The 57,339-nt window shown below is 61.4% G+C and carries 52 protein-coding genes (1 of these 52 only partly in view); 14 read left to right on the forward strand and 38 right to left on the reverse strand.

The window, feature by feature from the left end; genetic code table 11:
- Positions 1-193 precede the first annotated feature (193 nt).
- From ACODSV_RS22055 to ACODSV_RS22105, 11 genes are all read right to left on the reverse strand, one after another.
- Positions 194-1,897: an AMP-binding protein gene (locus tag ACODSV_RS22055; protein WP_024075926.1), complete on the reverse strand. Its 1,704-nt coding sequence runs from the start codon at positions 1,895-1,897 to the stop codon at positions 194-196.
- Positions 1,898-1,928: 31 nt separating this feature from the next.
- Positions 1,929-3,227, reverse strand: coding sequence for an acetyl-CoA C-acetyltransferase (locus ACODSV_RS22060; RefSeq protein ID WP_069076361.1), 1,299 nt, complete (start codon positions 3,225-3,227; stop codon positions 1,929-1,931).
- On the reverse strand, positions 3,224-4,114 hold the full coding sequence (locus tag ACODSV_RS22065; RefSeq protein WP_150054753.1) for a MaoC/PaaZ C-terminal domain-containing protein: 891 nt from the start codon (positions 4,112-4,114) through the stop codon (positions 3,224-3,226). The genes ACODSV_RS22060 and ACODSV_RS22065 overlap by 4 nt, the downstream gene beginning before the upstream one ends.
- Before the next feature lie 3 nt (positions 4,115-4,117).
- Positions 4,118-5,461, reverse strand: coding sequence for a 3-oxoacyl-ACP reductase (locus ACODSV_RS22070; RefSeq protein ID WP_150054754.1), 1,344 nt, complete (start codon positions 5,459-5,461; stop codon positions 4,118-4,120).
- A gap of 235 nt (positions 5,462-5,696) precedes the next feature.
- A complete protein-coding gene (locus ACODSV_RS22075; protein ID WP_150054534.1) occupies positions 5,697-8,222 on the reverse strand; it encodes an acyl-CoA dehydrogenase in 2,526 nt (841 codons plus the stop codon).
- A 295-nt stretch (positions 8,223-8,517) separates the two neighbouring features.
- Positions 8,518-9,936 (reverse strand): outer membrane protein transport protein, encoded by a 1,419-nt coding sequence (locus tag ACODSV_RS22080; RefSeq protein ID WP_150054535.1) that lies wholly within the window; start codon positions 9,934-9,936, stop codon positions 8,518-8,520.
- Positions 9,937-10,030: 94 nt separating this feature from the next.
- Positions 10,031-10,531 carry an alkane oxidation protein activator PraB gene (praB, locus tag ACODSV_RS22085; protein WP_411741549.1) on the reverse strand — a complete coding sequence of 167 codons (501 nt, stop codon included), beginning with the start codon at positions 10,529-10,531 and terminating at the stop codon, positions 10,031-10,033.
- Between the two features lie 116 nt (positions 10,532-10,647).
- A complete protein-coding gene (gene praB / locus ACODSV_RS22090; protein WP_115488183.1) occupies positions 10,648-11,172 on the reverse strand; it encodes an alkane oxidation protein activator PraB in 525 nt (174 codons plus the stop codon).
- Between the two features lie 132 nt (positions 11,173-11,304).
- Entirely contained in the window at positions 11,305-11,799 is a 495-nt protein-coding gene (gene praA, locus ACODSV_RS22095; RefSeq protein ID WP_024075933.1) for an alkane oxidation protein activator PraA, read from the reverse strand.
- Positions 11,800-11,934: 135 nt separating this feature from the next.
- On the reverse strand, positions 11,935-13,215 hold the full coding sequence (locus ACODSV_RS22100) for an alkane 1-monooxygenase (protein ID WP_150054536.1): 1,281 nt from the start codon (positions 13,213-13,215) through the stop codon (positions 11,935-11,937).
- A gap of 318 nt (positions 13,216-13,533) precedes the next feature.
- Entirely contained in the window at positions 13,534-14,532 is a 999-nt protein-coding gene (locus ACODSV_RS22105) for an alpha/beta fold hydrolase (protein ID WP_223817831.1), read from the reverse strand.
- 276 nt (positions 14,533-14,808) lie between these two features.
- On the opposite strand from ACODSV_RS22105, the gene ACODSV_RS22110 reads away from it, so the two are divergent.
- Genes ACODSV_RS22110 through ACODSV_RS22120 form a run of 3 tightly spaced genes read left to right on the forward strand, consistent with a single transcriptional unit; the run spans position 14,809 to position 18,092 of the window.
- A complete protein-coding gene (locus ACODSV_RS22110) occupies positions 14,809-16,347 on the forward strand; it encodes a flavin-containing monooxygenase (protein WP_150054538.1) in 1,539 nt (512 codons plus the stop codon).
- Positions 16,344-17,234, forward strand: a complete 891-nt coding sequence (locus ACODSV_RS22115) for an SDR family NAD(P)-dependent oxidoreductase (protein WP_150054539.1) — start codon at positions 16,344-16,346, stop codon at positions 17,232-17,234. The genes ACODSV_RS22110 and ACODSV_RS22115 overlap by 4 nt, the downstream gene beginning before the upstream one ends.
- 15 nt (positions 17,235-17,249) lie before the next feature.
- Entirely contained in the window at positions 17,250-18,092 is an 843-nt protein-coding gene (locus tag ACODSV_RS22120; RefSeq protein ID WP_024075938.1) for a metal-dependent hydrolase, read from the forward strand.
- Here ACODSV_RS22120 and ACODSV_RS22125 read toward each other — a convergent pair.
- Positions 18,089-20,164, reverse strand: coding sequence for a PTS sugar transporter subunit IIC/EAL domain-containing protein (locus ACODSV_RS22125; protein WP_150054540.1), 2,076 nt, complete (start codon positions 20,162-20,164; stop codon positions 18,089-18,091). The two genes, ACODSV_RS22120 and ACODSV_RS22125, sit on opposite strands and share 4 nt — an antisense overlap.
- 302 nt (positions 20,165-20,466) lie before the next feature.
- Here ACODSV_RS22125 and ACODSV_RS22130 point away from each other — a divergent pair, with 302 nt between their 5' ends.
- Positions 20,467-20,796 (forward strand): DUF6388 family protein, encoded by a 330-nt coding sequence (locus ACODSV_RS22130; RefSeq protein WP_024075940.1) that lies wholly within the window; start codon positions 20,467-20,469, stop codon positions 20,794-20,796.
- A 7-nt stretch (positions 20,797-20,803) separates the two neighbouring features.
- Here the strand turns inward: ACODSV_RS22130 and ACODSV_RS22135 are convergent, their stop codons facing one another.
- The 16 genes from ACODSV_RS22135 to tssA are packed head-to-tail and all read right to left on the reverse strand — an operon-like array spanning position 20,804 to position 40,526.
- Positions 20,804-21,640: a serine/threonine-protein kinase gene (locus ACODSV_RS22135; protein ID WP_024075941.1), complete on the reverse strand. Its 837-nt coding sequence runs from the start codon at positions 21,638-21,640 to the stop codon at positions 20,804-20,806.
- Positions 21,637-22,368 (reverse strand): PP2C family protein-serine/threonine phosphatase, encoded by a 732-nt coding sequence (locus tag ACODSV_RS22140; RefSeq protein ID WP_150054542.1) that lies wholly within the window; start codon positions 22,366-22,368, stop codon positions 21,637-21,639. Before ACODSV_RS22140 ends, ACODSV_RS22135 begins: the two co-directional genes overlap by 4 nt.
- Positions 22,365-25,727, reverse strand: coding sequence for a type VI secretion system membrane subunit TssM (gene tssM, locus ACODSV_RS22145; RefSeq protein ID WP_150054543.1), 3,363 nt, complete (start codon positions 25,725-25,727; stop codon positions 22,365-22,367). Before tssM ends, ACODSV_RS22140 begins: the two co-directional genes overlap by 4 nt.
- A gap of 15 nt (positions 25,728-25,742) precedes the next feature.
- Entirely contained in the window at positions 25,743-26,609 is an 867-nt protein-coding gene (gene icmH / locus ACODSV_RS22150; RefSeq protein ID WP_150054544.1) for a type IVB secretion system protein IcmH/DotU, read from the reverse strand.
- 5 nt (positions 26,610-26,614) lie between these two features.
- Positions 26,615-27,943: a type VI secretion system baseplate subunit TssK gene (tssK, locus tag ACODSV_RS22155; protein WP_150054545.1), complete on the reverse strand. Its 1,329-nt coding sequence runs from the start codon at positions 27,941-27,943 to the stop codon at positions 26,615-26,617.
- A gap of 1 nt (position 27,944) precedes the next feature.
- Complete coding sequence (gene tssJ / locus ACODSV_RS22160; protein ID WP_069077420.1) at positions 27,945-28,430, reverse strand: type VI secretion system lipoprotein TssJ; 486 nt, start codon at positions 28,428-28,430, stop codon at positions 27,945-27,947.
- Positions 28,431-28,435: 5 nt separating this feature from the next.
- Positions 28,436-29,626, reverse strand: coding sequence for a type VI secretion system-associated FHA domain protein TagH (gene tagH / locus ACODSV_RS22165; RefSeq protein WP_150054546.1), 1,191 nt, complete (start codon positions 29,624-29,626; stop codon positions 28,436-28,438).
- 15 nt (positions 29,627-29,641) lie between these two features.
- Positions 29,642-29,773 carry a hypothetical protein gene (locus ACODSV_RS22170; protein ID WP_024075948.1) on the reverse strand — a complete coding sequence of 44 codons (132 nt, stop codon included), beginning with the start codon at positions 29,771-29,773 and terminating at the stop codon, positions 29,642-29,644.
- A gap of 27 nt (positions 29,774-29,800) precedes the next feature.
- The gene (locus ACODSV_RS22175; protein ID WP_150054547.1) at positions 29,801-31,327 is read right to left on the reverse strand and encodes a sigma-54-dependent Fis family transcriptional regulator; all 1,527 of its coding nucleotides are present in this window, start codon (positions 31,325-31,327) and stop codon (positions 29,801-29,803) included.
- The gene (locus ACODSV_RS22180; RefSeq protein WP_150095186.1) at positions 31,324-33,762 is read right to left on the reverse strand and encodes an AAA family ATPase; all 2,439 of its coding nucleotides are present in this window, start codon (positions 33,760-33,762) and stop codon (positions 31,324-31,326) included. Before ACODSV_RS22180 ends, ACODSV_RS22175 begins: the two co-directional genes overlap by 4 nt.
- A gap of 12 nt (positions 33,763-33,774) precedes the next feature.
- The gene (gene tssG / locus ACODSV_RS22185) at positions 33,775-34,782 is read right to left on the reverse strand and encodes a type VI secretion system baseplate subunit TssG (protein ID WP_024075951.1); all 1,008 of its coding nucleotides are present in this window, start codon (positions 34,780-34,782) and stop codon (positions 33,775-33,777) included.
- Positions 34,746-36,533, reverse strand: coding sequence for a type VI secretion system baseplate subunit TssF (tssF, locus tag ACODSV_RS22190; RefSeq protein ID WP_150054549.1), 1,788 nt, complete (start codon positions 36,531-36,533; stop codon positions 34,746-34,748). Before tssF ends, tssG begins: the two co-directional genes overlap by 37 nt.
- A complete protein-coding gene (gene tssE, locus ACODSV_RS22195; RefSeq protein WP_024075953.1) occupies positions 36,523-36,924 on the reverse strand; it encodes a type VI secretion system baseplate subunit TssE in 402 nt (133 codons plus the stop codon). Before tssE ends, tssF begins: the two co-directional genes overlap by 11 nt.
- Positions 36,925-36,938: 14 nt before the next feature.
- Positions 36,939-38,414 (reverse strand): type VI secretion system contractile sheath large subunit, encoded by a 1,476-nt coding sequence (gene tssC / locus ACODSV_RS22200; RefSeq protein ID WP_150054550.1) that lies wholly within the window; start codon positions 38,412-38,414, stop codon positions 36,939-36,941.
- A gap of 26 nt (positions 38,415-38,440) precedes the next feature.
- Positions 38,441-38,938, reverse strand: a complete 498-nt coding sequence (gene tssB / locus ACODSV_RS22205; RefSeq protein ID WP_069076343.1) for a type VI secretion system contractile sheath small subunit — start codon at positions 38,936-38,938, stop codon at positions 38,441-38,443.
- A gap of 34 nt (positions 38,939-38,972) precedes the next feature.
- Positions 38,973-40,526: a type VI secretion system protein TssA gene (tssA, locus tag ACODSV_RS22210; RefSeq protein ID WP_150054551.1), complete on the reverse strand. Its 1,554-nt coding sequence runs from the start codon at positions 40,524-40,526 to the stop codon at positions 38,973-38,975.
- Positions 40,527-41,003: 477 nt separating this feature from the next.
- On the opposite strand from tssA, the gene ACODSV_RS22215 reads away from it, so the two are divergent.
- Positions 41,004-41,519, forward strand: coding sequence for an Hcp family type VI secretion system effector (locus ACODSV_RS22215; RefSeq protein ID WP_024075957.1), 516 nt, complete (start codon positions 41,004-41,006; stop codon positions 41,517-41,519).
- Between the two features lie 53 nt (positions 41,520-41,572).
- Here ACODSV_RS22215 and ACODSV_RS22220 read toward each other — a convergent pair whose 3' ends face one another.
- On the reverse strand, positions 41,573-42,394 hold the full coding sequence (locus ACODSV_RS22220; RefSeq protein ID WP_102624757.1) for an aldo/keto reductase: 822 nt from the start codon (positions 42,392-42,394) through the stop codon (positions 41,573-41,575).
- A gap of 106 nt (positions 42,395-42,500) precedes the next feature.
- Between ACODSV_RS22220 and ACODSV_RS22225 the strand changes: the two genes are divergently transcribed.
- Entirely contained in the window at positions 42,501-42,995 is a 495-nt protein-coding gene (locus ACODSV_RS22225) for a DUF1543 domain-containing protein (RefSeq protein ID WP_150054552.1), read from the forward strand.
- A gap of 81 nt (positions 42,996-43,076) precedes the next feature.
- On the opposite strand, the gene ACODSV_RS22230 is transcribed toward ACODSV_RS22225, so the two are convergent.
- Positions 43,077-44,288, reverse strand: coding sequence for a TPM domain-containing protein (locus ACODSV_RS22230; protein ID WP_150054553.1), 1,212 nt, complete (start codon positions 44,286-44,288; stop codon positions 43,077-43,079).
- Positions 44,289-44,401: 113 nt separating this feature from the next.
- Positions 44,402-45,211, reverse strand: a complete 810-nt coding sequence (gene dapF, locus ACODSV_RS22235) for a diaminopimelate epimerase (protein ID WP_150054554.1) — start codon at positions 45,209-45,211, stop codon at positions 44,402-44,404.
- A gap of 78 nt (positions 45,212-45,289) precedes the next feature.
- Between dapF and ACODSV_RS22240 the strand changes: the two genes are divergently transcribed.
- A complete protein-coding gene (locus ACODSV_RS22240; protein WP_150095188.1) occupies positions 45,290-45,808 on the forward strand; it encodes a P-loop nucleotide/nucleoside kinase family protein in 519 nt (172 codons plus the stop codon).
- Here ACODSV_RS22240 and ACODSV_RS22245 read toward each other — a convergent pair.
- Positions 45,786-47,390 carry a L,D-transpeptidase family protein gene (locus ACODSV_RS22245; protein ID WP_069076338.1) on the reverse strand — a complete coding sequence of 535 codons (1,605 nt, stop codon included), beginning with the start codon at positions 47,388-47,390 and terminating at the stop codon, positions 45,786-45,788. The two genes, ACODSV_RS22240 and ACODSV_RS22245, sit on opposite strands and share 23 nt — an antisense overlap.
- A 39-nt stretch (positions 47,391-47,429) precedes the next feature.
- Between ACODSV_RS22245 and ACODSV_RS22250 the strand changes: the two genes are divergently transcribed.
- Positions 47,430-48,143, forward strand: coding sequence for a murein L,D-transpeptidase catalytic domain family protein (locus tag ACODSV_RS22250; RefSeq protein WP_150054556.1), 714 nt, complete (start codon positions 47,430-47,432; stop codon positions 48,141-48,143).
- A 29-nt stretch (positions 48,144-48,172) separates the two neighbouring features.
- Entirely contained in the window at positions 48,173-48,919 is a 747-nt protein-coding gene (locus ACODSV_RS22255; RefSeq protein ID WP_024075965.1) for a creatininase family protein, read from the forward strand.
- A gap of 67 nt (positions 48,920-48,986) precedes the next feature.
- On the opposite strand, the gene ACODSV_RS22260 is transcribed toward ACODSV_RS22255, so the two are convergent.
- Both ACODSV_RS22260 and ACODSV_RS22265 read right to left on the reverse strand, forming a co-directional pair.
- Complete coding sequence (locus tag ACODSV_RS22260) at positions 48,987-49,328, reverse strand: hypothetical protein (protein ID WP_024075966.1); 342 nt, start codon at positions 49,326-49,328, stop codon at positions 48,987-48,989.
- 36 nt (positions 49,329-49,364) lie between these two features.
- Positions 49,365-50,009, reverse strand: a complete 645-nt coding sequence (locus ACODSV_RS22265) for a hypothetical protein (RefSeq protein WP_024075967.1) — start codon at positions 50,007-50,009, stop codon at positions 49,365-49,367.
- Between the two features lie 134 nt (positions 50,010-50,143).
- Between ACODSV_RS22265 and ACODSV_RS22270 the strand changes: the two genes are divergently transcribed.
- Positions 50,144-50,410 (forward strand): hypothetical protein, encoded by a 267-nt coding sequence (locus ACODSV_RS22270; protein ID WP_150054557.1) that lies wholly within the window; start codon positions 50,144-50,146, stop codon positions 50,408-50,410.
- Here ACODSV_RS22270 and yfcF read toward each other — a convergent pair.
- Entirely contained in the window at positions 50,385-51,017 is a 633-nt protein-coding gene (gene yfcF, locus ACODSV_RS22275; RefSeq protein ID WP_024075969.1) for a glutathione transferase, read from the reverse strand. The two genes, ACODSV_RS22270 and yfcF, sit on opposite strands and share 26 nt — an antisense overlap.
- A 112-nt stretch (positions 51,018-51,129) precedes the next feature.
- The gene (locus ACODSV_RS22280) at positions 51,130-51,666 is read right to left on the reverse strand and encodes a DUF924 family protein (RefSeq protein WP_102624767.1); all 537 of its coding nucleotides are present in this window, start codon (positions 51,664-51,666) and stop codon (positions 51,130-51,132) included.
- Positions 51,667-51,828: 162 nt separating this feature from the next.
- Between ACODSV_RS22280 and ACODSV_RS22285 the strand changes: the two genes are divergently transcribed.
- Positions 51,829-52,983 (forward strand): acetyltransferase domain-containing protein, encoded by a 1,155-nt coding sequence (locus ACODSV_RS22285; protein WP_150054559.1) that lies wholly within the window; start codon positions 51,829-51,831, stop codon positions 52,981-52,983.
- Between the two features lie 226 nt (positions 52,984-53,209).
- Here the strand turns inward: ACODSV_RS22285 and yiaY are convergent, their stop codons facing one another.
- Positions 53,210-54,358, reverse strand: coding sequence for an L-threonine dehydrogenase (gene yiaY, locus ACODSV_RS22290; protein ID WP_024073946.1), 1,149 nt, complete (start codon positions 54,356-54,358; stop codon positions 53,210-53,212).
- Positions 54,359-54,481: 123 nt separating this feature from the next.
- Here yiaY and ACODSV_RS22295 point away from each other — a divergent pair, with 123 nt between their 5' ends.
- Positions 54,482-55,498, forward strand: a complete 1,017-nt coding sequence (locus ACODSV_RS22295; protein WP_150055167.1) for a DUF4917 family protein — start codon at positions 54,482-54,484, stop codon at positions 55,496-55,498.
- 63 nt (positions 55,499-55,561) lie between these two features.
- Here ACODSV_RS22295 and ACODSV_RS22300 read toward each other — a convergent pair whose 3' ends face one another.
- Complete coding sequence (locus ACODSV_RS22300) at positions 55,562-56,089, reverse strand: helix-turn-helix domain-containing protein (protein WP_150055166.1); 528 nt, start codon at positions 56,087-56,089, stop codon at positions 55,562-55,564.
- A 159-nt stretch (positions 56,090-56,248) separates the two neighbouring features.
- Between ACODSV_RS22300 and ACODSV_RS22305 the strand changes: the two genes are divergently transcribed.
- Both ACODSV_RS22305 and ACODSV_RS22310 read left to right on the forward strand, forming a co-directional pair.
- Positions 56,249-57,031, forward strand: coding sequence for an aldolase (locus ACODSV_RS22305; protein WP_150055165.1), 783 nt, complete (start codon positions 56,249-56,251; stop codon positions 57,029-57,031).
- A gap of 27 nt (positions 57,032-57,058) precedes the next feature.
- Positions 57,059-57,339 carry the start of a dihydrodipicolinate synthase family protein gene (locus ACODSV_RS22310; RefSeq protein ID WP_150055164.1) on the forward strand. The gene runs 592 nt beyond the window's last position, so only the first 281 of its 873 coding nucleotides appear in the window; the start codon lies at positions 57,059-57,061; its stop codon lies beyond the right edge, outside the window.

Consider the following 57,339-nt stretch of genomic DNA (forward strand, 5'->3'; position numbering starts at 1 on the left):
CCGAAGGCCGCCACGGGACCAAGCTCCCTCGCCACAGACCACTGGAAATTGTGTATATACCCATGGCCATCGGGGGAAAGCCCCCTCCCACATTTAGATCACCTATATCCTGTTAGATCACCTACAGCCTTTTAGATCACCTGCATCCTGTTAGATCACCTACACATTTCTAGATCACGTACACACATTTGAATCAGCGTAACGCTCGGCGCAGTACTTTACCCACCGTGGTCTTGGGCAACTCGGTGCTGCGAAACTCCACATACCTGGGCACCTTGTAGCCCGTCAGGTATTCCCGGCAATGGGCCAGGAGCTGTTCCTGGGTCAGGTTCGGGTCCTTGCGTACCACGATGATCTTGACCCTCTCGCCGGTCACGCCGTCCTCCACGCCGATCGCCGCGACTTCGCCGACGCCGGGGTGCAACGCCACCACATCCTCGATTTCATTGGGGTACACGTTGAAGCCCGAGACCAGGATCATGTCTTTCTTGCGGTCCACCAGGCGGATATAGCCGCGCTCATCCATCACGCCGATATCACCGGTCGACAACCACCCCTCGGCGTCCAGCACTTCGGCGGTTTCGTTCGGCCGTTTCCAGTAGCCCTGCATCACCTGCGGACCGCGCACTTGCAGTTCGCCTTGTTCGCCGATATCGGCCAGTTCGCCGTCTTCCCGCATGAAGCGTACCCAGGTCGACGGCAGCGGCACGCCGATGCTGCCGGTGAACTCCATCTCGCGCATGCGTGAGATGTCGATGGGGCTGATGCTCACCACCGGCGAGCATTCGGTCAGGCCATAGCCTTCGATGATCGGCAGGCCGGTGACTTCCTTCCAGCGCTTGGCCACCGCCGTGTGCGTGGCCATGCCGCCCGCGATCACCATGCGCAGGTCGGAAAAGTCCCGCGCGCAGAACTCCTTATTCTCCAGCAGGCCGTTGAACAACGTATTGACCCCGGCGATGCCATTGAAACGCTCCTTGCGCAGGATCATCTGCACCCGTTTCACATCACGGGGGTTGGCAATGAGGATGTTGCGCCCGCCCAGGCACATGAACATCAGGCAATTCACCGTCAGGGAAAAGATGTGGTACAGCGGCAGCAGGGTGACGTTGGTTTCCTGCTTGTCCTGGTCGAGTTGATCACCGACCCAGGCCTTGGCTTGCAGCAGGTTGGCGATGATATTGCGGTGGCTGAGCATCACGCCCTTGGCATCCCCCGTGGTGCCCCCGGTGTATTGCAGGAAGGCCAGGTCGTCGAGCGCCATGGCGACCGGGAAGTGGTTGAGCGCCCGCCCCTGCTTCAGTACCTGGTTGAAGCGCACCGAGCCACGCAGGTTGAACGCCGGCACCTGCTTTTGCACGCGGCGCAGGATGAAGTTCATCGCCGCGCCCTTGAAGGTGCCGAGCAAGTCGCCGATGGCCGCCACCACCACGCGCTTGACGCTGCTGCCGGCGATGACTTTTTCCAGGGTGTGGGCAAAGTTTTCGAAGATCACCACGGTTTCGGCGCCGCTGTCCTTGAGCAAATGCTTGAGCTCATGGGCGGTGTACAACGGGTTGACGTTGACCACCACCGCGCCGGCCAGGAGGGTGCCCAGCAGGCAGATCGGGTACTGCAAGCAGTTGGGCATCATCAACGCCACGCGGTCGCCCTTCTTGACGCCCTGGCCTTGCAGCCAGGCGGCAAACGCAACGCCCTGCACGTGCCAGTCGGCGTAGGTCATTTCCGTGCCGATACTGACGTAGGCGACCCGCTCGCGGAATTTTTCCAGGTGCTCCAGGAACACCTCGCGCAACGATGGGTAGTCTTCGATACCGGCATCGATGTCCGCCGGGACGCCGGGCAGGTAAGCGTTCAACCAGACCCGTTCGGTCTGTTCCAGGCTGATAGCGTTCATGGCAGTCTCCTTGTTGTTGTTTTTGATAGAGCTACTTTTCGACGATGGCGGTAATGCCCAGCCCGCCCGCCGCGCAGATGGAAATCAGGCCGCGTCCACCCCCGCGTTCATGGATGGCCTTGGCCAAGGTCGCCAATTGCCGGCCTCCGGTGGCGGCAAACGGGTGGCCGCAGCCCAGGGAGCCACCGTTGACGTTCATTTTGGCGCGGTCGATGGCACCCAGTGGCGCCTCCAAGCCTAGACGCTCGCGGCAATACTCGGCGTCCTCCCAGGCCTTGAGCGTACACAGCACCTGGGCGGCAAAGGCTTCGTGGATCTCGAAGAAATCGAAGTCGGCGAAGCTCAGGCCTTCGCGCTTAAGCATGCGTGGCACCGCATAGGCCGGCGCCATCAACAAGCCTTCGGTGCCGTCGACAAAATTCACCGCCGCCGTCTCGCCCGTGCGCAGGTAGGCCAACACCGGCCAGCCATTGGCTGCCGCCCATTCTTCGCTGGCCAACAGCACCACCGAGGCGCCATCCGTCAGTGGCGTGGAGTTGCCCGCCGTGAGAGTGCCGTTCTGGCGGTCGTAGGCCGGGGACAGCCCGGCGAGTTTCTCCAGGCTGGCGTCGGCGCGCAGGTTGTTGTCCCGCGCCAGGCCGCGATGGGGGCTGATCAGGTCGTCGAAGAAACCGCGTTTGTACGCGGCATCCAGGCGTTGGTGACTGGTGAGGGTCAGCTCATCCTGGGCCAGGCGCTTGATCTGCCAGCGCTTGGCCATTTCTTCGCAATGCTCGCCCATGGACAAGCCGGTGCGCGGCTCGCCATTGCGCGGCAGCAGCGGCTTGAAAAACATCGATGGGCGCACCTTCAGCAGCGCCTTCAACTTGTCGCCCATGCCCTTGGCACGGTTGGCCGCGAGCAAGGTGTGGCGCAGGGACTCATTGATGCCGATGGGCGCGTCGGAGGTGGTATCGGCGCCGCCGGCAATGCCGACTTCGATCTGGCCGAGGGCGATTTTATTCGCCACCAGCAAGGCCGCTTCCAGACCGGTACCGCAGGCTTGTTGCACGTCGTAGGCCGGGGTCTGCGGGGACAAGGTGGTCGACAGCAGCGACTCACGCGCGAGGTTGAAATCCCGCGAATGCTTGATCACCGCGCCGGCAGCGAACTCGCCCAGGCGCTGGCCGTGGAGGTTGTAGCGGTCGACCAGGCCTTGCAGCGCAGCCACCAGCAGATCCTGGTTGCTGTCGTGGGCGTATACCGTGTTGGAACGAGCAAACGGGATGCGGTTGCCGCCGATGATCGCCACGCGGCGGGTCGGGGCCGGGTTGAAGCTGTAGTCACTCATGTAGGGTTCTCATTCCAGACAAATAGCCCGCGCATATGCGGTTTGTCGCCGGCGAAATTGCGCACTTCGAATGCGCGGCGCGGGCCGCTCACGGGGTGTTGCCACAGGGCGACCTGGCCGGGCAGAAAGATCGGCAGCTTGAAGTCGCAATGGGCCTGGGCCTGATCCAGGCCACCGGGCGGTTGTTGAGCGGCCAATGCACGGCCGAGGGTCCACATGCCATGGGCGATGGCCCGACGAAAGCCGAAGAGCCTGGCGCCGATCAGTGAGGTGTGGATCGGGTTGAAGTCCCCCGAGACCTTGGCAAACCGCCGCCCCAGGTCGGCGGGCAGCATCCAGCGCTGGGTGCGCAGCAGGCCCTCTTCCTGCAACGGCAGGGCGTCACCCCACGGCTCACCCACTGGATCTTTTATCTCGCGGCGCAGGTACAGGCTGTCGCTTTCCCACGCCAGGGTGCCGTTGCTGTAGGCGCGGGTGGCGATGCTCAGCGCCTGGCCCTTGGCATGGGCCACCCAGCGTTCGCAAAAGACTTCCAGGCGCAGCGCCTGGCCTTCATGCAGGCGCTGGTGCTGCCGGATGCGGTTGGCCAGGTGCACCATGCCGCTGGCCGGGTACGGGAAAGTCGGACGGGTCAACACCATCAGGTGCAGGGGGAACGCCAGCACATGGGGGTACGACAGCGGCACACCCTGCTCGCGCCGGAACCCACAAGCACGCCCATAAGCGTCGATGTCGGCGCCAGACAATGCCACCGCCGAACGCACCAGACGCTCGTTGGGCAACAGCGGCGCACCGTCGAGCTTGGGTTTGCGCAAGGCACGCATGCCGTCCAGCAGCAGGCGCGTGCGCGACGGCGGTGGGTCGACAATCTGCGTCACGTAGTCCATGGCTCAGGCTCCCAGCAGGCTTTGGCCGCACACGCGCACGACCTGGCCGTTGATCCCGCCCGAGGCAGGATGCGCCAACCAGGCGATGGTTTCGGCCACATCAATCGGCTGCCCACCTTGGGACATCGAGTTCATACGCCGCCCCGCTTCGCGAATCATCAGCGGGATTTTTGCGGTCATCTGGGTCTCGATAAACCCCGGCGCCACGGCATTCACCGTGACCTGTGCCGCCGCCGCACGCGGTGCCAGGCCTTGCACCAGGCCAATCACGCCGGCCTTGGAGGTGGCGTAGTTGCTTTGCCCGAGATTGCCGGCAATCCCGGAGATCGACGACACACACACGATGCGCCCACCGGGGTTCAGCCCCTGGTTTTCCAACAAGGCGTTGCTCAGGTTCAGCGGCGCTTCCAGGTTGACCGCCAGCACGCTGCGCCAGGCTGCTTCGGTCATCTTGGCGATGGTCTTGTCGCGGGTGATCCCGGCGTTGTGCACCACCACGTCGAAGGCGCCGTATTGGCTGACGTGGGCTTGAAGCTGTGCAGCGGCGTCCGCCGCCGTGATGTCCAATGGCAGCGCCGAACCGTCCACACTGGCGGCCGCCTGTTGCAACGACTCCTGTGCCTGGGGCACGTCCACGCAGACCACATGGGCGCCTTCCCGCGCCAGCACCTGGGCAATCGCCAGGCCGATGCCACGGGAAGCCCCGGTAACCAGCGCGCGTCGGCCGGCAAAGGGTTTATCCCAGTTGACGCTGGGGTGGCCGTCCACCGGTTTTTCCAGGCGCACCACCTGCCCGGAGACGTAGGCCGAGCGGCGCGACAGGAAGAAACGCAGGCTGCTGTCCAGTGCGTCCTCCGCACCTGGCGCCACATAGAGCAATTGCACCGTGATCGCGCGGCGCAGCTCCTTGGCCAGCGACCGCACCAGCCCTTCGAGGGCACGCTGGGCGATGGCCTGGGGCAAGTTCGCGCAGTGTTCGGGCGCCGTGCCCAACACCACCACCCGACCGTGCTGGCCGAGGCGTTTGGCGTTGGCGTGGAAGAATTCGTACAGCTCATCCAACTGTTTCAGGTCGACCACAGCGCTGGCATCGAACACTGCGCCCTGCACCTTGACCGTGGACGGCGCCTTGAGCGTCGCCGGCGCGGCGGTGACCGTGTCGGTGGCGCTGAAAACCTGTTGCACTCGCGTGGAAAGCCGCCCTGCCCCGGCGACGATCACCGGGTTGGCCAGGCCTGGCTGGCCGCTGCGATGGCGCTGCAACGGCACGGGCTGAGGCAAGCCCACCGCCTGGGCCAGGCGCCGGCCCCAGGGGGAATTGACGAACGATAGGTAGCTGTCACTCATATCCGCATTCACTCACAACACATTCTGACCTAGTAAACCCGATCCAATGTGGGAGGGGGCAAGCCCTAATGCCAGTCATGTAGGAGCGAGCTTGCTCGCGAAGAACTCAGGACCACCACGTTTATCCAGAATGAACGCGTTGCTTAGACGTTCTTCGCGAGCAAGCTCGCTCCTACAAAAAACCTTAACTGACTGGCATTGGACCCAGCCCCCTCCCACATTGACCGGGTTTGCCCTAATTGACCGAGGCGTTTTCGCTTTGGCTGCTGCGCCGCTTGGGCGCCGGCTCCAACGCCTGCTTGCGCTGCTGCAACGCCTCCAGCAAACCGAAGTCCTGGGGGAAGTCATCCACCTGGATCGCGTGGTCGGCATATTCCACATAGCGCGCCAGCAAGGCGTCTTCGTCAGCGCTGATCAGGTCCAGCGCCCGCGCCTTGACGCGCCAGGCGGTAAAGGCCGTGGCGGAAATCGGCATCGGTTCGAGCAGGCCTTGCTTGATCGCCGGCTTGAGTCGGGCGTCGATCAATTCCACCTGCGGCAACAGGCGGAAGCCGAGTTCGCCGTAGGCCAGCTTGTCGATTTCCGGACGTGGGATGTAGGAATTGGCCAACAAACGGTCGCGGGTTTCGCCGGAGGTCTGCACCACATCGGCGACCTGGGCCAGCAGATGATCCGAGGGTTTGCGCAGCGGGATGCCGAACGGGAACGTCAAGCCTCGCAGCACCGCCGCAGCCGCTTTCGATGGGTAATTATCCAGCACTTCGGCCAGGGCTTCATGGGCGCGCAACAGGGCGTCCTGGGCCGACCAATGCACCAGCGGCAGGTCCGCCTGGGGCCGTCCATCGTCCTCAAAACGCTTGAGCACGCAGGACAGGATGTACAACTGCGACAGGATATCGCCCAGGCGCCCGGTGATACTTTCCTTGCGCTTGAGCGCCCCGCCCAGCACGCCCATGGAAATATCCGAAATCAATGCCAGCACCACCGACAGCCGATTAGCCTGGCGGTAATAGGACGCCAGCGCCGGGTCGGTCTTGGCTGGCACGGAAATCAGCCGGCCGCCCGTCAGCGCATTCACCGCCGCGCGTACCGTGTTAGCCAGCACGAAACTCACATGGCCAAACATCGCGCGGTCAAAGTCTTCCAACGCCTTGCGCCGATCCGGGTTGCGCGCCGCTTCCATCTCGCGGAACACGTAGGGATGGCAACGGATCAAGCCCTGGCCAAAGATGATCAGGCAACGCGTCATGATGTTCGCGCCCTCCACCGTGATGGCGATGGGGCTTTGCTGGTAGGCACGCGCCAGGAAATTATTCGGGCCCATGCAAATGCCTTTGCCAGCGACGATATCCATGCCGTCGTTGACGATCATCCGCGCGCGCTCGGTGACGTGGTACTTGGCGATGGCCGAGATCACCGAGGGTTTCTCGCCCGCGTCCAGAGAGGCCACCGAGACCTTGCGCACCGCATCGCAGGCATACAAATGCCCGGCCATGCGCGCCAGCGGCGCCTGCACGCCTTCGAACTTGCCGATGGGCAGGCCGAACTGTTTACGCATCGCCGCATACGCGGTGGTACCGCGCACCGCGACCTTGCCCAGGCCGACGTTGGCCGATGGCAGCGAAATCGCCCGGCCGGCGGCCAGGCACTCCATCAACATGCGCCAGCCGTTGCCGACCTGTTCGCGGCCGCCGATGACCCACTCCAAAGGAATGAAAACATCCTTGCCGGTGGTAGGACCGTTCTGGAACACCGCATTCAACGGCCAGTGACGGCGCCCACTGTTGACGCCGGGATGGGAGGTCGGGATCAACGCGCAGGTGATGCCGAGTGAACCGGGCGCGCCGAGCAAACCGTCCGGGTCCTCGGCGCGAAACGCCAGGCCGAGCACGGTGGCGATGGGCCCCAGGGTGATGTAGCGCTTGTCCCAGGTCACGTTGAAACCCAGTACTTCTTCCCCCTCATGCAGGCCCTTGCAGACAATGCCCAGGTCCGGGATCGCCCCCGCGTCGGAACCGGCATAGGGGCTGGTGAGCGCGAAGCACGGGATATCTTCACCCCGGGCCAGGCGCGGCAGGTAGTAATTGCGCTGGGCATCGGTGCCGTAGTGCAGCAGCAACTCCGCCGGGCCCAGGGAGTTGGGCACCATCACCGAAATCGCCGCCGCCGAGCAGCGCGTCGACAGCTTCATCACCACTTGCGAGTGCGCATAGTGAGAGAAACCTTTGCCGCCGTACTGCTTGGGAATGATCATGCCGAGGAAGCCGGCGTCCTTGGTGTACTGCCAGCCTTCGGGGGACATGTCCTGCCAGACCTGGGTGGTTTCCCAGTCGTTGGCGATGTCGCAAAGGGTTTCGACTTCATTGTCGAGGAAGGCTTGCTCCTCGGCACTCAAGCTGGCTGGCGCGGCTTGCAACAGGCGCTGCCAGTTGGGCTTGCCGCTGAACAGCTCGGCGTCCCACCACACGGTGCCGGACTCGATCGCCGCGCGTTCGGTGTCGGACATCGCCGGCATGATCGTACGAAACAGATTGAGGGCCTTGCTGGTCAACAATGTGCGGCGCAGGGGCTTGATGGTCATCAGCAAAGCCGGTAACACCACCAGCACTGCCGCGACGGTGGCGCCGAAAGCCGCCACCACGTTGAACAGGTAACCAATCGCCAGCCAGACCAGGCCAGCGCCCAACCACAGGGTGGCGGCGGCTTGTCGATACGCCAGGGCCATCGCGGCTGCGAAACCCACCAATAACCAGATAACCATGGAGATACCTCGACTCGATTCAGGGCGTGGCAAACGTGGGTGCAGATCGAAATGAGCTGCGGCGTAACGCCACACTACAAACTCGGAAAGATAAATTCAAATTTTGTTTTGAAATTTTTATTTAATGTTTTAACGAAAAAATTTTCGACTGAATCAGTCAGCCTGATGGGTTGATGGAATCAGAAAATCGAAACGGGTCGCGTGGGCAACCCGCGGATGCATGACCGATGTGAAACCCTGCAGAAAGATGCGCTGACGGCAGGTTCACACCGGTACTGCACCCGGCAGCGGCGCATCAGAACTCGTAGGTCAACCCAAGGCTTACCACGTCCCCATGCGCATTGGCCTTGCCATCCAGGGTTGCCCCACCCAGACGGTCCTGGTTATGCGTCCGCAGGTTGACCTTCTCTACGAATTGGTGGGAGTAGGACCCGTCGATCCCCAGGCCTGGGATGGCGCGGATTTTGTAGCCAAAACCCAGAGACGTGAAGATCCGGTCACCGTCCGGAATACGCGGGTCGCGGGTAGAGTTGCGAGTCGGCGTCTGGTCTGTGGCCACACCGGCGCGCAAGGTGAAGTCGTCAGTGAGCTTGTAGTCGCCGCCGAGGGAGACCATCCAGGCGTCCTTGAAGTTATAAGGGATGGCAACAATGGTCGTGCCCTCAGACTTCAAGGTCAGGTTCTTGAACGATGACCACTGGGTCCACGTGACACTGGCGCCGAGGGTGAATCGGTCGGTGAACTGGTGCACCCAGTCAACGGAGGCGTTGGCTGGAACGTCCAGTTGGGCAGAGGCTTTTGCGCCGTTGGAGTTAAGCGTAAGTCCCGGGTAGGCCTGAGATGGAAGCCCGGAATCAATCAATCCCTTGGAAATCGGATCGGAATAAATGCTGTACTTACCCTCCAGTTTGTTTTTGATCTTGGCGTGGTAGTTCAGGCCAATAGTGTCTTTCGGGGTGGGCTTCCACGCCAGGCCTGCGAACCAGCCAACCGAAGTATTGTCGACCTTCACACGCATTAGCGTGTACCCCGCACCGGATGGAAATGGCACGCCGATGTTGGGCGAAAGGGCCGCAGCGGAAAGCAGGTCGATGTTTTGACTGACAAACCCTTTTGTATGCTGAACGATGGCGCCGGCGCCTACGGAGAATTCGTCATTGACCTTGAATGACAGGGAGCCGGTCACGCCCACTGTTTCAATCCGAGTATCTACGGCAAAGTCTCGACCGACCCAATCGTCATCCCACGTGGTGCGCGCGCCCATAGGTACGACCTGGCTCAGACCGAAGGCGAAACGATCACCGAGCGGCATCACCATAAAACCGGTCGGCAACCAGGCGGTGAACCCGCCTTGGCCGCCGTCACCGGTGCGGGGCACAGAGCTTGTCTCACCCGTCACGGGGTCAATGGTCACTTTGGCGGGGTCATTGCCAGCGTAATCTTTGGAGGTGCCTTTATACTTGATGTTGATGCGCGCGTAATCGACGTTAAATTGTGCAATGTTGTGATCGATAAACGCCATGGCCGCGGGGTTGTTATAGGCCGATGAAGGATCATCTTTAAACATTGAACCACCGCCAAAGGCGCGACCCCACCCTTCTGCCCCGAACGTGGGTGTAGCAAAACCACCGGCGTGTGCAGAAGTAGCGAACACCAGCCCACCGACTACCGCAAGTCCTAACAAGGTGCGAGCGTGTTGTTTTTTATTATTCATTTACCACTCCTAATTATTGTTATCACCGCGGCCAACAGCATGTCTCGACCAACAGGCGTTGCAACGCTTATAACGTCCTTTGTGGCGACACTCACTAAGGAACAATATCCAAATACCAGAACAACACTTCTAATGAGACCAACGTACAGCTCCCCGACAATACCTGGCTCGAGGCATTCAATTGTCGAGATGAACCCGTCCAACCAGCAGATAGCGTAGAGGGCCCACAGGCACTTTGAATCACCCCAGGACCGAATATTGAGAACTGCACATTCGACATTGTCACACCAACAAAACTGGTGGCTGACAGTGTCCAAGGCGTACTGCCAGTACGTATGTACTGACATAAAGTATTCGTACCTGAAATCACGCTATTAGTAATACTTACCGTGCCATCCTGGGACACTTGGCCACTCATGCGGATGTCGCACTTGATAGGGTTTTGCAATGACGAGGGCGACTTGAGCGTCAGCGTACCCGTGATTGAACCAAATGGTCCCACCGGTGAAAATGTTGCCCCCATACAGACGGAAGATATTAAAACAACTCCCAACATCGATACTGTCTTACAGGCACACCGAATCAGCACTTGCATAACATCTCCTGTGGACACTTACGGTCGCCCACTCTCCTGTCAGGGCCACACAACAGGCACCTTATTCAAGGTGCCTGCCTTCAGTGGGTGATCAGCCCTTTGTCCTCAAGACTGCCTCAAGGAACAACAACAATAGGCACTCCACCGGCACCCACTACGGTCACGCTCAAGCTTTGAACGGTGCAACTTCCGGACAAAGGCTGGTTGGAGGCCGTCAGTACCTTAGTGGTGTTGTTATACCCAACGGTGATCGTGGACGGGCCACAGTTCGATGGGATAACACCTGAAGCAGTGATGTTGTAACCCACGTTGGTAACGTTGCCCACGGCGGTCGGAGCCGTCAGGCTTGTAGCCGTTAACGTCCATGGCTTATTGGTGGTCTGCGGCAGGTTACACAGTGAATTACTGCCACCCACGACGACATCGGTGATTTTCCCAAGGCCACTGCCATCGACATTCCCGGTAAAGGTCACACTGCACGTCACTGGAATCTGGATCGAAGACGGAGATTTAACCGTGATCGAACCCGTGGCGGTAAAGCCTGTGTTAATTGGGCTCAAGCTGACAGCATTCGCCATCGAAGCAGCACCCATGCAAACAGCCAAAGCAGACAACGATACGAGGGTTTTCAAGCTTTTCATTGTTTTTCCTCACATGTTATGGCGAATTCATTTCGCCCGGGGTAATGGCCATGAACGAGAGGTCACGGTGAAACTGCAGAACTTCCCTTTCCAGCCAAATCTCAATTCAATTACCGCTACAACATCCAACCACTACTCAACCACTTTGAAGTTCGGTGGCATCTTGATCGACACCGTCTTGATCTTGCAGTCTTCGCCAATCGGAACATTGGCTGCTTCCAACTTTCCGGTGGCGTTATCCCAGGTGCCGTCGGCCGTGGAAGGGCCGCACTTGCCGCCCAGGCCGAAGGCGTGCACATCTACGCTGATCTTCGACATCGAGCCGCTTTTTGTGTCCTTGGCAATTAATACCCACGGCAAGTTGATGGCTTCGACCCGGCTGCACTTGAGGCCGCCATCGAATTCAACTTTGTCGACATTCACCGACGTCCCATCGGCGGCAACCTTACCGGCGACTTTGATGGTGCAGTCGGCGCTGATCAGCGCGCCCTTGGAAAAGCTGATGGGGCCCTGGGCAGTAAAGGCACTGCCGGCCGGTTCGATACGTGCGGCCTGGGCCTGTTGATAGACAATCAAACCCAACGCAGCCAATACGATATGCGTGGTGAACTTGGCAGGTGCTTGCATGGTGTACGTCCTTCCCTTGAAATTATTTTTGTTCGGGTCAAACAACTTGCTTGCCATAAAATCGGTAACACCAGGGCGACAGCAACCTGCGCAATACACAGATCACGAACGCCGTAAATAACGTACTCCTTCAGATCAAAATGACTGGGTCGTGCCGCTGTACTTTTCCAAGTACTTCAAACGCTGTGAAGGTTGAAGATTGGTCAGCGTGATATCACCGCCATAATGATTCAGCACACGATGATCCATCCGTCGTCGCCATAAGTAAGGTACATAGGCCCAGACAATCATGCTCGCGTAACCGTAGGGTAGTTGCGGCGATTCATCGAAGTGACGCAACGACTGATAACTACGCGTGGGGTTGGCATGGTGATCGGAATGCCGTTGCAACTGGAACAAAAAGATATTGGTGACAATTCGATTACTGTTCCAGGAATGCCGTGGCGAGCAACGCTCATAACGACCGTTGGGCAACTTCTGGCGTTTAAGGCCGTAGTGTTCGACATAGTTCACCACTTCCAGCAACGAGAAGCCGTAGATGCCCTGGATGATCAGGAATGGCACCACTGCCCAACCCAACCAGGCGATCATCGCGCCCCACAGCACCACGCTGTACATCCAGGCACTGAGCACACCATTTTTCCAATGCCAGGCCGGCAGGCCGAGTTTGCGCAGGCGCTCGCGCTCCAGGTTCCACGCCGAGCGGGCGCTGAACCACACCGAGCGCGGCAGAAAGGCCCAGAAGCTCTCACCCAGGCGGGAGCTGGCGGGGTCTTCCGGGGTAGCGACACGTACGTGATGGCCGCGGTTGTGTTCGGTGTAGAAGTGCCCATAGAACGTAGGGGCCAGCGTGACCTTGGCCAGGAACACTTCCAACGGCTTGGGCTTGTGCCCCAGTTCATGCGCGGTGTTGATCGCAATGCCGGTGGCAGCTCCCGTGGACATGGCCATGCCCAGGTAAGTGAATACGCTGATCTGACCGTGAAGCTGGGTGCGCTCGGTGATATACGCAGCGGCCTGTGCCATCCAGCTCGAAGGGTCCAGCGTGGCGGTGGCGTGCAGCAGGCCGCCGTTGATGATCCAGTCGATACCGCCAGCGGCCAGCCAGCCGGTGATGACCACCGAAGCGATGACAAACAGCACACCGGTGTAGACGATCCAGCGGTAGTAGCCTTGGGATTCAAGGTGGCTGACGGCGGACTCGGGCGGGTTGCTGACGTCTTCACCGAGCAGGCCGTCGATCAACGGGATCAGGCCAAAAATCACCAGTACGCCGACCCACCACAATTGTTGTACGCCGGTGGTGATGGCGAGAGCGCCGGAGAGCAAGGGGGTTGCCAGCGGCATGATGCCGAGCCACCACAGGTGGCGCTTGCCGTCGGTCCAGACGCTTGGAGCTGCCAGGGCCTGGTTCATGGCAGCCTCCGAATGCAGTCGGTGGGCAGGCAAACGAATGGGGCGACAAACAGGTTCACGGAGCGCTGACTGCCCCGAAAAACCAACCATGCGATAAAAGACGTTTTTTTCATTATTTTATTCGCTCTTAGGAATTTCAAAAATTATTTCAAATTAGACATTGAAATAATTTTTTTAAATAAATAGCGCGGAATCGTTAGGTCGTCAACTAGTTTCTCGAGCGCTTTTTTCCGTGACCGATCAGTCTCTTTTTCAGCTGTTTAGTCAGGTGTCTAGGCCAGGCAATTGACGCCGTTGAACCGCAAGTCGGGTAACCAATTATTTACTCGCCAGGGCAAATGGCGGATGCAACAGCGTGGCGTTTTGCGCCGGTCGCACGCGCTTGGCAACCTGCTCCACCAGCATGGCCACACGCTCGGTGGCCGTGATTGGCAACATGTGTCCGCGCCCCTCCACCACTTGCAGCTTAAGCCCCGGCACCTTGCTGGCCAGGGCCTGGCCGTGTTTTTGAAAGTCCAGCACCTTGTCCTGTGCGCCGTAGATCAGGCCGATGGGCAGGGTCAGTTGCGGGTAGCGCTTGACCATGTCCGGCAGGTGCTGGTTGACCAGGTTGATCTCGGTGGAGGCGGCATAGAAGTTGTCAGGGCGCATGCCGAGCAAGCCGCCACCGCGCGTGGCGAAATCGTCTGGAGCGGCATCAGGGGCGAACACGCCTTTGACCACCGAGCCCTTGGTCAGCAGGCCGACGGGCATGGTCAGGGTATGCGCCATCCAGCGTCGCAACCACGCCGGGCGCACCGCCAATGACAGGAACACCAGGGGCAACAAACGTTGGGGATGGGTCAGCGGCGCCACTAGAATCAACCCCGATACCGCATGGGGGTGGTCAAGGGCAAGCGCCAGGGCAATCGCACCGCCGAGGGAATGCCCCAGCACCAGCGGTTTGTCCAGGCCCAGCGTCTTGATAAAGGCGGCGATTTGCCGGGCCTGGGCCGGCAGGTCGGCGGGCGTACCGGTGTGACGGGTGGAATAACCCGACCCCGGGCGGTCGAGGGTGATCACCCTGAAGTGCTCACGCAATCGGCCGGACAAGGCATAGGTCAGGTTGCGACTGCTGCCCATCAGCCCGTGAATCATGACCAGCGGTGGGCCTTCGCCCTCCTCGTAATAGTGAAAGCGCTCGCCCTCGACATCGACGAAACGCCCATTGCCTGGAACAGCTGCTTCGATGCGCCGTGTCATCCAGGTACTGAACCCCCATAACACGGCGCTCGCACCGACCAGCACACCCGCAGCGATAACCCATTCAACAGCCATAGCTCGGTCCTCTGCTTCCCTGCTGCCGACCGCCCGACCGGTATTGATCAAGGCCTCAGCCATCGTCCACACCCGGGACCTAAACTTCGTGCATACCCTCGCGTCCGTCGGACAGGTCGCACATAAGGAGCCAGGGACTAGCGTAGGCGATATTTTCAGGTAGATTATTTAAAATCTTTTTTAAAATAAATAATTCAATTTTCCTTTGCAATGGTGTTCTATCTAAAAGACAAAACAAAAAACAGGAGCACATTCGATGCCCATGAAGGACTGCCTATGAATGCCCACAGCGAATCCATCGACATCGCCATCATCGGTTCAGGCTTCGCCGGCCTGTGCATGGCCATCCAGCTCAAGGAGGCCGGCCTGACCGACTTCTTTATCGCCGAGCAGGCCGAGACGCTCGGCGGCACGTGGCGCGACAACCACTACCCAGGGTGCGCCTGCGATGTGCAGTCCCATGTCTACTCGTTTTCGTTTGCGCCCAACCCTGACTGGACGCGCCAATTCGCGCCGCAAACGGAAATCCGCGCTTACCTGGAGCAATGCGCCCGGCGATTCGAGCTGATGCCGTACCTGCGCTTCAACATGGGCCTGCAACGCGCCGTGTTCGATGAGCAGCAGCAACGCTGGCAACTGCGTTTCAGTGACGGGCGCCAGGTCAGCGCGCGGGTGCTGATATCGGGCATGGGGGCGCTGTCGCGCCCGGTGCTGCCGGATATTCCGGGGCTGGAGAGTTTCAAGGGCAAGCGCTTCCACTCCCAGCAGTGGGACCACGACTACCTCTTGAAGGGCAAGCGCGTGGCGGTGATCGGCACGGGCGCCAGTGCCATTCAGTTCGTGCCGCAGATCGCGCCACAGGTGGCCCATCTGGACCTGTTCCAACGCACCCCGCCGTGGATCATGCCCAAGCCCGACCGACCGATTTCTCGCGCCGAACGCTGGGCCTTCAAGCACCTGCCTTTCACCCAGCGCCTGGTACGCGGTGCTTTTTACTGGGCGCTGGAAGGTCGCGTGGTGGGCTTTGCCCTGCACCCACGGCTGATGAAGATGGTGCAGAAAATCGCCCTGCGCCACCTGCACAAACAAGTGGCCCGCCCTTCCCTGCGCAAGGCCCTGACCCCGGACTACACCATCGGCTGCAAGCGCGTGCTGATCTCCAACGACTATTACCCGGCGCTGTCACGCAGCAATGTCGAGGTGGTGACCGAGAGTGTGCTGCGCATCGAAGCCGATGGCGTGATCACCGCCGACGGTAAAAAACACCCCGCCGATTGCCTGATCTTCGGCACTGGCTTCCAGGCCACCGACCCGCTGCCCCGCGATTGCATCATCGGCCGCGACGGCGTCGACCTGATGGATGCCTGGCGCGATGGCGCACATGCCTATAAAGGCACCACGGTGCCGGGCTATCCGAACCTGTTCCTGATCATCGGGCCCAACACCGGGCTGGGGCATAACTCGATGATTCTGATGATCGAGGCCCAGGTCGCCTACATCCTCGATGCGCTCAAGCACATGCAGCGACACCGCATCGCCACGGTCGACGTCAAACCCGCCGTGGAGCACACCTACAACCAGCAACTGCAGGCCAGGCTCAAGCGCACCATCTGGAATACCGGCGGTTGCCGCAGCTGGTATCTCGATCCCCGTACCGGCAAGAACACCACGCTGTGGCCCGGTTCGACCTGGCGCTTCAAGCAGGTCACCCGGCACTTTGCGCTCAAGGACTATGTCGTCGGCCTGGCGCCGGTCAACGCACCACCGCGCGCGATAGCCGCACCCAATGCCGGTGTCGAAAGGAGCCTGTCATGAAGTCATTCAACGGCCGCGTAGCGGCGATTACCGGCGCGGCGTCGGGTATGGGCCGCGCATTGGCCCTGGCCCTGGCCAGGGAAGGCTGTCACCTGGCGCTGGCGGACAAGAATAGCCAGGGACTGGAGCAGACCCTGGCCTTGATCAAGACCTCGACCCTGTCGCCGGTGACCGTCACCACCCAGGTGCTGGATGTGTCCGACCGCCAGGCCATGGAAGACTGGGCCGCGCGCTGTGCGGCCGACCATGGCCAGGTCAACCTGATCTTCAATAATGCCGGCGTGGCGCTGTCGAGCACCGTCGAAGGCGTGGACTATGCCGACCTGGAATGGATCGTCGGCATCAACTTCTGGGGCGTGGTGCATGGCACCAAGGCATTTTTGCCCTACCTCAAGGCCAGCGGCGACGGCCATGTGATCAACACCTCCAGCGTCTTCGGCCTGTTTGCCCAGCCCGGCATGAGCGGCTACAACGCGACCAAATTCGCCGTGCGCGGCTTTACCGAAAGCCTGCGCCAGGAGCTCGATTTGCAACGGTGCGGCGTCTCGGCCACCTGCGTACACCCAGGTGGCATTCGCACCGATATCTGCCGCAGCAGCCGTATCGACGCGAACATGACCGGCTTTTTGATCCACAGCGAACAGCAGGCCCGTGCCGACTTCGAGAAGCTGTTCATTACCGACGCCGATCAGGCCGCCAAGGTGATCCTGCAAGGAGTGCGCAAGAACAAGCGCCGCGTGCTGATCGGCCGCGACGCGTATTGCCTCGACCTGCTCGCGCGCTGCCTGCCGGCGGCCTATCAGGCCTTGGTGGTGCTCGCCAGCAGACGCATGGCGCCCAAACCACGCAGGCCGATGCTTGAAACCAACGACGAATCCCGTCTCTGAACAGGAGGACGCACCATGCTGCCTATCCGTCGCGATATCCGCTTTGCCTTACCGGCTGAACGCATCAAGAACTGGCATGAGCAAGGCCCGTTCATCACGCACTTCTTCAATGCCCTGTCGCTGCTGTTTCCCCAAGGGGAGCTGTTTTTCATGGACAGCGTGCGCCACTACCGCGCGCACATCCATGACCCGCAGTTGAAGAAAGAGATCCAGGGTTTTATCGGCCAGGAAGCCATGCACAGCCGCGAACACGTGGCCTATAACGATTTGCTGCAAGCGGCGGGGCTGCCGGCGCACACCCTGGACCGACGTCTGAAATTCATCCTCGACCTGCAGAAAAAACACCTGCCGCCGTCTTTCAACCTGGCGGTAACCATCGCCCTGGAGCACTACACCGCGATGCTCGCGGAAATACTGCTCAGCGACCCGTCGCGCTTTGGCGACTCACACAAGGGCTACCAGCAGATGTGGTACTGGCACGCCCTGGAAGAAACCGAGCACAAGGCCGTGGCGTTCGATGTGTGGAACACCGTGGTCAAGCCCGGACCACTGCGCTATCTGTTGCGCACCGGGACCATGCTCACCACCACCCTGCTCTTCTGGCTGGTGGTGTTTGATTTCCACGTACGCTTGCTGATTGCCGACCGCAAGGCCGGAGGGCATTTAAAGGGGTTCTGGCGCATGCTCAAGTTTCTCTACGGTCCCAAGGGTGTGTTCCCAAGGATGCTGCGGCCGTGGCTGCATTACTTCAAACCCGGCTTTCACCCCTGGGACCACGACAACCGCGCACGCCTGGCGGGCATAGACGGGTTGCTCGAAGAGATCGCCCGGACCGGTGGTGGCTACGAGTCGGCCTAGGCCTCGGCCAGGCTGGCGCGATTGCGCACAAAGCCTTGCAATTGATCGCCTGGCAGCGCCTTGCTGAAATACCAGCCCTGGATAATCAGCTCATTGCCTGAGTTCAGGAAGGCCAACTGCTCGGCGGTCTCCACGCCTTCGACCACCACTCCGAGGTTCAACGCCTCGCAAAAGCGCAACAGGCCGGTCAGCACCTGGGCGCCCTTTGGCTCGTGCTGGGCGACCACAAAACTGCGGTCGATCTTGATGAAGTCCACCGGAAACTGGTGCAGGTAACTCAAGGCGGAATACCCGGTGCCAAAGTCATCGATATAGATCTTGGCGCCGATGGCTTGCAGTTTCTGGAGGGTCTGGCGCGTGACCTGGATATCACTGACCAACGCGTCTTCGGTGATTTCCACCGACACCTGCCCTTGGGCCTGGGCCAGGATTTCCACCAGGCGTTCGCCATAGGCAGCATCCGTCAGGGTGGCGCTGGAAATATTGATCGTCATCGGCAAGGCAAAACCGACTTTCTGCCACTTCTGGTACTCACGCACGGCCTGGGACGCCACCCACACATCCACATCCGGCATCAGTCGCGCCTGGGCCAGCCATTGCAGAAATTCCCAGGGCGAATGCACGGTACCCTGGGCATCCCGGGCGCGCATCAAGGCTTCACAGCCGGTACACAGGCCGGTGCGGGTCGAGACCTGGGGCTGGAACTCGAGGTAGAACTCATAATCGCTGATCTGCTGGATGCGGCTCAGTTCGTTGGCCTGGCGCGCCAGCAGCTTGTGGGACGCGAGCACCGGGTCCAACTCCAGCAGGCGGCCTTTTTCTTCGAGGCCGCGAAAGGTCATGTCCAACGACTTGAGGTACACCGTACCGCCTTCGGTGGGCTGACGATGGATCGCGCGCACATAGGGCGCGTAGATCAGGGTGCCGATCACCAGCAGGGCGACTTGCAGCACCACCGCGGCCAGATCGCCGTGGGTGCTGAGGTAGGCATTGAACAGCACCGGCGCGGTAAATGGCACGCTGACCACGGCGGGCGACACCCAGCCGAGCTGCACCACGGTCAGCGCCACCATCGCATTGAAAGCCGGCACCAGCAGGAACGGAATGAACAAGCGCGGGTTGAGGATAATCGGCAAACCAAACAGCAGCACTTCGCTGACGTTGAACAACGACAACGGCAAGCTGGCTATTGCCAACAGGCGCATGGACTGGCTCCGGGAAAACAGCAGGATCGCCACCAACAGGCACAGCGCCCCGCCCGAGCCGCCGATAAAGGCGAAACTGCCCAGCAGGCCACTGTTGAGCAGGTACTTGATCGGCTCTCCGGCGGCCAAGGCGGCATGGTTCAGCACCACCGCCTGGTCCAGCACATCGAACAACGGCTGCATCGCGTACACACCGTGAATGCCGAAAAACCACAACAGCGAATTCATCAGGGTCACGAACAAACCGCTGCCGTAGGGTGATTCCAGCGCATCGATCACCTGCGGCCCCTGAAGCTCTGCCACATAGGGAATCTGCAACAGCATCGACAGCACCACCACCAAGGCCAGTGAGGTGATTGCGCCCGGCATCACCATATTGATGGTGCCCCTGAGGTTGTGGGTCACCAGGTCCTCGTTGACCAGGCGGGTCCAGCGATAGCGATGCAGCCAGGCGATCGCGGGCACATTGAGCAGCGGCGAAGCAATCGCGATAAACAGTACGAAGGTGGCCGAGGTGCGCGGGTAATCACGCAGGATAAAGGTCGCCACCACCACGTGGGCCAGGCACAGGAAGGCGACGGGCAACTGTGGCAGCCGATATTGAATGGCAAGCATGTAACCGATGGAGGCCGCCACCAATAGCGGGATCACCGAGCTGATCTGGTTATGCAGCCCCGCCAGGAAGGTCACCAACGACGGGGCGACCCCCAGCACGCGAGCGCATTCGGACAGGATCAGAAAGGCGGCCGACACCAGCAGGCACGGCAGGATCCACAACAGTCCCTCGCGGATCGCACGCAATGACTCGGTACTGGCCAGGGCGGCCAGACGCTGGGTAAAGAACAGTTTGAACAGCGTTTGCGCCATGACCCATCCCTCTGTCCGTCGCTTACCGTCCCTGGGAGGCAGGGCCGAAAACACCGGCTAACGCTACACGTCCTGATAGCGGGAGCGAAAGGCTTTTGCAGCGCCACCCGGTTTTTTTCGGCATTCATTTCGGGGCGTTATGCTTGTCGAACTTCCTGGGTTGGCCCATCCTTGGCCCTCGACGCGCAGATCGACGATCCGCCCGTTCTGCCAGCCGGCACCCGCCATCCGTTAACGTGGCGCCGGACACTGGACGCGACTGCACCTCGACCCTGCCCCCTTTATCAACCTGGAGCACAGCCTTGTCACAACCCGGCGATAACCACCAGCTCGCCCTGGACCGATTCCTGGCAGAACATCCCGACATCGTCACGCAGTTGGATACCCTGAACCCGCTGGCGGCCCAGGCCAAAGGCGAAACCCTGGCGCAATACCGCGCCGAGCACCTGCACGAAGCCTTCGAGGCTGAAGCCGAGCGCCAGGGGCTGTTTGCCTGGGAGCTGACACTCAAGCTGACAGCGGAGTCAGCCCAGGCGTTCGAAGCCCAACGCCTCGAAGTCCACAAGGAAGTGGCGCAGATGGCCGGCATGAGCTGGGCTGACTACTGCCGGTTGCACGACGTGAACAGCTGACACCGCGCTACACAAACCAACGGCGCCACGGGCAGCCCATCATCTCACGCAACTCAGCGACGCTGATGGTGCGACGCTCGGGGTCCAGGGCCAGCGCCGTGCGTAACGCCGGCCAATAATGCCGAGGCCATTGCCGTGGCCGCGGCAGTGACTCAGCGGATGAGCGCTCCCCCGGCCGCCGTCCTTGCGCCATCTCGTAAAGCACGCACGCCACGCCGTACAGGTCGGCGGCCATTGACAGCGCATCGCCGGCCAGCAGCTCCGGCGCGGCATAAGCGGGTGTCCAGGCACCGATATGGCCGCGGCTCAGGCCCGGCAACCCGGTCGTGAGCAGTGACTGCCCCAGGCCGAAATCGAACAACCGCAGGCCCTCCTCGCTGACCATGACGTTGCCCGGCTTCAGATCGCCGTGCAGCACACCCAGGCGATGGGTATACGCCACGGCGTCGAGCAACTGCACCGCCATCGGTTGCAGTTCTCGCCAAGGCATGCCACCGGGGTATTCGAGCAGCAGCCGGTCCAGGGTCATGCCGTGCATCAACTCCATGGTAAAGAACGCGATATGCCGGTTGATATCGACGTCGAATCCATACATGCGCACCACCCGCTCATGTCGCAGGCCGCGGGCCAGGGCAAACTCGCTGTACAACAGCACATGGGCATCCGGGCACTCGGCAAAGGTTTCGCCGAGGACCTTCAAGGCCACACTGGAACACGGTTCGCCGAATTGTTCGTGCAGCAAGTCACGGGCGCGGTAGACCACCCCCATGCCTCCGCTGCCGAGTATCCGCTCCAGCTGATAACGCCCGGCGAGCAGGCTGGGTGGGGCCACGGTCGCGCTCATGACTGCACCACCACAGCAGTCAGGTCGTCCCGCGCCGTGCCGCGCATGACGGCGGCGAACAACCGGTCCACCATCTGTTGCGGCGTGCCCATGCTCAAGGCACGTCCCAGCTCGCCATGACTGAGTGACTGGTACAGACCGTCGCTGCACAACAGGAACACATCGCCTGGCCGAGTGCTGAGCTCCAGCACTTCCAGGTTCAAGGGCTCACGGGCGCCGACGGCCCGCGTCAAGGCCCGCGCATCCGGGTGGGCTCGGGCCTGCTCCAGGCTCAACTGTTGTTCATCCATCAATTGTCGAAGCAGGGAGTGGTCGCGGGACAGTTGATACAGGTTCTGCCCGCGCCACAGGTAGCAACGGCTGTCTCCCGCCCACACACAGGCAGCACGACCGCCCTCCAACAGTAGCGTGACGACGGTGCTGCCCATGGTGCCGTCGAGATCACCTGCGAGGCGTCTCAGCCCATGGCCCAGTTGCCAATTGAGCGATTGCAGGCATCGGCGAACGGCTTCCACGCGCTGATCGAGGCTACCCTGCCCCGACAAGGACGCCAGGCTGCTGGCCACCCATTGGCTGGCCACATCCCCGGCCCGGTGCCCGCCCATGCCGTCCGCCACCGCCCAACAGCCGCGTTGAGGGCAATCGAGGAACGCGTCCTCGTTACGCGCCCTGACCTTGCCGCGCTGCGTACGCCCCGCACTGCGCCAAGGGGTGCGATGGCGGCTCACAGTCGCTCCGGCAAGCGGAACGTGCGCCAGGCCGCGATTTGAAATGGGTTGGGCATGCGCTGGCTGGTCAACAGGTAATTGGCGCGCAAACCCGAGAGGTCAGACTTAAGTATCTGCGCGTTCCGGCCATTGGCGGGCTCGCTCTGCATCAAATCGAAGAAGCGGAACAATGACCAATCTCCGCTGTTTTTCTCGATCCCCAGGGGTCGATGCGCGCCCCGCTCCAGGACCAGGCTGCTGCGACCGTTGTCGGCCTCGGTGGGCCAATGAAACGCCATGGGCACGATGGGGCCGTGGCGATATTCCAGTTGTTGATCGCCAATACGCAGGATGGCGCGACTGACCGCCTGGTCCAGGCTGTAGGGGGCCAGGGTAAAGCGCACGGACAAGCCTCCTTGTTCCTCGGAAAAAAAACCGCGCCGGATCACTTGCGCCTTCGCCAGTTGGTCCAGGAAAGCACGTGATGTCGGAAAGCTGCGCCCGTCCAGGCCGCGCAAGCGGTAGCGGCTGCCCTCGGTGCTGACAAACGGGCGCAGGTAACTGTCATAGAACCGCGCCATCACACCTCGAGGCTTGAAAAAATCGGTGAAATCACTGAGCGCCACATCGCTGGTACCGTGGGCATTGAACGGGTACCGCTGGCGAATGGCCTTGGCATACACACCGTATACCTCGCTTTGATAGCGCTGGTTCACATACACATAGGCCTCGTCCAACCAGTGGCGCCAGACATCATCGGCAATGGCCTCGAACCAGGCAGACAGCGGCAGTGGCAGACGCGCAGCAGCGTCACGCAAATTGCCCAGCACATCCTGCTGGCCCTCCATGCGCCGTATAGCCTTTTGGAAAGCCGCCTGCTCCGGCGCACTCTCACGGTTCAGGGCCGTCAGTTGCAGGTGCAACTCGTCGGCCAGACGCAGGGCCTGGCTTAACTCGGCACCGGGGTTTTGCCGCTCGTCCAGCATCTGGTGCAACGGTTCGAAGCGGCGCTGCAATGCACGCCGGGCCGAATCCGGCGGCAACTGCTCCATTAGCGCGTCGCTTGCCAACTGCGCCACCGCGCCCACCTCACCGATCTGGCGCGTCACCTCATCCAGTCGCTCGCTGACAGGGAGCAAGCGGGTATTTTCCCTGACCAACTGCAACAGCTGGATCAGGGGCGACTGGGCGGACGTCAAGCTGGCAAGTTGCTCGGCACCTTGCCTGAGGCCGTCAGTCGCCTGCAGGCTGACCTGGCCCAATGCCTCACTCCAGGCGTCGGCGTACTCGCTGAAGTAACGCTGCTCGAGCTCAAGCATCAGCCGGCGTAAATCCATGGCACTCAAGTCCGTCCCTTCACCCAGCACCCAATTGTCCTGGGCAATGGCATTCACCAATCGCGGCCCCTGCGTCTCGAAATACTGCAAATACCGTTTTGTGTAGAACCCGGGGATCGGATGATCGATGGCGGCAAATACCTTGCCCTCGGCAAAGCGCAAGGGTTCCAGGTTACGCGACTGCTCGCGCAGCACCCGGTAGATCACATCGGCCAACGACTCACCGCGCAATGCCTGGCGCGCCAGGGCAACCAGTTGATCATCCACCGGTGCCACGAACGATTGCCCAAGCAACTGCGCCAGGTGCACATTCAGGCGGTGCTGTGTCGACGTATCGCCCGCATAACGTGCCGACCAATGGCCAGCCACTCGCTGCGCCAGCCAAGCCGTATCACGGCGCTCGCGCAAGGTGAGCATCAGGTAGGCACGCAGGTTGTCCAACAGCCGCTCGCGATCATCCAGGCTCGAACGCACCTGCTCTTCGAGCAACTCGGTCACCCGTGGCAATAACTGCTGTTGCAGGGCCTGCTCATAAGCGCTGTCCAGCACCGGCTGACTCGCTTCTCCCTGATACAAGCCTGCACGTTCCACCAGTGGCACGTCCTGCACTGCGGGGAAAACCTGGATCGCCGCCCGCCGTGCATCCAGCAGCGGCAACACGGCCAGCGTCGCGTCCGTACCAAGTGGCAAGGCAACTGGCGTCGCCAGGTTGGCCAGTTGCTGCAAGCGATGATGGTTGACCGAATAACTGTGCATCCACAGCCAACCCGCCGCACCGATGATCAGGGTTGCGGCCACGGCCACGCCGATTTGCCGGCGACGTATGCGCTGCTGCTCCTGGCCCTGCAGACCGGCGAGGCCGGCCTCGGCAAATATCACCCGGTTGAACAAGCCCTGGATGAAGTGCGAGCCGCGCTCACCGGCGCAGGTCAAATAGAACCCGCGCAGTCCGTTGATACGTTGATAACGATGCGCGGAAAAAGCCAGCTCGATAAATGCGCACAGGCGTTCGCCGACTCGCGCCATCTGTTGCGGAAAGTCGAGTGTCAGCCCGCGCTGCTCGACACTGCGCTGCGCGTGCAAGCGCTGAATCAACTCACCCCCCAGGCGTTGCAGCAGCGTCTCGAACGCCTGGCGCACCTGGGTGACTTCAGTGCCGGCCTTGCCGGTGATCAGCTGTTCACCCAGTACGCCTTCGGCGGCGTCGGCCTGGGGTGAGTCGAAGTATTCGGCAAACCCCGTCAACCGATCGGCCTGGGTCAGGACCAGGTAGATCGGCACATCGACATGCAACGTCTGCTGGATTTCCTGCAAGCGCGTGTGAATGTGACGGGCGTGATGGTCCAGATCCAGCGGGTGGCTGCCAACCAGCGTTTCCATCGACAAGGTCACCACGACACCATTGAGCGGGCGGACCTGGCGTCGCGCCCTGAGCAGCCTGAGCAAGGTCAACCAGCCCGCGGCATCCACGGCACCGTCCGGTTGCGTCAGGTAGCGTCCGGCGGTATCGACCAGCACCGCGTCGTCGGCAAAGTACCAATCACAGTAGCGGGTCTGGCCCGTCGAACTCGGCTCGACACGGTCCAGCGGAAACGGCAACCCACTGGCCGCCAGCAAGCGCGTCTTGCCACTGCCCGCCTCGCCGATCAACAGGTACCAGGGCAGCTCATCACGCCAACGCTCGCTGCGTTCAGCATACCGGCCAGAGGTTTTCAGGGTATGCAGCGCCTCCCTGAAGCGGCCACGCACTTGTTTCTGCTCGTCCTCGATGCGCCCCTGTTGCTCATGATGCGCCTGGTGTCCGGGCTTTTTCAGCCGCGCGGCGCGGCGCCCGCCGGCCAGGACCATCGCCAGCCCCCACAACAGAAACACCACGCAGACGGTCAACAGGCGCGATGTCGGTGCGGCCCAGAACCGATACCCGTCCACCGCGAGCAAGGGTCCGAAAAACCATACCAACAGCGCGACTGAAAGCACCAGCAACAAGCTCCAGACCCAAATCGTAGCCAGCACGGTGCCCGCGCCCTTGAAGAATGCGTTCATTCATTGCTCCCAGCGTTACAGGGGCGTCCGAGTCAGATCCGGCGCCGAAATTTGAAAAGGTTGCAGCACCTGTGTGCGCTCTTTGCCTAATACCCAGGCAAACCCCGAATAGATCGCCAGCATGCAGCCCAGGCAAAGGATTCCAACCCAAAGGGTCGGCAGCTTGCGCGGGGCTTTATGGCGTACGGGCTCCACCTGTGGCGGTAATACAGAGACAGGCAGCGGCGTGCCCCGGACATGCCTGACCTGGCGATACAAAGCATCGCGCACCGCTTCAAGTTGCAGCACGCCACGCTCCATGACCCGATATTTACCCTCAAACCCCATCGCCAGGCACAGGTACATCAATTCCAGCAGCGCAATGTGCTTGACCGGGTCTCGGGACAGTCGCTCCAGCAGCTGGAAAAACTTTTCGCCGCCGAACGTTTCGTTATGGAAGCGGCTCAGCAGGCTGACCTTCGACCAATCGCTGCGACTGCCCCAGGCGGTGGTCACCACCGCTTCATCGATCACGCTGCACAACACATAACGCGCCGACATGACCTGGCCGTTTTCGCTCCCCTCATGTAAGGCACGGGTCTCGAATTGGGTGACCCCTTCCGACAGCCGATCATTGAGTGTTTGCAAGCTTTCCCGGCCGCAATGGCCCCTGAGCCGGGCCACCTCCGCGAGTAATTCCCAAGCGACCGCAACCAGCGGGTTAAGCCCCATATTGAAGGTCTGCGCGCCCTGCAAGCGGGCCGCGTAGATCATTCGGTCTTCCAATTGCTCGAAGCGCGGTGGCGTGGGGAAGTCGGTGATCGCGCCCTGCGCCGGCCCCCGTCCTTCACGATCAAGCAGGACAGTTTTTTCGTCCTGTGGGTATTCACGGTCCGTGGTCATAGTGTTCAGTTCCTGATGGCCCAGAAGGTGAGTTCAAGCTCGGCAAACTCGCCGCCGACATGGAAGGCAAACCCACCCGAATGCTCCAGTTGCGTGATGTCCCGGGCGCTGAGTTCGAGCATGAAATAGGTTTTGCCGGCATGGAACGGCAACTGTCGCGGCGCCACCGGCAGCGGCTTGACCTTGATGCCCGCCAGATGCAGGTTGACCAGTTCGCGTATGCGCTCCACCGGGCCGATCTTCAGATGCGCCGGCAAACGGTGACGAAGCTCATCCGAATCACACTGCGCGCTGGCCGTCAGGATGAAGGTCGCGCTGCCGAGCAGCTTGAGGTCGCTCACCGGGCATACCAGCACGCCGTATTGACGCTGTTGCAGCGCGAGCTCCATGGCATGCTGCTCCAGCACCATCGATAGCATGGAGCGAATGCCCTCCATCAGCCCACGAAAGCTGGCGCCCTGGTCGTTATGCCGATACCGCACGTCCAACGGGGCACGCTTGCTGTCATGGGCGAACGTCGATAACTCACCGAGCATCGACAGGCACTCGCGGAACACCGTTTCCGGACGAACCTGAACCTGGCCCAGATAGTGACGCAGGACCCACTCGCAACGATTGACCAGTTGCAGCATCAGAAAGTCGCCGATCTGCGAACCGGCGGCGGCACCGTTGCCCTGGATACGCTCTGCAATGGCGTCGCCTCGGCAGGCCAGCAGGCTGATCACCTCCTTGAGGCACGACGATACATAAGCCGATCCCTGGACATACATGAAGGTCGGGCTGAACTCCGGGTCCAGGCTCACGCCCTCTTCATCCGTGCAATCCACAACCTGGGCGACCTTGAGCATCACACACGCCTGGTCACTGTGATGCTCCCCCAGCAGCAGGCGCAGGTCCGGACGGCCGCAGTGAATCTGACAACGTAAATCGACACCGGCATTGGAGTCGCCAACGTCCATCGGCCAGGTGATATAGCGTGCCCAGACATCGGCCTGGTCCTGCTTGCGCGCCTCGATCTGGTTGTGGGTCGTCAACGGCAACGCAAGATAGATCCCTTGCCTGCCCGCGTTGGCAGGTACCTGCAGGACCAGCGGCTCCATGGCGGCACTCAACTCGAAGAGGCTGCCGTCGGGTAATACACCACTGGCTTGGTTGACGACGATCTTGCCCAGGCGCAGGTACTGCAGGTCGATTTCAAGGGTGATGAACCCCCAGGTGTCGCAGCCCAGCAGGCGGGTGCGGTTGAGTTGCTGGTTGTAGTAACGATCGTTGTGTTGCAGGTGCTGGGGCCGCAACAACATGCCTTCCTGCCAAATGACTTTATGAACGAGCATATCAATCCTGCCTCGCACCAGAAATTGGGTTGGCGACCCGGATGCCAGCCTTGTCAAGCACCAGGCTGGCCCGGGTCAGTTTCTGCGGGTTAAGCGACACCACCATTCGCCACTGCACATGGGGCAGGTCTCGATAGGCGGCCAGCACCCCCACATAACGGCTCTGCGGTTCAACCTTGAGCTTGAGCTCCAGCCGTTCGCCGGGGCGCATTTCCAGCTCCTCGCTGCTTACCCAGTCCTTGGGCAAGGCTTGCTCGGCACGCCCGTAAAGGCTGAAAAAATCGGCGTTCTCGAAGGCCACGGGATGGCGCAGCTCGAGCAAGTGCACCACGATCGGCGAGGGACGCCCGTGCAGGTCGGGGTTGACCTGATCGCTGGCGACCAGCTTCAGGTCCAGCTTGGTCACGGTTGAAAAAGGCGACAGGGTGCTGCACCCGGTCAACAGGCTGAATACCACCAGCATGGATGCAACGGCGGCTCGATACATGATCATCATCCCGGGTAGTCCACATGAAGGGTGGAGATCAGGCGGACCTGCTCGTCATAGGCTCTGGCGAAGTCCTTGCCCAACAGGTGTCCCGTGAGCGGTTCAGCCTCGACCAGGCGCTGGTAGTGACGTTGATAGGCGCGCCATTGGGCACCGTCGGTGTTGAACCGGGGCGATTTGTCCTGGCGCTCGAAACACAGCAGCAGATAGCTGGGGGCGAACGCTTCCCGCGCGCTGCGCGCCGCGGCACGACATGCCGCCAGCAATGCAATCTGATGCGTCTGCATATCCCGGTGCACTTGAGTGATCGCCAGGTCGGCGGGCAGTTGGCCAAATTCGCTGATGCCCAACAATGCGGCCAACGCCGTCTCGGCATCCGCGCACTGCCTGAGGGGGTTTGGGCTGTTCACAACGGGAGCGGCGGGCGCCAGGTTCGATTCACTTTTCAGTTCGTCGCAGGTGCGCAGGTTGTGCTGCAACCCCTCGATACTCAGCTTGAGCAAGCCGGCGACCTTGATCGCCAATGCCTCTCGCGCTGGCCTGTCAACGTCGTCGAGGCGGATCCCCAGCGCTGCCGCAAACTGCGTCCAAAAGGACTCGTTGTCCGCTGGCGCAGTGACAACCTGCGGGCTCGGCGGCACCTCCAGGTCGGGCTCCACCCATCGAGGCAAGACCAGATGGTCTCGGTCCGCCGCGCTGTGAGTCATCCACTGCCCCGGTTCTTGGGCGACAGTACTCAATGCGTCCAGCCCGTCCAATGACGGATGGGTGAGGTCCTCATCATCCAGCGCCTGCATGGGGTCCAGGGCCAGGAAAGCATCGTCGGGAATCGGCCCCGGTGCCGTAAATCGCCGCGCGCCGGGCGGGGCCGGCGGCTCGATAAGCCTTGCGCGTATCGCCAATGCCCCCAGTTGAAAAAGATCACCGTCGGCGATCAGTCGCGCCTGCCCTTTATTCAGGCGTTCACCACTGTCGGCCACACAAATGCCATTGCTGCTGATGTCCGTCAGAAAGTAGCGACCTTCACGGTAGCTCACCAGCCCATGGTGACTGGACAACAGTCGACTGGCATCGGGGATCACCCAGTCGCAACCGGCCCCGCGACCGATCACACCGCCGACACCGGCAAACGTCTTGCGAGCGCCGGCCAGCGGCTCGGTGCCAGCGCCGTCATACACTTCAAATACCAGTTGCATGCTCGGGTCCTCCATTCACTGGCCGCGACTGGTCGCTTGCGGGTCGCCCAACGGACGGTAGTCAGCATCATCGAAGACATAATTGGCGTTACAGCCGCCCAGCACACACAACACAAGCAACATGGCTTGCCACAGACGATCAGGCATCGGGTATCTCCCATAGACACAAGGCATTCAGCACTCCCCCTTGGCTTCACCAACAGGAATATTCAAGCGGGCAAGCCGGTAGAGCAGCGTGCGGCGAGCGACGCCCAGCTCACGGGCGGTGCGTGTTCGATTACCACGGTTCTTCTGCAGGCAATCGATCAGGACCATGCGCTCCACCCTCTCCAGGCGCTGGCGTAATGTGGTCTCTACAGCGGCCTCCGTTCGCGGCGACAGCGCCAGGTGCAGCGGCAGGATCACACCGTCATCACACAGCAGCACCGCGCGCTCCACCAGGCACTTGAGTTCGCGGACATTGCCGGGGAAGCCATGACTCGTCAGTTGATCCAGGGCCGCGCTTGACCAGCCAACAGCTGGCCGACCGAGTGCCATACAGGCCTCGTCGGCGAAATGACGCGCCAGTTGCAGCGCGTCGCCGTCGCGCTCACGCAGCGCCGGCAACTCGATGGGAAACTGCGCCAGCCGGTAATACAGGTCTTCACGGAAGGTCCCCTGGGCCACCATGGCAAGCAGGTCACGGTGAGTCGCCGCAATGATGCGGACATCGACCTTATGGGAAGCATTGGCCCCCAGCGGACGCACTTCTCCTTCCTGCAAAACGCGCAGCAACTTGGCCTGCAGTGAGAGCGGCATGTCACCGATTTCATCCAACAGCAGCGTGCCGCCATGGGCTGCATCGAATAACCCGACGTGGTCGCGCTGGGCCCCGGTAAATGCGCCCTTGCGGTAGCCGAACAGCTCGCTCTCCAACAGGCCTTCCGGAAACGCGGCGCAGTTCTGCACCACGAACGCTTTAGCGCTGCGCGGCCCGGCTGCGTGGATGGCACGCGCCACCACTTCCTTGCCGGTACCGGTCTCGCCACGCAGCAACACGGTGTACGGCGTGTGCAGGACCTTACCGATCAAGCGGCAGGTCTCGTTCATCGCAACACTGTTGCCGATCAAGCCGTACACACGAGTGGCGGGCGCTCTCGATTTGAGCCGGGTGACCTCCGGTGCGGGCTGCATCCGTCGCAACAGGCTCAATTGCGCCAGCGCGAAGCCGCCAAGGCGCGCCAGCGAGGCAACATAACCTTGCAATTGGGCTGGGCGCGGGCTGGCGCACAGCAATACGCCCATGATGGTTTTGCTGCGCCCCAGCAGCGGTATGCAGGACAGGCAATGCCAAGGCTGCGCCACTGCCGGCAGGAACCCGGTGTCATGCACGCACTGGCTCAGGTCATCCAGGGTAAGGGGCTGCCCTTGGGTCAGCACGTAGTGCAACAGAGGTTCATGCTGGGAGCCAGGGCCCGACGCCGGGTCGCCCGGCGGCAGCGCCCCGTGGAGATGCTGGGCGATCAGCTCAAGCCTGCCCGCCGGCTCATCGAACAGGTACAGCTGGCTGAGTTCACACTGGCTCAGTTGCGCAGCGCCGGTCACGCACAAGTCCGCCAGCGTGGTTTCGTCGTTTTCATGGCCCAGTCGGCAGAACCAGCCGAGCAAGGTCTCGGCATAGGTCAGGGGATGGGGTAATGGGGTAAACAGGTTTTTCATCATTGGCCGAACTCGCAGACTGGCCGACCGCTGCTATCCAGCCGTGCATGAACCCGTGACAGACCTGCATGGCCCACCGTTGCAGTCAGCAGCCGATCAGCGATCTGCGGCAGCAGGTCCGACTCGATCCACTGATCGATCGCGCGCGCTCCGCTGTCACCGTGTGTGCAGAGCCGGACCATGTGCGCCACCAGCTCGGGCGTGTGGGTAAACGCCAACTGGCGTTGCTGTAATCGCTGGCCAAGGCGCGCAAGCTTGAGGCGTGCTACGTCATTGAGCACCTCACCCGTCACCGGGTAATAGGGCACCACCCGCATCCGGGCCAGCAACGCCGGTTTGAAGTGTGCCCGCAGCGCGGGGAGGATCGCGGCTTGCAATACCTCGATGTCCGGGCGCAGGCCGTCGGCGCACGCCTCACTGATGCAGTCGCTGCCGAGATTGGAGGTCATCAGGATCAACGTATTACGGAAATCGATCTCCCGCCCTTCGCCATCATTGGCCAAGCCCTTGTCGAAGACTTGGTAGAACAGGTTCAACACCTCCGGGTCTGCCTTCTCGACCTCGTCGAGCAACACCACCGAATAAGGGCGTTGCCGCACCGCTTCGGTCAGGACACCCCCTTCGCCGTAGCCCACGTAACCCGGAGGTGCACCGATCAATCGAGACAGTGAGTGTTTTTCCTGATACTCCGACATATTGATGAGGGTGACGAACCGCTGACCTCCGTACAGCAGGTCGGCCAGCGCCAGCGCGGTTTCGGTCTTGCCCACACCGCTGGGGCCGGCCAGCAGGAATACACCTACTGGCGCATCGGGTTCGTTGAGGCCGGCAGCTACGGCCCGCAGGCTGCGATCAAGCGCCTGCACGACCGGCTCCTGTCCCAGAATGCGTGCTCGCAAGGCATCGGCGAACCCCAGGACTTTTTCGCTGGGTTCAAGGGCCACTTGCTCGACGGGAATCCCGGTCCACGCACTGATGACCTGGGCCACCAGGCGCGGGCACACCGTCGGGCTTGCCGTCGGCTGCTCGCGCTGTTCAACCCAGCACTGCTCCAGGGCCTGGCGCTCCTGCTCCAGGGCATCCAGTCGCAGGCTCAAGGCTTGCAGGGCCACCTCATCGACCGGCAGCCCGACCTCGGCATCCCTGCGCAGCGCCAGGTGTTGCCGCGTCCCTTCGGCAAGCTCGGCGACCAGGCACTGCAAGGCTTCGGGCCGCGCCGACAAGCACGTGCGAGCCCTTGCACATGCCGTATCCAGTACATCCACCGCTTTATCCGGTAGCTGGCGCCCCGCCAAATACCGCGCGCTCATGTGCGCCGCCGCGACAACCGCATCGTCGCGCACGTACACGCCATGGCTGGCCTCATAGACCGGCACCAGTCCACGCAGGATCGATACCGCGGCCTCGACACTCGGTTCGCCCACCCGTACCGGTTGAAAACGCCGCGCCAATGCGGGGTCCTTTTCGATGTATTGCTTGTACTCCGACCAGGTGGTGGCGGCGATGGTCCGCAGTTGACCGCGGGCCAACGCAGGCTTGAGCAGGTTGGCGGCATCCGACGCACCACCCGGTCCCGCGGCCCCCACCAGCATATGAGCCTCGTCGATAAACAGGATCACGGCCTGGGGCGAGGCGTTGACTTCGTCGATCACTCCCTTGAGGCGGCGCTCGAATTCGCCCTTGATACCAGCCCCCGCTTGCAGCAGCCCCATATCAAGGGTCAGCACGCGCACATCCTGGAGGGCTGGCGGTACCTGCGATGCGACCACTTGCAGGGCGAAGCCTTCGACAATCGCCGTTTTCCCGACCCCGGCTTCTCCGACCAGGATCGGGTTGTTTTTGCGTCGACGCACGAGGATGTCGATCAATTGCCGGATTTCACCCTCCCGGCAGATGACCGGGTCGATCAAGCCTTCACGGGCCTGGCGCGTCAGGTCCTGGGTAAAACGCTGCAACCATGATTCAGCCACCACTGCCTGGGCTTGTGCGCCCTGGCTCAATAAGAAGTCACGTACGCGATCAGCGTCCAAACGGCTCAAAATACCTTGATAGCCGCTGCCGGCGTGCTCCAGGGGATGACGTAGCAGCGCGAGCAACAGGGCGCCCTGGTCAACGTCATGTCGCCCCAGTTCAAGGTGCGCAACCATCAACGCCTGTTGCAACCACTGCACCAAAGCCTGGGCGAACACCGGGTTGCGGGTTGCACACTGCGCGGTCTTTGGCTGCAGCGTCGCCTGCAGTTCGTGCAGCGCTACATTGGCCTCTGCCAGCGCCTTGGCCAACACGCCATCGGCGTGCTCCAGCAGCGCCAGCAGCAGGTCCTCCACCAGCACTTCGCGACCGCCCCGTGCGATACAACGTTCAGCCGAGTGTTCCAGGTCGCTGCGGGTTTGCGCCGCCAATGTCCGTATCAATTGTTGCAGGTCTACATTCATCATAATCATCAGTCCTTAATGCGCATTGCCAGCCAGCGTGACCACACCATCCGCCCGCTCATGCCCCAGCCAACTGGTCCATCCCAGGCGACACACATTGCGTTCGCCGATATGCAGCGCGCGGATCTCCCCTTCGGCGAGCACCAGGCGCACGTCATATTCCAGCGGTGCGCGCGCGGTTAAGCGCAGCAGTGCACATAAGGGGCGCAGGTCCTCCCCGGTCGGCAGGAACTGGTGAAATCGTTGCCAGTCGAGCCCGAGCAGATGCACGGTGAACTTGCCGCTGCAATCGGTGACCCGACTCCCCAGCACCAGGTCCTGGCCGAGCGTGTGGTTGGCCGCCCCCAGCCGATTGCGCTGCTGTCCGTTGATTGACACGCTGCGTTCAACCCACTGTTCGATGAACAACCGGCGGTGCTTGAAGTAATGGCGCATCACCGTCTCAATCATTGCCGCCGAATGCGCGCGCAGGCTCAGCAGCCCCAGGTAAGGCAGCAGCCGTTTGCAATCCAGCGCTGCCGCCCGACGAATGTCCTGGCCTCCCAGTCCGATCAAGGCAAACATCTGCGCCGAGAACGCATCACTGGCGCCCCGTCGGAAGCAGGCTCGATAACGATATTTGCGCCAGATCGGCAGCATCAGCCGTTGCAGGCGGTGGTGAAACACGTCCAGGAAATCCCGGGTGGCGTTACCGCCTGACACCTCTGCGTACGCCTGCTCCGCGTAGAACGCGGGCAGTGGTGACCCCGCGCCACATAGCCCGAGGACATTGAGGCGAAGCCGCGCGCGCAATTGACCGTACTCCACAAAAAACTCCACTCGATCGATGTCGTGTCCGGGAAAGCCCAAGCCTGGATTGGCCTGGAATTCCAATTGGTCATACAACGCGTCCTCATCCAGCAGTGGATGGGCATCACGCAAGCGCTCGATAACCTGTAACACCGCCTGGAACAGCGAGTACTCGCGGATGAAACGGGACAGTTCGGTTAAAGCAGGGGCTGCTCGCCCATGCGGGGTGGCCATAGGTACACATCTCCTTGTGTGCTGATCACTCGCAATTCGTGATACGAATTCAAGCTGGCGTACAGCGCAAAAAACTCGTTGAGCACCGAAGCGAATACAAAGGTTTCGCCCTGGCCGAGGAAGCCTTGGGTATCGATCGACAGGTCCACCCGCACACCGCGAATCGGCAGGCCATTGAGCAATCGGTCGACGGCTTCGTGCCGGATGGCGCGCAGCGCTCCCAACCGCTTTGCACTGATCTTCTGCGCCTGGCGGCTGTGATAACGCGGCAGGTCGTAGGTTTCGAGGATGACTTTCAGGGCATTGATATCGGTCAACGACAGGTAGTTGAGCGACAGGTTGCTGATCAGTCGCCACAGGAAGTCCTGGTCCAGGGGCGGAGCAAGACTCGTGGTCGGCACGGTGATATTTCGAAACGCCAGAAATTCCGGGGTCTGCTCGCAGGGCTGGTTGACCTGCCCCACCTGTAGCTGCAGCGGCAGGTTCTGATTGGTGCAGGTCAACTCGATCGACAGTGTTTCCTGTTCGTGCCCCAGGTCACGCTCAAACGCGATCCAGGTGTCGAGACCGGCATGCTGTGCCGATGCACGCTGGCGAAGGCTGTAGCTGGGGGCCATGTTCGAGGCTGGGGTGGCGCTGTCGTGTTCAAAGGACTCGAACGGTACGTAATGCCGATAACCCAGGCCACCCGGGCGCCATCCCGTCACGCTGTCCACGGAAAACACCGCGGCGTTGCCGCGGGTATATTCCCCAGGCACCAGCAGATACTCATCCTGCTTGCCGTCCAGGCGAACGGGCACCGCATCATGGTTGAACAGATTGACGATGGGGGTGCAATAGAGCTTCACGTTGTCCAGGCTGGGGCGTTGCGGCTCATGCCCCTGGGTGCGCAGTTCAAAACGCATCACCATGCCACGCACCCGTTTGAGCAGTGCCTGGGGCACCCCATGCAGCCGATCCAAACCGCCGACATCCACGAACAGGTATTTGTCAGGGAAGGCAAAATACTCCTGCAGCAGGCGATAACCACGGAAGGTATTTACCGGGTAAGGAATCAACGCCTGTTCTTCGCAGAACCCCACCGGGTGTACCTGGCTGGCACACAGCCGCAGCGACATTGCCTGCCCATCGGTCCCGTTGACGGGCTGGCCGTCATCACCGAGAAGCAACAACTCGATGCCGTCGAGATGACGCAGCAGGCCCAGGTACAACCCCTGGCTGACGTGGCGATCCCCGGCCAGGTGCAACCGCAACGTGTCGAACACCAACTCACTGAAATTCCCCGGGGCGCTCATGTCCAACCGCAGGTCCAACAGGGCTCGCTCACCCTGGAAGACATACGTCACGGCGCTCAGTTGCAGCGCCATGACCTGGGTGCTGTAGCAGGTCCGAAAGCGACAGCGCTCGCCATTGATGGCCGCGCTTTCCACTGCGGTGTCGCGCGCCACCCGGACAGCAGGCCCTGCCCGTTTCAACGGATCGAACTGCAAGATGCTGAACGATGGCAGAGGCCGCATGTAGTTGGGCCACAACAACTGCATCAACGAATGGGTCAGTTCGGGTAATTCGTCATCCAGTTTCTGCCGCAGGCGGCCGGTGAGAAACGCAAAGCCTTCGAGCAAACGCTCCACGTCCGGGTCCTGGCCGGCCTCTGCGAGAAACGGTGCCAGGGCTGGATTGCGCTCGGCGAAACGTCGCCCCAGCTGACGCAAGGCACTGAGTTCGCTTTGGTAATAACGATTAAAGGTCATCCGGCGCAACCTCGACCTGCCCACCATCACCCAGAAGCGCACTGAACACCACCGGTTGCCTGATTCCATTGGCGAGCAGTGTGGCCTCGATGGCAAATGCCAGGACCAGGGGATCGCGGTCGCGGGGCAATAGCCTCACGCGCACGTTCGCCAAACGCGGCTCATAGGCCTGGATAAACCGTTCGATCGACAGGCGCGATCGGCTCAATGATTCGTGCAGGCTCAGGCGCAGGTCATTGAGATCCGGCAAGCCGTAGTCATGCAGTGTCTGGACACTGCCCGCACGCGTGCTGAGCATCTTGCCCAGGTGCGTCGCGATGGACGCTACGCTGTTCGCCTGGGCAGGTGCCTGGCCGTCAAGGCGCTCGAATAGGCTGCAGTAATGTGTCATCCCCTGGTGCCTGCTCATTCTTTGTCGAGCTTGCCGACCAGGGACAAGGTGAAATCCGCCCCCATATACTTGAAGTGAGGTCGCACACTGAGGTTGACGCGGTACCAGCCAGGTTCCCCGTCGACGTCACTGACGACAATACGGGCGGCTCGCAGCGGACGCCGGCCGCGCACTTCGGCGCTGGGGTTTTCCTGGTCCGCCACGTATTGGCGAATCCACTTGTTGAGCTCCAGCTCAAGGTCGGTGCGCTCCTTCCACGAGCCCAGTTGCTCGCGCTGCAGCACCTTGAGGTAATGGGCCAGCCGGTTGACCACCATCATGTACGGCAACTGGGTACCCAGGCGGTAGTTCAGCTCGGCCTCCCTGCCCTCGGCGCTGGTGCCGAAGTACTTGGGTTTCTGCACGGAACTGGCGGAGAAGAACGCGGCATTGTCACTGCCCTTGCGCATGGTCAGGGCAATAAAGCCTTCCTCGGCCAGCTCATATTCGCGACGATCGGAAACCAGCACCTCGGTAGGAATCTTGGTTTCGATTTCGCCCATGCTGTGGAAGTGGTGCAACGGCAGGTCCTCCACCATGCCACCGCTTTGCGGACCGATAATGTTCGGGCACCAGCGAAACCGGGCGAAGCTATCGGTCAGGCGCGTGGCGAACGCGTAGGCAGTATTGCCCCACAGATAGTGTTCGTGGCTGTTGACCACGTTTTCCTGGTAGGCAAAGGTCTTGACCGGGCACTCCGACGGGTCGTAGGGGGTGCGCAGCAAGAACCGTGGCACGGTAAGGCCGATGTAGCGGGCATCTTCGCTCTGGCGAAAGCTCTGCCACTTGGCAAACTGGGGGCCTTCGAAATGATCCTTGAGATCCTTCAGGTCGGGCAGCCCGGTAAAGCTTTCCAAGCCAAAGAACCCCGGCCCGGCAGCCGCGATAAACGGCGCATGGGCCATGCAAGCCACGCTGGAAACGTACTGCATCAGCTTGACATCCGGCGCGCTGGGCGAGAGGAAGTAGTTGGCAATGATGGCGCCTACCGGCTGGCCGCCAAACTGACCGTATTCGGCACTGTAGATGTGTTTATAGAGCCCGGACTGGTTGATTTCCGGCGAGTCTTCAAAATCATCCAACAGGTCCTGCCGCGCGACATTCAGCAGTTCGATCTTGATGTTCTCGCGAAAATTAGTGCGATCGACCAGCAACTGCAGGCCCTTCCACGCGGCTTCAAGCGCCTGGAAATCCGGGTGGTGGAGAATTTCGTCCATCTGCTGGCTGAGCTTGGCATCGATTTCGGCGATCATCCGATCGACCAGGCGTTTCTTGACCGGCTGACCGCTGTTGTGCGGTTTGACCAGCTCTTCGATAAACGCCGAGACCCCGCGCTTGGCGATGCCATACGCCTCGTCGTCAACCGTCAGCAGCGTCTGGGCAATAATGTTGTCAAGGATGCCGCCGTTGTCATCCGTTGATGTGGCCAGCGGTTTATGTTGTGCGCTCATCGTTCAGTGTCCTTTTCCTGAAAAAGTCATACGGTGGAACTGCCCAGCCCCAACTCGGCCAATACCCGTGCACGGGATTCATCATTGGCCAGGGCTTGCTCGATGGCCTTGCGAAAGCTCGGCGTATTCCCCAGTGGCCCCTTGAGTGCCATCAACGCTTCACGTAGCGTCATCAGCTTTTTCAGTTCGGGAATCTGCTCCACCAGGCTTGCGGGGTTGAAGTCCTGCATCGAATTGATCCGCACCTGTATGCCCAGCTCTTCAACGTCGGGCGCGTCCTGGAGGCGATTGGGCACGCTGAGCGTCAACTCCAGCGCTTGCTTGGCCAGCACCTCGTCCAGGGTGTTCTTGTCGATACTGATCGGCTTGCGGTCTTCCAGCTTGCGCAAGTCCTCACGCTGGGTGAAATCCCCCAGCACCAATAACTTCAACGGCAGTTCAACTTCTTCCTGTGCGTCTCCAACGGCAGGTTTGAAGGTGATGTTGATGCGTTCCTTGGGTGCTACCGAACCTTCTTTGGCCATGGTCTATCTCCTTTTTTTCGAGCGGCTCGAAAGCCTATTCAAGTACCGTTTCCAGGTCGAAGTGGCACAACCTGCGATGGGTATCTTCCTTGCGCTCCCGCACGGCATGGCTTTGTGGCAACAGGTCGCAGCAGCGATACAGCAACTGCGCCACCTGCAGCGCCAAGCCAGGCTCCCAACGGTCCAGCCCCGCCTGCTGCAGTTCATGATCCAACTGTTCAAGCTGGATTCTCGCCAGCTCGTACTTGCCGGCCAGTACACACAACCGGGCCTGGGCCAAACGCCAATGGAAGCGCGCTCGCTCGCCGCGAGCGGCATGCAGGCCCTGTCTGAGTTCCCCGACGGCCGCCTTGAGCCCGTCCTTGCGCAAGCGTGGCATGACGTCCTGCAACGCCCTCTCCCACGGTTCGGCGTCGGCATCGATCGATATCTGCGAGGGTGAGGTTCTTTGCAGATGGCGATTCACCTGCAGCGCAATCCAGTCGCGAGTCGCGGCATCCGCAAACGGAGCGCCGTCGTGAAAGCAGAACCCGAGGAGGTTCGGCAGGCGTTGCAACAACAGGGCGAGGCTGACTTCCACCTCGGACATAGCCAGATGAGCCTGCAGCGCCTCGAGGCACTCCCACTGCATGCGCAAACCGTCGAACCAGAACATCGCACTGGCCAGGCTCGCTTCAAGCTCAAGCACCAGATCGGCGTAATGGCCTCGGGCAAAACGCTCCTGGTAACGGTTGAGCTTGTCGGATGTGGGGCCACGCAGGCTGGTGATCCCTGCACTGTCGGCGTCGGGGTAACTGACCAGGGGCAGCCAGGCCAGCGTACGGCCCAGGCGCAACGCGCGCAGGTCTGTAGCGTCCTGGCGCAGCCACCAGGTACACAATGGGCGAGCCTGGTCCTGCAGGGTGCGAAGTCGCTTATGTGCGTCTTTTTCGTTATCGATAGCAGCTTCCGGCTTGAGCAATTGAGTCGCTGCCTGCTTGACCTGTGCAACGACCGCCGTCACACCGGCCGGCTCGGGACCGCATTGCGCCGTGCGCGCCAGGCGCTCTGATAATTGCCTGCGAATCGGCAGAAGGAGTGGCGCGTCGCTTCCCAGGCATGCGCTCCAGCATTCATCCAGGCTGGAAAGGTGTTCAAGGATGGCTTGGAACAGGGGTTGCTGATCCGCGATTGCAAGGGTTTGCGCAAACAAGGGCTCAAGGCGCAGCACCAGCCAGCCGAAAGCTGCGCCACGGGTACGCATCTTGGCGGGGTGGACAGCCGCCCAATGCTGTTCGCAAAGATGACGCAGCAGGCCCAGGCCTGCCAGCAAACCAGGAAAAGATTCACGCTGGTACAACGCCCAGGTCAACCATGCCGCGACCCGCAAATCCTTGGAATGCTGACGCAGCACGCCTTCGCTGATGACCCTGACGAGCTGCCAGTCTGGCTGGCTGCCGCCGTGGATCGATTGGGCCTTGGCCAGCTCGGTTTCAAGGGCTTCATATTCGCTGGAGAAGCGCACTTCACTGCCGGCATAACTTGCGTCTGAACATGGCGTTCGGGCGACCTCAAGGTAATAAGCGCAAAGCGTGTCTGAGTAAATCATTTTTAACCGCGCACGATTATCCAAGATAGGACCGGCGAACTAACTGCGTATTGGCTGCGCACCAGTAAGCCATGAAGCTTCGTGAAAAACGTAACGAAGCGAGCGAACATTAGTCACGCAAAAAACATTCAGCAAGCAACATGCGCCTACTTAAGGAATTTCCTACAATCACCATAAAACCTGGCCTGCGCAGCAATTTGCGCAGTTTAATCCGTTGCAAAACACCCTGACTGCTCGCGCTTCATTGATTAGAGCGGCTCAAACATAACAGGCAACTAATTGCGCACTTAAGCGCAAATACAAGCCATTAATATCGCTCCCGCCTCCCCGCAACTTATAAAATACAAGCACACGCCACATCGAACCCCTTATTTCATTGGAGTTCAAACTTTCAGGCACGCTTCTTGTTATAGGGGTTTTGCCCATCCGGCCCGTCGCCGAATGGAACTCCCGATCAATAAGGCAAGGAAACCCGACATGCCAACACCCGCGTATCTTTCTATTACCGGTGTCAAGCAAGGTTTGATAACGGCAGGCACTTTTACCCAGGACTCGGTAGGTGGCATTTACCAGGAAGGTCATGAGGACCAGATTCTCGTGCAGGCGTTTGCTCACCAGGTAATCATTCCCCGCGACCCGCAGTCGGGCCAACCCACGGGGCAGAGGGTGCATAAACCGTTGATGATCAGCAAGGTCTTCGACAAGTCATCGCCGTTGCTCTTCAGCGCCCTCACCAGCGGCGAAGAGGTCAAGTGCCGACTGGAGTGGCTGCGGACCTCAGCGGCAGGCACGCAGGAGCACTACTTCACCATCGAACTCGAAGGGGCGACCATCGTCGACATCCAGTCGCGCATGCCCAATTGCCAGGACCCGGACAACGCGCATTTCACCCACCTCGAAGACGTCTACTTCAGCTATCGCAAGATCACTTGGACACATGAGGTCTCCGGTACATCCGGCTCGGACGACTGGCGCAGCCCGGCGGCCGGCTGACCCGGCCTGATGCGCAAACGGCTGCCAGGGACGGCGCCGTTTCTGCGCGACACTCAGACCATCGCCAGGGGGTGCTTGCGCTTGGGCGCGCCGAACACCCGGTCGATGGCCTCCAGATCGTGTTCATCCAGCACCAGGTTCGCGGCGCTGGCGTTAAGGCGCACGTGTTCGGGCGTCACGGCCTTGGGGATGGCAATCACCCCCTCCTGGCGCAACACCCACGCCAAGGCCACCTGGGCAGGCGTGACCTCATGAAGGTGAGCGATGTGCTTGAGCGTCTGGCTGGATAGCAGCCCACCCCCCTGGGCAATCGGACAATAAGCCATCAATGGCAAGTGATGCTGTTGCCACCATGGCAGCAGGTCGAATTCGATACCGCGCTCTTCAATGTTGTAGAGCACCTGGTTGGTGGCGCAGGCCGGGGAAGCAAGTTCCTGCAGGTCGGCGACATCGAAATTGGACACGCCCCAGCGGCCGATTTTGCCGGCTTCGCGCAGCCGCTCGAAGGCCTCGACCGTTTCTTCAAGCGGATACTGGCCGCGCCAATGCAGCAGATACAGATCGATGTAATCAGTCCCCAAGCGCCGGAGGCTGGCCTCGCAAGCACGGGGGACACCCTTGTGGCTGGCGTTATGGGGGTAGACCTTGCTCACCAGGAACACCTGGTCACGCTTGCCGCGAATGGCCTCACCGACCACCTCCTCGGCCCCCCCTTCGCCGTACATTTCGGCGGTATCGATCAGGGTCATGCCCTCGTCGATCCCCAGTTGCAACGCGGCGACTTCGGCGCGGCGCTGGTCGGGGTTCTCGCCCATGCGCCAGGTTCCCTGGCCGATGACAGGGACGGGAACGCCGGCCAGATCAATGGTTCGCATGACAATCTCCTGATGAGTTCGCGGGTTAACAGTGTGGCATTGGCCGGACAAAAGGGTTCAATCGAAGTATGGTTGCCCTTTGCCAAGCTGCCAGGAAGGACCTGCAATGCTGTTTGTCGTGATGCTCGGGGGCAAGCACCCACGCGCCCGGATCGAAGTCCATGATGTGGTATTCGCCGTGGCGGATACGTTGGAAGGCACTTACCCGCAATTGCGCGACGCCTGGTTTGGCAGCCCCAAGGGTGTGCATATCGATGCCTGGATGGCCGTGGAGGGTGTCGATGGCTGGACAGTCGAGCTCAGCCCCCTGGCACCCCAGGCCGGGGCGCAACATCTGTATTTCATCAACCTGGGCGGCTATGAAGCCCACAGCTTTGGCGAAGCCCATCACTACCTGCTGGTGGTCGCGCCCAACAAACAGGCAGCCAAAGCCAAGGGTCAGCAGCAGATGCTGCGCCATTGGTCCCAGGCTCACACCGACGGGGTATTGGATATCGATGACTGCCTCCCCATCGACCTGGTGGACGGCCGCTATGTCCACCTTGTGCAGGGGCCGCACCGGCCAATCGTGCAGCAGAACGACTATATCGTGCTGCCCTGATCGCCGTGCTGGCTCACCTAAGGACGTGCACTGCAACTGCCGGAGCTCTCACCCAAGGTCGATGGGCTACGCGACTCGCGATCACCAACTGCCGGACGCCCCACCGCCGCCGCTGGAACCGCCACCCCCCGACGAACTGCTGCTGGAACTTGAGCTGCTGGCGCTCGAACCGGAACCGCTGCCCGAGCTCGATCCCGACCCAACGCTGGCCTTGCCAAAGATAAACAGCGCCACGAATGAGGCAATCGGGATCGCAAACAGCCAGCCATCACGCCCGCGCTCGAACAGCAAGCCCGCCGCCACGTACACCGCCACCGCCGCCAGCGCTCGCGCAACACATCCCACGCGGCTGCGTTTCCAGGCCTCTTTCATGATGACAAACAGGATCAGGTACATCCCCAGCACCACCAATGCGCCCAGGGGAAACGCCAGCCAGTGGATGAAATCGACATCCACGTAACGATCCGTCACCACCAGCCCGGCAATGTAGGCCAGCAGGCCCAGCACGCCATAAAACACCGTGCGCGCCATCCACAATGCACCGAATGTGGCACCGCCGATCAGCAGGGTCAGCGGTAACAACAGTAGGTACACCGGCCAATCCCGACCACCGGCGAACACCGCCAGCAGCACCGTCACCGCAACCGCGACCACCAGCGCCCGGCGCCAGGGCAGCTTGCCGGCGCTGATCAACACGCCGCCGATGGCGCCCACGATGAACGCCAGCAATACCGCGATTGCCGGAGGCGGCAGCCCCGGGCTGGCCACCTTCGGCAGGTCGCCCCCCTCGACCAGCACGCTGAGGTCGTCCACACCCTGTTGGATACCCCTCGCGTAGTCGCCCTGGCGAAACGCCGGGGTGATGTGTTCTTCGATGATGCGGTGGGCCAACAGGTCGGTGACGGTACCTTCCAGGCCATACCCCACTTCGATGCGCACCTTGCGATCATCCTTGGCCACCAGCAACAGGATGCCGTCGTTGACGTCCTTGCGCCCCAGCTTCCAGGAGCGGAACAGTTGGTTGGTGAAGTCTTCGAGGCTGTCGCGGCCGGTGCTGGGTACCAGCAACACGGCTATCTGCGCGCCCTTGCGTTGTTCGAGGGCCGCGAGCTGGTCGGTCAGGCGGCGGATGGCCGTCGCATCGAGGGTATTGGTCAGGTCGATCACGCGCTGGTCCAGCGCGACCTTGATCGGGCTCGCAGGTGCCGTGTCGGCCTGGGCGGTGCTGATCAACAGGGTGACAGCCAGCAGGGCCAGCAGACTCAAGGCGGATCGCCGCAACCACAGCATCATGTTTTGTTACCTGAAGTGTCTTCCTTGGGCTGCCGACTTTACCCTATCGGCGCTAGACCGGGTGCAGCCCATGGCGTTGAGGCCCCAAATGAACCTGTCGGTACTCGGCACGCCTACACCGGAATCGCGTACACCGTGCCTTGCATGATCGGCTCCACACGCCCGGTCAACAGCACACCACCCTGCCCGTCCCACTGCACGGTGAGCGTGCCGCCGTCGCAGTGCACTTCAACCGTATCGTCCAGCAAACCACGGCGGATACCATTTACCACCGACCCGCAGCAGCACGACCCGGAACCCAGCGGTACACCGCCGCCCCGCTCCCAGATGCGCAGGCGGATATGGCGGCGATCCAGTACCTGGACAAAATGAACATTGGTCCTGGCCGGGAATAACGGGTGAACTTCCAGGGCGGGGCCCAGCGCTTCGACGTCGACGGCAGCGATATCCTCGACAAAGAACGTGCAGTGTGGATTCCCCATGCTGCACGCGGCCGGGCTGCCTTTGATCGGCAAGGTTCGGGTATCCAGCGGCTCGGCGAGCGGCACTGCGGCCCAGTCCAGCGATGGCGCGCCCATATTGACCGACACCCGCTGCCCCGCCACCCGCACGCACGTCAGCAACCCGCGCTCAGTGCGCAATACGATCGAATCGGTGCCGGTTTCCTGCATCAAGCGGTCGGCCACCCCCCGAGTGGCACTGCCACAGGCCTCAAGGGGCGTGCCATTGGGGTTCCAGAACTTGATACGCGCAGCGGCATCGGCGCAGTCGAGCACCACGGCCAGTTGGTTGAAACCGATACCGGTGTGGCGATTGCCCAGGCAGCGGGCAACCTGCGCGGTGATCGGGTCGTCCTGGCCACGGCGGTCGATGATGATGAAATCATCGCCATGAGCATGCATTTTCACGAACGGCAAGGTCATGCTGGGCTCCTAGGGTCGACCGGTGGGTGAACAGGAGGATACCCTGAACCGGCCCTCCAGACTTATCGAGACCGAACCATGCTTATCGTCTTCAGCGGCCTTCCCGGAACCGGAAAGACCACCATCGCCCGTGAACTCGCGCGCCAGACTCGCGCGGTTTACCTGCGCATCGACGTGATCGAGCAGGCGATTCGCAATGCCGGCGTGCTGGCGGCAGATGTGGGCGCGAGCGGCTATGGGGTAGCCAATGCGCTGGCGCTGAGTCATCTGCAACTGGGTCATACGGTGATAGCCGATTGCGTGAATCCGGTCCGGGAAAGCCGATCTGCATGGGCGAACGTGGCCACGCAGGCTAGCGTGGACGTGCTCGACATCCAGGTGATCTGCTCTGACCCACAGGTCCATCAACGCCGCGTGGAAACCCGCGCAGGCGACATCGCCGGCCTGGTTCCGCCCACCTGGCAGTCGGTCCTGGACCATGAGTATGAGGCTTGGGATGAAGCGCCATGGACCCTCGACACGGCGCTGCTGACGGTGAACCAGGCCGTCACCCTGGTGATTGCGCGCCTCGCGTCTACAGGGCTTGGGAACCCATAGCCTTCATCAACACCAGATCGCGCCCGTAGATATCCGGCGCATACACCAGCCCGCCCTGGCGATCCACTTCCACCGTCCAGTAGCCCAGTAACACCGGCACCGGCGTGGCCAGTCGGAATTCATGGGTCACACCCGTGGCCAGCAATTCATCGGTGCGAGCACGTTCCGCCGGCGTCACCAGCAGGTCGCGCAGCAGCAGCGGTTGCTCGACCCGCACACAACCGGAGCTGAACGCGCGCGGGCCTTTGGTGAACAGTGGCTGGCTGGGGGTGTCGTGCAGGTACACCGAATACGGGTTGGGGAAGCGCATCACGATCTTGCCCAACGGGTTGCGCGGGCCGGCTTCCTGGCGCAGCAGGATGTTGCCGGGGCGTGCCCAGTCGATCTGTTCGGGGGCCAGCGGGTGGCCTTCGGCGTCGAGCACTTGCAGGTTCTGCTGGCGCAGGTACTCGGGGTTGAGCCGAATCGCCGGGAGTTTGTCCTCACGCATGATGGTCGGCGGGATGGTCCAAGTGGGGTTGAGGGTCAGCCGGGTGATGCGCGATTTGAGCAGCGGTGTCTGGCGCTCGGCACGCCCGACTTGCAGGCGGGTTTGCCACACGGGAATGCCGCTCTGGTAAACGCTCAGTTGTGCGGCGGCCACGTTGACCAGCACGCCCTCGGGTTCCAGGTCCTGGCTCAGCCAGCGAAAGCGCTCCAGGTTGATGCGCAATTGTTCGCGACGAATCGCTGGGCTGATATTGAGTTCGGCCACGGTGCCCGCGCCAATCACGCCATCGGATTGCAAGGAGTGGCTGAGCTGGAAGGCTTTGACGGCCGTGACCAGTTCATCCCGGTATTGCCTGCCGTTGCCGGCGGGAGCCTGGGCCAGGTAGCCGCCGCTGTATAAGCGCCGCGCCAATTCTGGAACCCGTGGGTCTTCCATGCCGGGGCGCAGCAACGGGCCGCTGGCGACCGCTTCCCAGTGCGGCAACGGTTGTTGGCGCGCCGTGGAGTAAACATTGCGCAGGCTGCGATACAAGTCGGCGCTGGGACGGGCCTGGTCAAACGCCTGGGCCATATCGTGCAGGCCGGTGGCGGCAAACCCCAGCACTTCGGTGTTGGGGTCACGGGCGGGAGGCTGGGCATGCCACAGCGGTTCGAAGCGCGATTGTTGCAGGCGCCCGTAGTGCAGGTCTTGCAAGGCTTGCAGGTACTGGCGGCTGGTGTCGATATCGTTGCACAGCACGTTCGCCGTGGCATTCGCCGGGGGCAGGCTATAGTGGGTGGGGTCCAGGCCGTCATCGGCCAGCATCAGCAACTGAGATTGCAGGGCCTGGCGGCGTTCGTCGGCGGACCACAGCGGTACATCACCCTGCTGCTGGTAGAACGCCTGCAGGCGCGATTGCGCGGCGGCGTCGATCCGGGGGGCAAGTTCGGGGCAAACCCCAGGCAACTGCGCAAGGGCCTGCTGTATGGGGGCCGAGTTGACCGGACTGGGCGCCGTCACTGGCAATGAATCCACCATCAGCGCGTCGGCTGTCGCGACCAATGGTGCAACGAGCAAGCAAATGCTCACGTAATATGCGTGTTTTTTGAACAATGGCTTTGCTCCAATCCACAGCGGGGGGATGTACTGTAGATGCTGACTTTTATGTGCCGTCTCGGCCTTATCACTGTGAGCCTGGCAATGTTGAGCAGTGTTGCGCTCGCCGCCAATGGCAATCCTCCTTCCTTGTATAGCAGCCTGGCGCGCTCGGCTCCAGAACTCAATCCCACTGTGCTGAAAAGCGCCCTGAGCGCCGTGCAGTGCGCGGTCAATAATGGCGAGGAACGTTCCGAGCGCCTGGCTGTGATTGACTATTCCCAACCTTCGACCGCCCGTCGGCTGTGGATCTTCGACTTGCGCAAGAAAACCCTGGTGCTGCGCGACCTGGTGGCCCATGGCGCGAAGTCCGGGGAAAACTTCGCCACCCAATTTTCCAATCGCGAGGGCAGCCACCAGTCCAGCCTGGGGCTGTTCCGCACCCAGGAAAGTTACCTCGGCACCCATGGCTACTCGCTGCGCATGGATGGCCTGGAGCCGGGCTTCAATGACCAGGCCCGCGACCGCGCGCTGGTGATTCATGCCGCCGACTACGTAAGCCCGCTGTGGAGCAAGCGCGAAGGCCGTATCGGCCGCAGCCAGGGGTGCCCGGCAGTGCGCCCGCAGGTAGCACGCCAGGTCGTGGATAAACTCAAGGACGGTCAGTTCATGTTCTCGTGGTATCCCGACCAGCGCTGGTTGAAGTCCTCGACGTACCTCAACTGTAAACCCCAACAGGTGGCAAGTAGTCGTACAATCCGTGGCGGCTAACCTGTCCCACCGATAAAAGAGAGCGTCGCATGCTGCTACATAAGTCCACCTGGATCGAGATCGAGCAGTTCCTGGAGCGCAGTCGCACGGTAGTGATCCCCATCGGCTCCAACGAGCAGCACGGCCCCACGGGCCTGCTCGGCACCGACTGGATGTGCCCGGAGATCATCGCCCATCAAGCGCAAGAGAACGCCGACATCCTGATCGGCCCGACCTTCAATATCGGCATGGCCCAGCACCACCTGGGCTTCCCCGGCACCATCTCTCTGCGCCCTTCCACCTTTATTGCCGCGATTGGCGACTGGGTGCGCTCGCTGGCCGGGCATGGTTTCGAGAAGATCCTGTTCCTCAACGGCCACGGCGGCAATATCGCCACGATTGAAGCGGCCTTTTCCGAGCTGTACGCCGAAGCCAGCTACGCCCGCCGCCCGGCCGGGTTCGCGCTGAAGCTGGTGAACTGGTGGGACCTGGAAGGCGTCAACGACCTGGCCCATCGGCAGTTCCCGGTAGGTCATGGCAGCCATGCCACGCCGTCGGAAATTGCGGTGACGCAGTGGGCTTATCCGGAGTCGATCAAGACTGCCGCGTATTCGCCGCAGATCGCCAATACCGGGCCGATCCGTGAAGCACTGGACTTCCGCGCCCGCTTCCCCGACGGGCGCATGGGTTCCGACCCGGCCCTGGCGACGGTGGAGAAAGGCGCAGAATTGGTGGCGTTGGCGGCTCAAGGGCTGGTCAAGACGGTCGACAGCTTCAGCCACGAAGCAAAACCCTAGGCGTTACATCAATCAGACTGCGGGAGGGGGCAACCCCCTCCCACGCAAGGTCTTGCGTGATCAGTGATTACTGGCATTCCTTGGCGGCCAGTTCGAGGCGCGAAGGGGTGATGGTCGACGCCAACGGCTTGCGCTCATACAGGAACACCTTGGTGCTGTCCTGGGACTTGTAGGCTTCCAGCACATCATCGGCGGCGATCTTGCTGGTCAGCACCACCTTGGCGTGGCGCGAGTTCTGCGTCACGGTCGAGGTGATGTCGTGCTTTTCAAGCTTGGGCAATACACATTGCACATAGCCTTCGGGGGTTTTGGCGGTTTGCAGGGTCAAGCTCGGCGAATTCGGCGCGGAGACACAACCGGCCAGCAACAAAGAAGCGACAGCCAGAACCGGTACAAAAAAAGAGCGCATACAAAATCCTGAAAAATAGAAAAGGAAAAATTTACATCAACCTGCTTGGACCAGCGCCTTGAGCGATGCATCAAACTGCTTCAAGGCATCTTGTTGCACATCTCGCTGCTGCTCGATCTGCGCCGCAATCTCCGGCGCGGCCTTGTCATGCACCCACACCGACGGCACTTGCTTGTGCACCGAACCTTCGGCCTTGGCGATGTATTGCAGGTTCGCATCATAGAACCGCGCAATAAACCGCGCCTCGACCTGGTCGTTTTGCTGGGTCAGCAACTGGTTATGGGTATCGAGCATCACCACCACATCAGGATGAGCCTGCACCAAGGCATCCAGGCTGTCGTAGAACGTCACCGACAGGAAGGTACCTTGCAGCGAGTTCATCAACCAGTCGATCGCCAGTTCAGGGTCGGAGCTGTTAACGAACGCCTCGCGGATACGTGCATCAAGGCTGCCCTTGGCACCGTTCATGGCCATCGTGTGGTAGCGCTCAAGGTAGTTGAGGTTGTCGAGCGTATTTTCGCTGTACAGCACCCCAACCGACTGCGTGCGGCGCAGAGAGTCTACGCTAGCGTCGATAGGTAGCAAATGGCTGCTACGCAGGTCATCGGCAATTGCCGGGGTGGTCATGCCCACAACCCCCAGCATCAGGGTCATCATAGCCAGCTGGATAAACGTCCTCATCGCGCGATTTCCTTGAACGGCGTGTCGATGGGGATGATTTTCCGCTTTTCATGAAAAAACAGAACTTGCGATCTTCGATGGTGACTATCATCTGAACCGATAGTGCTGAACATAAAATTTATAAGGACCATGCCATGAAGCCCCACCAGAAAACCTTCGACCGGATCCGCGATGCCGTATTGCCGGAGTTTCGCGATCGGGTCGCCGATTACCTGGTTGACTATGAACAGGTGCTGCAGAACCCGATGGCCGACCCGGACCACGTCTATGCCAGTGCCCAGCAGCTACGCGGTTACCTGCGCGGCTTGAACACCACGCGGGTCCTGGGCATGGCCGATTGGGAAGAGTTGGACCGCCGCGTGGCGCAGGAATGGCCTAAAGCACGGGTCTTGGCAGATTGACCCAGGCTTGCACCGAGGGGCGCTGCCACTGGCGCCGGGCATAGTCCACCAACTCGGCAGGTACGCTGTCACCGTTGAGGATCAGGCGGTTGAGCATCACTGCAAGGTCTACGTCGGCAATCGACCACTCCCCGAACAAGTACGGCGGGTTCCCCGCCAACAACACCTGCGCCGCGTCGATCAACTTGCGCGCGGCGGCTTCGGCCGGCGCTGACAACGGCGGCATCGCTTGCCCGTAGAACACCACCAGCGTCGAACGCTCCTGGCGAATCGGCAGCAAATCGCTGCGCAACCACGCCTGCACCTGCCGCGCCCTCGCCCGCTGCTTGGGATCAGCCGGGTAGACCGGCGTCTCGGGGTAAGCCTGCTCCAGGTACTCGCTGATCGCGGACGATTCCGACAAGGCAAAGTCGCCCTCCACCAGGGTCGGCACCCGTTGGGTCACAGACAACTGGGCAAAGTCCTCCGCCTGGTTGTGCCCGGCGTCCAGGTCGAGGGTGACCATGTCGAAGGCCAGGCCTTTTTCGCGCAGGGTGACAAACACCGACATCGCATAGGGGCTGGTGAACAGCGAATCAACGTAAAGACGCAACGGACCTTGGCTCATGGGACGATCTCCTTGGATGAGCCCCCACGCTACGAGATGCGCCGCCATAAAGACAATGCAGGGTTTTTATGGGGGCATTCCCGACAGGAATAACAGCGCGACGGGCCGTCGATCAGCCGGCGAAACCACCGGCCTTGAGGAAGGCGTGCTCCGCGTCGGTGGTCTGCCTGGCCAGCACGTCATTGCGATGGGGAAAGCGCCCGAACCGCTCGATGATGGCGGCGTGCTCCTTGGCCCAGCGATAGGTGTTGGCATCCAGTGCCTGGTTCAGGGCCAGGGAGCGTTGCTGATCCTGCGGGTTTTCCGAGTGTTCAAACGGCAAGTAGCAGAACGCGCGCAACGCGGGTTCGATCAATTGATCCAGCCCCGTGTCGACGATGCGCTGGGCATACAGGCGCGCCAACGGGTCGGTGGCGAACATATGCGCGGTTCCCCGAAAGGCATTGCGCGGGTATTGATCGAGCAGGATCAGCAAGGCCAGGCCGCCCTCCGCTGTGTCCAGCCAGCCTTCCAGCTCGCGCCGGGCGGCTTGCAGGTGGGTGGCGCGGAACGTGTCGCCAAAGCTGGCATCGAAGGCCGCGTCCTTGGCGAACCAGCGCTTGGGGCCGGCTTGCTGCCAGAAAGCGATGACGGATTGCGGGGTGTGGATTACCGCGTTGTTGCGAGTACTCACGTTCAGCCTCTCCATTGCTTGTGTGCCTCACAGTGAACCAGAAGGACTGCGTGGCTGAAACCTTAACCGTCAGCAGCGCAGGCATTTGCGTTATAGGATAACATCCAGTTTTTTCGCCCGGCCCTGTGATTTCTGCTTATGACCGACACTGTTCCCCTGCGCCAACGCCTGCTCTCCATCGACGCCCTGCGCGGCCTGGTGATCCTGTTCATGCTCCTCGACCACGTACGCGAAACCTTCCTGTTGCACCGCCAGGTCACCGACCCGATGAGCCTCGACAGCACCGAGCCTGCACTGTTCGCGAGCCGCACCCTCGCCCATCTGTGCGCGCCGGTGTTCGTACTGCTCACCGGGCTGTCCGCCTGGTTGTACGGTCAGAAATACACGAGCCATCGCGATGTGTCAGCGTTCCTGTTCAAGCGTGGGCTGTTCCTGGTGGTGCTGGAATTTACCCTGGTCAACTTCGCCTGGACCTTCCAGCTGCTGCCCAGCGTGATCTATCTGCAGGTGATCTGGGCGATCGGCATCAGCATGATCGCCCTCGCCGCGCTGGTCTGGTTGCCGCGCCCGCTGTTGATCGCGCTGGCGCTAGTGATCATCGGCGGGCATAACCTGCTGGATGGGTTGCACTTCGATCCAGGCTCGGCGCTGCATGTTCCGTGGACGATCCTGCATGAGCGCAGTTGGATTGAAGTGTCCGACACCCTGCGCCTGCGCACGACCTACCCGGTGCTGCCGTGGATCGGTGTGATTGCCCTGGGTTACGGCCTGGGCCCGTGGTTTGCCAATGCCGCATTGCCGGCCGTGCGCCAGCGCCATTTGCTGTTCGGCGGTGTGGGTGCGCTGGCGGGGTTCGTGCTGTTGCGTGCGCTCAATGGCTATGGCGAAAAGCCCTGGCAGGTGTATGACAGCGGCATGCAGACGCTGATGAGCTTTTTCAACGTGACCAAGTACCCACCTTCGCTGCTGTTCCTGGTGTTGACGTTGGGGGTTGGGCTGTTGCTGTTGCTGGCGTTTGAACGCGCGGGGCATCGACGCTGGATCAACGTGTTAGCGGTGTTTGGTTGCGTGCCGATGTTCTTTTATCTGCTGCATCTTTATGTGCTGAAAGTGCTGTATATCGCCTGTGTGGTGCTGTTTGGCTTGAACCATGGCAACTACTTTGGCTTCGACAGTATCGGTGCGGTGTGGCTGATGGCGCTGGTATTACCCCTGGCGCTCTACCCGCCCGTGCGCTGGTTCGCCGGGCTCAAGGCCCGGCGCCGCGACCTGGCGTGGCTCAAATACCTCTGACCTGGCACCGATCCAAAGGTGGGAGGGGGCTTGCCCCCGATAGCCATGGGTATCTACGCAACTTTCAGACCTTGAGAACTCTCCCTGTGGCGAGCGGGCTTGCCCCGCGTTGGGCTGCGCAGCAGCCCCAAAACCTCAGGCCGCGGTCCATCTGAAACAGCGCGGTGATCTTAGTGGGGCTGCTGCGCAGCCCAACGCGGGGCAAGCCCGCTCGCCACAGCAAGGATCAGAATGCGCTGCGGAAGATCTCCTCGATCTGACGCTGATCAGCCCGTCGTGGGTTGGTCAGCCCACAGGCATCCTTCAATGCATTGGCCGCCAGCAGCGGGATATCCTGCAACTTGGCCCCCAGCTCACGCAGGCCCGCTGGGATTTCGACGTCCAGGGCCAATGTACGAATCGCGGCAATGGCAGCCTGGGCGCCCTCTTCCGCACAGCCCCCCTTGATGTCCGCGCCCAGTGCACGGCCGACATCGCTCAGGCGCTTGGCGCTGACGCTGGCATTGAAGCTTTGCACATGGGGCAGCAACACCGCGTTGCACACGCCGTGGGGCAGGTCGTACAGGCCGCCCAGTTGGTGAGCCATGGCATGCACGAACCCCAGGGAAGCATTGTTGAAGGCCATGCCGGCGAGGAACTGGGCATACGCCATGTTTTCCCGCGCGGCTTTGTCAGTACCGTCGCGTACGGCCAGGCGCAGGTTGGCGCTGATCAGCTCGATGGCCTTGATCGCGCAGGCGTCGGTGATCGGCGTAGCGGCCGTGGATACGTAGGCTTCGATGGCGTGGGTCAACGCATCCATGCCGGTGGCGGCGGTAAGCCCCTTGGGCATGCCGACCATCAGCGAAGGGTCGTTGACCGACAGCAGCGGCGTGACGTTGCGGTCGACGATGGCCATTTTCACGTGGCGGGTTTCGTCGGTGATGATGCAGAACCGGGTCATCTCGCTGGCGGTGCCGGCGGTGGTGTTGATGGCCACCAGTGGCAGTTGCGGCTTGCTGGATTGGTCGACCCCTTCATAGTCGCCGATATGCCCGCCGTTGGTGGCGCACAGGGCGATACCCTTGGCGCAGTCATGGGGCGAACCACCGCCCAGGGACACGACAAAATCGCAGGCACTTTGCTGCAACAGCGCCAGGCCTTTCTCGACGTTTTCCACATTGGGGTTGGGCTTGGCGCCATCGTAGATGACCGAGTCGATGTCCTGCATCGCCAGTTTCTCGGCGATCATGCTGGCCACGCCGGCCTTGGCCAAGCCGGCGTCGGTGACGATCAGGGCCTTGCGAAAACCGTAGTTGCGGATGGCAACCATCGCTTCGTCGAGGCAATCAGTGCCCATGATGTTGACGGCGGGAATGAAGAAGGTACTGCTCATGGCGAATCCTCAGAGGCGTTATGCCGACAGAATCCACTGAGAGCGCATGGTGCACCTTGACCAGGATCAACCCTCGCTCATGATAAAGTCTGCGTCCAGCCGATTTCGAGTAGACCCACCGCGATGAAGGATTTCCAGGATATTGACGCCCACCTTGAAGACTGGAGCGCGCTGCGCAGCACCATCGACTTCAGTGGGATTCTGATCGGCAACGGCGCCAGCCGGGCGATTTGGGAGGACTTTGCCTACGACTCGCTGTTCGAAAACGCCCGCACCGTCGAAGAAAAACCCCTGAGCCAATCCGAGCTGAGTGTGTTCGACGCCCTGCAAACCCGCAGCTTCGAACAGGCCCTGGGCGCCTTGAAAACCACCAGCCGGGTCAACAAGGCCCTGGCCGTCAGCTCGGCGGCGCCGCGCAATCGCTATTACGCAATCAAGGAAGCGCTGATCAACACCATCCACGCCGTGCACATCCCATGGCGCCTGGTGCAGCCGTCGACGCTGGCGACGATCAACGCCGAGCTGGCCACCTACCCCACGGTCTTCACCAGCAACTACGACCTGCTCAACTACTGGGCGATCCTGCACACGCCGGGCATCGACGACCTGTTCCGCAGCGCCGACGCCAGCTTCGACCTGCGCAATACCCGCACCGATGCCCCGCGCATCCTCTACCTGCACGGCGGCCTGCACCTGGTGCGCAACCTCGACGGCACCGCGCGCAAATTGCCGAGCACCGACAGCACCCTGCTCAGCAGTTTCGCGATCAACAACACGATCAAGACCCTGGACGATGTGCCGTTGTTTGTCAGCGAAGGCAAGGTGCAAGAGAAGCTCAAGACCATCCGCAGTTCGGATTACCTGTCGTTCTGCTATGAGCAGTTGCTCACCCATGCCGGCGCGCTGTGCATCTTCGGCCACGACCTGGGGCCGCAGGATAAACACCTGGTGGATGCGATTCGCCAGGCCAGCCCGACCACTCTGGCGATCTCGGTGTCGGGACGCAGCGACGGGTTCATTCGCCAGCAGAAGCGGCGGTATTCGGAGTTGTTTGACGGCAGCGGCGTGGAGCTGAAGTTTTTTGCGGCGCGCACGCATCCGTTGGGTCATCCAGCACTGTCGGTACCGGTGGAACGCTGAGCAACCTATGGGAGGAAGCTGGCCCCCCGCCCACATTGATCGCCTTTCAAGCCGTCAGCGCGGTCACTCTTCAGCGCTGTGCACCACCACCAACAACTGTGCCTGCACATCCCCCACCGAGCGAAGCCGATGGGGCTTCTGTGCATTGAAATGCAGGGCATCGCCCCGCTCCAGGATCACCCGTTCATTCATGAAGTCCACTTCCACCTGGCCTTCATGCACGAACAGGAATTCCTCCCCCACGTGTTCCTTGAAGGTCTTGTCGGTGAACTCCGCCGGCGGGTAAATGATGAAAGGCAACAGGCTGCGTTCACTGACCTGATGGGCCAGCACCGCATAACCCGGCGCGGTGTCGGGCCGCTCATGGCTGCGCACCAGGCTGTAACTGTCGAGACTGACGCTGTCTTCGCTGAACAGTTCTTCCACTTTCACGTTCAACGCCTTGGCCAGTTTCAACGCAGCGGCAATCGACGGTGTGTTGAGCCCGCGCTCGACTTTCGACAGATAACTCTTGGTCATCCCGGATTTTTCGGCCAGGGTTTCCAACGTCACGCCGAGTTTTTTTCTCAATAATTTCAAACGGATAGACATGCGCTGCGGTTAATCCATGCAGAAAGCGAAGAGCTGTGCTTGCTAATGACACAAAGTGTCATATAGCATCTTTAGTGTCATTTGCCTCACCCAACGACCTTGCGAGCAGCGGGGGACCAGCAAATCCGACGTCCATTGAACCACCCAAAGGACACCGATATGGCCAAGACATTAGCACTCCCCAAAGACCAACTGGTCAAGCAAGCGCTGATCCAGATGCAAAACACCCTGGCGGATAATACGTGGACCGACCGGCAAAAGCTGGCGCTCACATGTCGCATCCTCTTCGAATACGGCCACGACTCCGGCCTGGCCGGGCAGATCACCGCGCGCGGGCCCACGCCTGGCACCTATTACACCCAGCAACTGGGCCTGGGCTTTGACGAAATCACCGCGAGCAACCTGCTGCTGGTCAACGAAGACCTCGAGGTGCTGGAAGGCCACGGCATCCCCAACCCGGCCAACCGTTTTCACACCTGGGTCTACCGTGGAAGGCCGGATGTGAACTGCATCATTCACACCCACCCGACGTACATCGCCGCCCTGTCGATGCTGGAAGTGCCGCTGCAGGTATCCCATATGGACCTGTGCCCGCTGTACGAGGACTGCGCGTTCCTGGAAGCCTGGCCAGGGGTGCCGGTGGGCAATGAAGAAGGGGAAATCATCACCACGGCACTGGGTGACAAGCGCGCGATTTTGCTTTCGCACCACGGCCAGTTGTCGACCGGGGCAAATATCGAGGAAGCCTGCGTGATCGCGCAGTTGATCGAGCGTGCGGCCAAGTTGCAATTGCTGGCGATGGCCGCCGGCACCCTCAAGCCGATCCTGCCGGCATTGGGACGCGAGGCCCATGACTGGATCTCAAAGCCCAAGCGTCATGGCGCTGCGTTCAATTACTACGCCCGGCAGAACCTGCGCAAGCACGCCGACTGCCTGAATTGATTGCCCTTTTTCGACCGGAGACCTCCCATGTCCAGCCCAACCATTCACGGCATCATCGGCTACACCATCACCCCATTCAGCACCGACGGCCAACGCATTGACCTCGACGCCCTGGGCCGCTCCATCGACCGCCTGATCGCCAGCGGCGTGCATGCCATCGCGCCTTTGGGCAGCACCGGTGAAGGCGCTTATCTGAGCGAGGCCGAGTGGGACGAAGTCAGCGCCTACAGCCTGCAAAAAGTCGCCAGGCGCGTGCCCACGATTGTCAGCGTGTCCGACCTGACCACCGCCAAGGCCGTACGCCGCGC

The sequence above is a fragment of the Pseudomonas sp. FG86 genome, from assembly GCF_057808775.1.

Bases quoted from the DNA above. Each gene is read 5' to 3' on its own strand.
- ACODSV_RS22055 (WP_024075926.1), bottom strand. From the start codon at position 1,897: ATGAACGCTATCAGCCTGGAACAGACCGAACGGGTCTGGTTGAACGCT.
- ACODSV_RS22060 (WP_069076361.1), bottom strand. From the start codon at position 3,227: ATGAGTGACTACAGCTTCAACCCGGCCCCGACCCGCCGCGTGGCGATC.
- ACODSV_RS22065 (WP_150054753.1), bottom strand. From the start codon at position 4,114: ATGGACTACGTGACGCAGATTGTCGACCCACCGCCGTCGCGCACGCGC.
- ACODSV_RS22070 (WP_150054754.1), bottom strand. From the start codon at position 5,461: ATGAGTGACAGCTACCTATCGTTCGTCAATTCCCCCTGGGGCCGGCGC.
- ACODSV_RS22075 (WP_150054534.1), bottom strand. From the start codon at position 8,222: ATGGTTATCTGGTTATTGGTGGGTTTCGCAGCCGCGATGGCCCTGGCG.
- ACODSV_RS22080 (WP_150054535.1), bottom strand. From the start codon at position 9,936: ATGAATAATAAAAAACAACACGCTCGCACCTTGTTAGGACTTGCGGTA.
- praB (WP_411741549.1), bottom strand. From the start codon at position 10,531: ATGCAAGTGCTGATTCGGTGTGCCTGTAAGACAGTATCGATGTTGGGA.
- praB (WP_115488183.1), bottom strand. From the start codon at position 11,172: ATGAAAAGCTTGAAAACCCTCGTATCGTTGTCTGCTTTGGCTGTTTGC.
- praA (WP_024075933.1), bottom strand. From the start codon at position 11,799: ATGCAAGCACCTGCCAAGTTCACCACGCATATCGTATTGGCTGCGTTG.
- ACODSV_RS22100 (WP_150054536.1), bottom strand. From the start codon at position 13,215: ATGAACCAGGCCCTGGCAGCTCCAAGCGTCTGGACCGACGGCAAGCGC.
- ACODSV_RS22105 (WP_223817831.1), bottom strand. From the start codon at position 14,532: ATGGCTGTTGAATGGGTTATCGCTGCGGGTGTGCTGGTCGGTGCGAGC.
- ACODSV_RS22110 (WP_150054538.1), top strand. From the start codon at position 14,809: ATGAATGCCCACAGCGAATCCATCGACATCGCCATCATCGGTTCAGGC.
- ACODSV_RS22115 (WP_150054539.1), top strand. From the start codon at position 16,344: ATGAAGTCATTCAACGGCCGCGTAGCGGCGATTACCGGCGCGGCGTCG.
- ACODSV_RS22120 (WP_024075938.1), top strand. From the start codon at position 17,250: ATGCTGCCTATCCGTCGCGATATCCGCTTTGCCTTACCGGCTGAACGC.
- ACODSV_RS22125 (WP_150054540.1), bottom strand. From the start codon at position 20,164: ATGGCGCAAACGCTGTTCAAACTGTTCTTTACCCAGCGTCTGGCCGCC.
- ACODSV_RS22135 (WP_024075941.1), bottom strand. From the start codon at position 21,640: ATGAGCGCGACCGTGGCCCCACCCAGCCTGCTCGCCGGGCGTTATCAG.
- tssM (WP_150054543.1), bottom strand. From the start codon at position 25,727: ATGAACGCATTCTTCAAGGGCGCGGGCACCGTGCTGGCTACGATTTGG.
- icmH (WP_150054544.1), bottom strand. From the start codon at position 26,609: ATGACCACGGACCGTGAATACCCACAGGACGAAAAAACTGTCCTGCTT.
- tssK (WP_150054545.1), bottom strand. From the start codon at position 27,943: ATGCTCGTTCATAAAGTCATTTGGCAGGAAGGCATGTTGTTGCGGCCC.
- tssJ (WP_069077420.1), bottom strand. From the start codon at position 28,430: ATGTATCGAGCCGCCGTTGCATCCATGCTGGTGGTATTCAGCCTGTTG.
- tagH (WP_150054546.1), bottom strand. From the start codon at position 29,626: ATGCAACTGGTATTTGAAGTGTATGACGGCGCTGGCACCGAGCCGCTG.
- ACODSV_RS22170 (WP_024075948.1), bottom strand. From the start codon at position 29,773: ATGCCTGATCGTCTGTGGCAAGCCATGTTGCTTGTGTTGTGTGTGCTG.
- ACODSV_RS22175 (WP_150054547.1), bottom strand. From the start codon at position 31,327: ATGATGAAAAACCTGTTTACCCCATTACCCCATCCCCTGACCTATGCC.
- ACODSV_RS22180 (WP_150095186.1), bottom strand. From the start codon at position 33,762: ATGATGAATGTAGACCTGCAACAATTGATACGGACATTGGCGGCGCAA.
- tssG (WP_024075951.1), bottom strand. From the start codon at position 34,782: ATGGCCACCCCGCATGGGCGAGCAGCCCCTGCTTTAACCGAACTGTCC.
- tssF (WP_150054549.1), bottom strand. From the start codon at position 36,533: ATGACCTTTAATCGTTATTACCAAAGCGAACTCAGTGCCTTGCGTCAG.
- tssE (WP_024075953.1), bottom strand. From the start codon at position 36,924: ATGACACATTACTGCAGCCTATTCGAGCGCCTTGACGGCCAGGCACCT.
- tssC (WP_150054550.1), bottom strand. From the start codon at position 38,414: ATGAGCGCACAACATAAACCGCTGGCCACATCAACGGATGACAACGGC.
- tssB (WP_069076343.1), bottom strand. From the start codon at position 38,938: ATGGCCAAAGAAGGTTCGGTAGCACCCAAGGAACGCATCAACATCACC.
- tssA (WP_150054551.1), bottom strand. From the start codon at position 40,526: ATGATTTACTCAGACACGCTTTGCGCTTATTACCTTGAGGTCGCCCGA.
- ACODSV_RS22215 (WP_024075957.1), top strand. From the start codon at position 41,004: ATGCCAACACCCGCGTATCTTTCTATTACCGGTGTCAAGCAAGGTTTG.
- ACODSV_RS22220 (WP_102624757.1), bottom strand. From the start codon at position 42,394: ATGCGAACCATTGATCTGGCCGGCGTTCCCGTCCCTGTCATCGGCCAG.
- ACODSV_RS22225 (WP_150054552.1), top strand. From the start codon at position 42,501: ATGCTGTTTGTCGTGATGCTCGGGGGCAAGCACCCACGCGCCCGGATC.
- ACODSV_RS22230 (WP_150054553.1), bottom strand. From the start codon at position 44,288: ATGATGCTGTGGTTGCGGCGATCCGCCTTGAGTCTGCTGGCCCTGCTG.
- dapF (WP_150054554.1), bottom strand. From the start codon at position 45,211: ATGACCTTGCCGTTCGTGAAAATGCATGCTCATGGCGATGATTTCATC.
- ACODSV_RS22240 (WP_150095188.1), top strand. From the start codon at position 45,290: ATGCTTATCGTCTTCAGCGGCCTTCCCGGAACCGGAAAGACCACCATC.
- ACODSV_RS22250 (WP_150054556.1), top strand. From the start codon at position 47,430: ATGCTGACTTTTATGTGCCGTCTCGGCCTTATCACTGTGAGCCTGGCA.
- ACODSV_RS22255 (WP_024075965.1), top strand. From the start codon at position 48,173: ATGCTGCTACATAAGTCCACCTGGATCGAGATCGAGCAGTTCCTGGAG.
- ACODSV_RS22260 (WP_024075966.1), bottom strand. From the start codon at position 49,328: ATGCGCTCTTTTTTTGTACCGGTTCTGGCTGTCGCTTCTTTGTTGCTG.
- ACODSV_RS22265 (WP_024075967.1), bottom strand. From the start codon at position 50,009: ATGAGGACGTTTATCCAGCTGGCTATGATGACCCTGATGCTGGGGGTT.
- ACODSV_RS22270 (WP_150054557.1), top strand. From the start codon at position 50,144: ATGAAGCCCCACCAGAAAACCTTCGACCGGATCCGCGATGCCGTATTG.
- yfcF (WP_024075969.1), bottom strand. From the start codon at position 51,017: ATGAGCCAAGGTCCGTTGCGTCTTTACGTTGATTCGCTGTTCACCAGC.
- ACODSV_RS22285 (WP_150054559.1), top strand. From the start codon at position 51,829: ATGACCGACACTGTTCCCCTGCGCCAACGCCTGCTCTCCATCGACGCC.
- yiaY (WP_024073946.1), bottom strand. From the start codon at position 54,358: ATGAGCAGTACCTTCTTCATTCCCGCCGTCAACATCATGGGCACTGAT.
- ACODSV_RS22295 (WP_150055167.1), top strand. From the start codon at position 54,482: ATGAAGGATTTCCAGGATATTGACGCCCACCTTGAAGACTGGAGCGCG.
- ACODSV_RS22300 (WP_150055166.1), bottom strand. From the start codon at position 56,089: ATGTCTATCCGTTTGAAATTATTGAGAAAAAAACTCGGCGTGACGTTG.
- ACODSV_RS22305 (WP_150055165.1), top strand. From the start codon at position 56,249: ATGGCCAAGACATTAGCACTCCCCAAAGACCAACTGGTCAAGCAAGCG.